Below are 57,671 nucleotides of genomic sequence, written 5' to 3' on the forward strand. Positions count from 1 at the left end.
GGGCGGATGACGGGCGACGAGGTGCCGCGAGCGAGGTGACCGGGTTCCCGGGTGAGCAGGCCGCGCCCGCCGCATCCCGGACGTGCTGCGCCCGGACCCGGAGTTCCGGGCCTTCCCCGGAGGCCGGACCGCCGTCCCGGCACCGGCCGGAGAACACGCCACCGCCCCTCGGGGGCGTATCGCCCGCATATCGAAAACCGCATACGGGCCGGCAACACCACGCTGGTTTGACTGGGCCGCATGAGCTACGGCGAACCAGCACGAACAGCGGTCCGATCGCCGGCGGCCCCACCCCCTTCGGCCGTCCCGGCAACGGGAATCACGATCTACGGATGCGGACCGGACGAGGCCGTCCTGTTCCGGGAGATGGCGCCCCGCTTCGGCGTGGAGCCGACCATCACCGCGGCCGCGGTGTCCGAGGCCACCAGCGAACTGGCGGCCGGCAACCGCTGCGTCAGCGTCGGCCACAAGACCCGGATCACCGACTCCACCCTCCTCGCGCTCAGCCGGGCCGGCGTGGAGTACATCTCCACGAGGAGCATCGGGTTCAACCACCTCGACGTCGACTACGCGAAGAGCGTCGGCATCACCGTGGAAAACGTCACCTATTCGCCCGACAGCGTGGCCGACTACACGCTGATGCTGATGCTGATGGTGGCGCGGAACGCCAAGTCCGTCCTCCGCCGCGCGGAGGTCCACGACTACCGGCTGAGTGACGTACGCGGGAAAGAGCTGCGCGACCTGACCGTCGGGGTGGTCGGGACCGGGCGCATCGGCGCCGCGGTCATCGACCGGCTGCGGGGGTTCGGCTGCCAGACCTTGGCCTACGACAGCCGCCCGCAGACCTCCGCCGACTACGTTCCCCTCGACGACCTGCTCGTGCAGAGCGACGTGGTGACGCTGCACACCCCGCTCACCGCGGACACCCACCACCTCCTGGACCGCCGGCGCATCGAGCAGATGCGGCACGGCGCGGTCGTCGTCAACACCGGCCGCGGTTCCCTCCTCGACACCGAAGCCCTCGTTCCGGCACTGGAAAGCGGCAGGCTGGGCGGCGCGGCGCTGGACGTCCTCGAAGGAGAGGAAGGAATCTTCTACGCCGACTGCCGGGACCGGCCCATCGGGAGCGAAGCGCTGCTGCGGCTGCAAAGAATGCCGAACGTGCTGATCAGCCCGCACACCGCCTACTACACGGACCACGCACTGAGCGACACCGTCGAAAACAGTCTCGTCAACTGCCTGAGCTTCGAAAGCGGGAAACAGCATGGATAGGGTGAAGGTCGGAATCATCTTCGGGGGCGCCACGGAAGAACATCCGGTCTCCGTCAAGTCCGCGCAGGAGGTGGCCAGGCACCTCGACACCGAGAAGTACGAGCCGTTCTGGATCGGGATCACGAAGAGCGGCGAATGGAAGCTGTGCGACGGCCCCGGCGCGGACTGGGAGAACGGCAGCTGCCGGCCGGCTGTGCTGTCGCCGGACCGCAGCGTCCACGGACTGCTCGTCCTGGAACAGGGACGGTACGAAACCATCAGGCTGGACGTCGTGCTGCCCCTCCTGCACGGCAGGCTCGGCGAGGACGGCGCGATGCAGGGTTTAGCGGAACTCGCCGGCGTGCCCTACGCCGGCTGTGACGTCCCCAGTTCCGCTCTGTGCATGGACAAGTCGCTCACCTACCTCGTCACCGGGAACGCGGGAATCGCGACGCCGGAGTTCCGGACCGTCACCGCGGACGAGCACCTCGATCCCGGCGGGCTCACCTTTCCCGTCTTCGTCAAGCCGGCCCGTTCGGGGTCGTCGTTCGGCGTCAGCAAGGTGTCCCGCGAGGAAGAACTGCCGGATGCGGTGGAGAGTGCACGACAGTACGACTCGAAGGTGCTGATCGAAGAGGCCGTCCTCGGCAGCGAGATCGGGTGCGCCATCCTGGGCAACGACCTGGACCTGCTCGTGGGCGAGCTCGACCGGGTCGCGCTCACCCACGGCTTCTTCAAGATCCACCAGGAGAGCAACCCCGAAAGCGGTTCCGAAAACTCGACCTTCATCGTTCCCGCCGACATTCCGGCGGAGTCCCGCACGCTCGTCCAGGAGACCGCGAAGGCCGTCTACCGCGCCCTCGGCTGCCGGGGGCTGGCGCGCGTGGACATGTTCCTGAAGGAAGACGGGACCGTGGTCCTCAACGAGGTCAACACCCTGCCCGGCCTGACCTCGTACAGCCGTTATCCGAGGATGATGGCGGCCGCGGGGCTGTCGCTCGGCGACGTGCTCGACCGGATGGTTTCGCTGGCACTGACCGGGAAGTTCCAGTGAACGACGACTTCGTCTTCGTGGACGAGTTCGCGCCCCAAATACGCTGGGACGCCAAGTACGCCACGTGGGACAACTTCACCGGCAAACCGGTGGACGGGTACCTGGCGAACCGGGTGGTCGGCACGCGGGCCCTGTGCGTGGCCCTGGAAAGAGCGCAGGAAAGGGCCGAATCCCTCGGCTTCGGCCTGCTGCTGTGGGACGGCTACCGCCCGCAGCGCGCCGTGGACTGCTTCCTGCGCTGGGCACAACGGCCCGAAGACGGCCGCACGAAGCAGCGGCACTACCCGAACATCGACCGGGCCGAGATGGTCGAAAAGGGTTATGTGGCAGCGAAGTCCGGGCACAGCCGGGGCAGTACCGTCGACCTGACGCTCTACCACCTGGCCACCGGTGAACTCGCTGCGATGGGCGGTGACCACGATCTGATGGACGCGATCTCCCACCACGGCGCCCGGGGGATCACCGAAGCCGAAGCGAGGAACCGGCACCACCTCTGTTCCCTCATGGAGTCCTGCGGGTTCGCCCGGTACGACGCCGAGTGGTGGCACTACTCGCTGCGCGACGAGCCCTACCCGGACACCTACTTCGACTTTCCCATCACCAGCACCGAAAGCCTGCTCGTCCATGACTGAGATCCGGCCGGTCCGGGCCGCCGACGCCCCCCGCCTCACCGGGCTGCTGGCCCAGCTCGGGTACCCGGGCGAGCCCGGCGCGGTGGCCGGCAGGCTGCTGGCCGTGCTGAGCTCGGCCACCCAGCAGGTCCTGATCGCGACCCCCGCCGGCGACTCCCGCATCGACGGTTACGTCGGTGTCGAGCGGCGGCCGCCCGGGCTGGAGCAGGACGAACGCGTCGAGATCACCGGCCTGGTCGTCGACTCGGCGGCCCGCCGATCCGGGGTCGGCCGCGCCCTGGTGCGGGCCGCCGAGCAGTGGGCGGTACAGCAGGGCCTGCACACGATCGTGGTCCGCTCGAACGTCGTGCGGCCCGAGTCCCACTCGTTCTACGAGGGAATCGGGTACCGGCGGAAGTCGACCTCGCACACCTACCGCAAGAAGGTCTGAGGCGTGACGCCACCGCGCGTCGTGTCGCGGGCGGCCGTCGATCACCGGGCTCGACCGGCCCGCGCTGCGCCATGCGGCCCAGCAGCGCTTCGGCCGACGATCCGGCGGGCCGGTCCCGCTGGTCACCGGCGGTTCGCAGGGCGCGTGGGCGATCGACGCCGCGGTGTCCGGCGTAGCGGGCGCGCGGGGTTACCGGTCGGCTGGACGCCGAGCCGGTCGTCGCGGCCGGCGGGGGCCTGCTCGTCGACAACGCCGGCCTGGACCGAAACCACCTGATCCCGGTGCTCACCGATCCCGGGCAGATCGCGGCGAGGTCGGCCCGGGCACAGGCCGCCGGCGCGCCCGACGCGGACGTCGTCCTCGCCCGGCACGTGCTCGCCGCCGTCGCCGAGCTTCGGGGGTACGCCTCAGCGGAGCCACCACCGTGGTAGCTGCACCGTGGTGCGGAGGCCGCCGCCGGGACGGGGCGTGAGGGTGAGGGTCCCGTCGTGGGCCTGGGTGATGCTGCGGACGATCGCCAGGCCGAGGCCGGCACCCGCGTGGTCGGTGCGGACGCGGTCGGTGCCGCGCCGGAACGGTTCGACGAGCGTGGAAACCAGCTGCGGGGTGAGCGGCTCGCCGGTGTTCTCGACGGTGAGCACCACCGACTTGGCGTCGACGGCGGTCGTCACCCACACGGTGCCGGGGGCGGGCCGGTTGTGGACGATCGCGTTGTGCACGAGGTTCGTCGTCAGCTGCAGCAGGAGCGCGCGCGAGCCGTGGGTGGGGGCGACGTCGCCGGAGGTCTCGAGGGTGAGGCCGCGTTTTTCCGCGAGGGGAAGGAGCGTTTCCGTGGCCTCTTCCGCGAGGAGGGACAGGTCGACGCGTTCCCGGCTGAAGGCGCGCTGGTCGGCCTGGCTGAGCAGGAGCAGCGCTTCGGTGAGGTCGATCGCCCGGGCGTTGACGGCGTGGAGGCGGTCGACGAGCTCGCCGGACATCTGCGCCGGATCGGTGCGGGCGACCTCGAGCAGGGCTTGCGAGATCGCCAGCGGGGTGCGCAGTTCGTGGGAGGCGTTGGCGGCGAACCGCTGCTGTTCGGCGACGTGGGCTTCGAGCCGGGCGAGCATCACGTCGAACGCGTCGGCGAGCTCGCGGAACTCGTCCTTGCGGCCGTCCAACAGGATCCGGTGGGACAGCGATCCGTCGGTCGCCATGCGGGCGGCGTCGGTGATGCGGGTCAGCGGGGCGAGCATGCGGCCGGAGAGGATCCACCCGCCCAGGAGACCGAACACCAGCAGGAAGACCACGACGACGCCCGCGGCCGAGGTGAAGGTGCTCATCAGGGTGGCGCGGTTCAGCACTCCCCCGGGCATGACCGCGATGTCGGGCAGGTGACTGCGCAGGAACACCCACACGGTCAGCAGCAGCAGGGCGCCGGCGAGCATGAGGAACCCGGCGTAGCTGAGGGTGAGCTTGAGGCGAACGCTCAAGCCCGGCTTCCGGTCCACGGTCTCCTCGTCCACGTCAGGTGTCCGGCGGGGTGTCGATGCGGTAGCCGACGCCGGCCACGGTGGCGATGACCCAGGGTTCGCCGAGTCGCTTGCGCAGCGCCGAAACCGTGATGCGCACGGCGTTGGTGAACGGGTCGGCGTTCTCGTCCCACGCCCGCTCCAGGAGCTCTTCGGCGCTGACGACCCCGCCTTCGGCCGCGACGAGGACTTCGAGCACGGCGAACTGCTTCCGGGTGAGCGCGACGTACCGGCCGTCGCGGTAGACCTCGCGGCGGAACGGATCCAGGCGCAGGCCCGCGATCTCCCGCACGGGTGGCCGGTTGTGGGCGCGCCGGCGGTCGAGTGCCCGGAGCCGGAGCACGAGCTCCCGGAGCGCGAACGGCTTGGTGAGGTAGTCGTCGGCGCCGAGCTCGAACCCGGAGGCCTTGTCGTCGATCCGGTCCGCGGCGGTGAGCATGAGGATCGGCATGCCGCTGCCGGAGGCGACGATGCGTTCGGCGATCTCGTCACCGGACGGGCCGGGGATGTCCCGGTCGAGGACGGCGATGTCGTAGGCGTTGACGCTCAGCAGCTCGAGGGCGGTGTCCCCGTCACCGGCGATGTCGGCGGCGATCGCTTCCAGGCGCAGGCCGTCGCGGACGGCTTCCGCCAGGTAGGGCTCGTCCTCGACGATCAGCACGCGCACGGTGCCGATGCTACGAGCCGGGCCCTATCGCCGGCATATCGAAACCGGGATACGGGCCGGCAACACCGCGGCGCCTTGACTGCGGCCATGTCCTACCGCAGATCGGCCGGCGCCGTCCCCTACCCGGTGCGGGTCTTCGACGACGACACCCCGGCCGTGGCCAACCTCGATCCCGCTCTGCTCGGTGCCCTGCGCCGGGCCGCCGCGGACGCCGCGGCCGACGGCGTCGAGTTCGTCGTCAACGGCGGCTGGCGCTCGCCCGAGTACCAGGCGCACCTGTTCGCGGCGGCGGTGCTGAAGTACGGCTCGGAGGAGGCGGCCGCCCGGTGGGTGGCCACCCCCGGTACGTCCGCGCACGTGTCGGGGAACGCGGTCGACATCGGACCTGCCGAGGCCAGGGCGTGGCTGTCCGAGCACGGCTCCGCGTACGGGCTCTGCCAGATCTACCGCAACGAACCCTGGCACTACGAACTGCGGCCCGAGGCCGTCGAACACGGCTGTCCACCCCTGTACGCCGACCCCACGCACGATCCTCGGATGCGGCGCGGACGGACGGCGTGACCGGTGGTGGCGGACCGGGGTCCGCGGCCGGCTCGGCCTCGGACCCCGTCCGTCAGGGCCGGCGGATGCCCAGTGACTCGCGGTACCAGGCCGCCGCCCCCGCCAGGCTCGGGCCGAAGCCCGGGCCCGGGGACACGCCGGTCAGTTCCCAGATGCGGTCGCTCTCGTACCAGTGATCCCGCGTGAGCAGCGAGTACTGGTGGTCGGTCAGCGACGGGAGTGCCGCTCGCGTGCGGGCCCGGTGCTCGGCCAGCGACAGCTCCGCCACCGGCACCGGCAGGTCGAGCAGCTCGCACACCGCCGTGACCAGGCGCCGCATCCGGACCGGGCGGGGGTCGGCCACGTGGAGGACCTCGCCCGCCCCGCCCAGTCCGGGGTTCATGGCCAGCACCGCGATCGCCGCCGCCAGATCGGCCACCGCCACGAGCGACGTGCGGGCCGCGCCGTCCGCCGCCCACGCCGGGACCGCCCGGATCCAGCGGACCAGCGCCGGCACCAAGTGCCGGTCGCCGGTGCCGTGGACCAGGTGCGGCCGCAGCACGGTGCCACCGGCCGCCAGCACCAGGCGCTCGCCCGCCAACCTGCTCCGGCTGGTGGGCGACGCCGGGTCCGTGACCAGCCCGGACCCGCTTTCCCCTCTCAAACGGCCCCGGCCGGTCGGCGGCTCCTGCACCGCCACCGCCCCGGACCCACTCGGGTGCCCGGCCGCCGGCCGGGCCCGGCCGGTCGACGGCCCCGGATCCGCCACCGACCCGGCCCCGCCGCGCGGACCTTCGACCCCCGGCCAGTTCCCGCCGGCCGGTAACCCCCGATCTCCCTTCGGCCCCGGCACCATCGCGCCCCGGTGCACCCCGTCGCGGTACACCGCGCACGTGCTGAGGTACAGCACGCCCGCGGTGCCGGCCCGGCGGGCCTCGGCGAGCAGCTTCGCCGTGCCGGCCTCGTTGACGGCCGTGCACACCGCGGGATCCCCGCCCACCTGGGACGCCAGGTGCACCAGCGTGGTGATCCCCGTGCACAGCCCGGCGAGGCCCGGCGCGTCGGTGAGGTCACCGGACCACGTCGTCACGCCCGCATCAGTCATCCACCCCGGCACCGGCCGCCGGACGAGGACGCGGACCCGGGGGCCCATGCCTCGCCCGACCAGTTCGCGCAGCACCGCCGTGCCGACGAAGCCGGTGGCGCCGGTGACCAGGACGTCCGGCCCGGCGGCCGTCACGACAAGCGCATCCCCAGCGTGCCGCTCGCGGCCGTGGCGCCCTTCTGGCGGACCTCGACCCGGACGGTGCGCGTGCGGTCCGGCCCCGCCTTGTCCGCTTCGACCACCAGCAGGCACTCGGAGTCGAACTCGACGTAGCTGTCGAACCGGAAGGCCCCGCGCGCCGGGAGGGCGTACGGGTCGCCGATCGCCAGCAGGGCCGCCTGCCGCGCGCCTTCGACGAGCAGCATGCCCGGCACGTGGTCGACCGCGTGGTCGAAGAGCACCGCGTGGTCCGGGTCGAACCGCAGCGCCCACGTCCCCTCCGTCGGGGTCGCCGCCAGCAGCACGTCCTCCGCGCGGTCCCGGCCGACCGAGGCCGGCGCGACGCCGCCCAGGACCGCCGCCTGGAACGGTGTCGCCGCGAAGTGGTCGCCCCGCACCCGGCGGTAGACCGCCGAGGACACGCTGCGCCAGCGCTCCGACGCGGTCCCGATCCGGCGGCCGTCGCGGAAGCACTCGAAGTCCAGCCGCATGCCGCCGACGTTCTTGCCGCGGTACTCGACCTCGTGGGCGCTGACCCGCAGCACCACGTCGACCGGACGGCCCAGCGTGGCCAGCCCGGTCTCGTCGACCGAGTACTCCTTGTGGTCGGAAAGGAAGCTGTGGCTGAGCGGTACGCCGTACGCCCGGTGCGCGATCAGCAGCGCCGCCTGGCGGACCGTCTCCGCGTACAGCATCGGGTCGTGGAACACCGGCGTCCGCGGCCCGAAGAAGCTGTGCCGGCGCGGCCACTGCGCGCCGACCTCGAACCGGCCTTCGCCGAGGATGTTCAGATCGGTGACGAAGACCTCCGAGACGGCGGCGCGGTGCACGAGGCTCCGCGGGATCGTCTGCTGGAAGTCGACCGCCCGCACCGCGGACCCGCCGATGATCTTGGTTTCCGGTATTTCGCGCGCAGATTCCTGAAGGATGGTGCCGACCATGACGGTCCTCCTAGAATGTCCTACCCCAGTACCCCAGTACTCCCCCGCGTTCAGTTGTAGCGGAATCGGACACCTAAAACCATACCAACCGAGCGGTTTCTTTTAGTGGCTTTCCCTGCTTCCGGGACGTAGACTGGCCACTGACGCATGAGGTACCGCCGAATGGTCTACTGTGGACCGGCCGGTCACGAGCGAGAGGGGTCGGGCGTGGCTCGCCAGGAACGTGCGGAGCAGACACGGAACGCGATTCTCGAGGCGGCGGCCGCCCGGTTCGACGCGGTCGGCTTCCTCGGTGCGAGCCTCTCGGACATCCTGACCGAAGCGGGTGTCACGAAGGGTGCGCTCTACTTCCACTTCAAGTCGAAGGAAGACCTGGCCGACGCGCTGATCGACGAGCAGTTCACGGTGTCGGACCCCCTCGCGGACATCGAGAACCCGGGGCTGCAGACCGTCATCGACCTCACCCAGGGGATGGCGGCCAGCCTGCAGTCCGACGTCCGGGTGCGGGCCAGCATCCGCCTCGTCATCGAGCAGGGCTCGTTCATCACGCCCGCGAACAACGCCTACAAGCGGTGGGTCGACACGATCCACGGCTGCCTGCTGGCCGCGAAGGCGGCGGGTGACCTGCGCAAGGAGGTCAACGCGCACGACCTCGCGCAGTTCGTCCAGGCGTCGTTCACCGGGATCCAGCTGAGCTCGCAGGTGCTGACCGGGCGCGCTGACCTGCTCGAACGGATCACCTTCATGTGGAACACGATCCTGACCGCCGTGGTGCCGCCGCGCCGGCTGCACCGGTTCGTCCCGGAGGGCACGCTCCGCGAGCCCGCCACGGTCTGAGCACCACGAAAACCGGCGGCCCGGCACCTCCCGGACCGCCTCTTTCCCCTTCCCCGTCAGGTTCTCGTCAGGCTCCCGCGCCCGCCGTCGGCCTCGGTGACCGCTCCGCCAGCTCGATGAGGCGCCACAGCTTGCCCAGCGTCACGGCGAGGTCGCCGTCCGGCTCGACGATCCGGCTGGACACCACGGATTCGAGACCGACGCAGGTGACCACCACCAGCAACTCCGCTGTCTCGAGCGGCACGCCGGTGCCGAGCTCGCCACCGTCGATGGCGTCGGCGACGTACTCGTGGACCTGAGCCAGCCAGGTACGGGAGAACACGACGAACCGCTCGTCCACGGACCCCATCTCGCGAGCCATGCGGAAGCTCGCGCCGACCTTCGGGTCCGTGTCGAGCCAGTGCATGAGGGCGCGACTGAGCTCGGCGAGGCGCCGCAGGGCCGGCCGGGGCACCGTGAGCTGACGGCCCACGTGCGCGCGCAGCACGCCCGTCGCGGCGATCTGCACCTCGTCGCAGATCTCGTCCTTGGAGGAGAAGTGGAAGTACAGGCCCCCCTTGGTGACGCCCGCCGCCTGCGCGATGCCCACCATGCTGGTGGCCGCGTAGCCGTCCCGGTGCAGCAGCTCGGCCGCGGCCTCCAGCAACAGGCGCCGCGTCTGTTCCGAGCGTGCCTGCTTGGTCACCTTCGGTCCCCTCGGGTCGAGCCGTCCGGCGCAGGGGGCCCTGCGCTTCCCGGCCATAATTACATACCAACCGCCCGGTTTACAACTAGGGGAACCCCAGAAACCGGCCCCTGCCAAGGCACTTCGCAACCGCTCGCAGAACAAACCGACCGACCTCCCGGTTTTGTCTTGAAAACCGACCTCCCGGTTTAGTACGCTCCCGATGTGGGACCGGGCACGTGGGCGCTGGAGGACAACACTGGGGGCGCCAGGCCGGGTAGATCCGATCGACGGGGACACCGGAGGCACTGGAAATGGACTACGAGATACTGGGGCAGATGAAAGTCGGCGGGCGGCCCGGCGTCAGCGCCCCGCGGGCACGCAAGATCGAGACGCTGCTCGCCGTGCTGCTGGTCAAGCGCAACCAGGTGGCGACCACCGAGCACCTGATCGGCGAGCTCTGGGGCGAGCACCCGCCGGCACGGGCGAGCGCCGCCCTGTACGTCTACGTCTCACAGCTGCGGAAGCTGCTGCGCGGCACGGGGGACGACGGGGACGACAGCCCGGTCGTGACGAGCCCGCGAGGCTATTCGCTGCACGTCACCGACGGCGAGCTCGACGCCGACCGCTTCACCCGCCTCTACGAGCGCGGCCGGGCCCTGTACTGGGACCGCAACTACAAGGAGGCCGCGGCCGTCCTGCGCGAAGCCGCGAACCTGTGGCGCGGTGAGGCGTTCGGCGGCTTCACCGACTCCCCCGACGTCCAGGCCTATGCCGCTCTACTGGAGGAGACCCGGCTGGAGTGCCTGGAACTGCTGATGGAGACGGAGCTGCTGATCGGCCGGCACCGTGAGGTCGTCGGCCAGCTTTCCGCGCTGGCGAAGGAACACACGCTGCGCGAGACGTTCTACGAGTACCTGATGACCGCCCTGCTGCGGTCGAACCGCCGGGCCGAAGCACTGGAGACCTTCGCCTCCGCCCGACACCACCTCGTCCAGCAGCTGGGCATCGAGCCCGGCAGCTCACTGCGGAAGCTGCACCACAGCATCCTCGTCGGCGAGATGTCCGACGCGGTCTGATCCCCCTCCGCGTCCGGCTCAGCGGCCCGGTCCCCCGCCACCAGCGGGGGCCGGGCCGTCGCTCTTTTTCCCGGCCCGGCGTCAGCTCCGGTAGAGCGACACGACGGGTTCGCCGCACGCGGCGGGCTCGCCGTACCAGCCGCCCCAACGACTGTCGAGCGCGAGGTCGGCGAGCTCGGCCATCAGGTCCAGCTCCGCGGGCCACACGTAGCGCAGCGGGGCGCCGTCGGCCAGGAACAGCGTCTGGCGGGCGCAGTCGTGCCCGGTGACGAGCGGGTGCGCCGGCCAGCGGGCCGGGTCGGGGTGGAACCCCTGGACGACCAGGCCGCCGCCGGGACGCAGCAGCGTCGCGAGCCGGCGGACCATCCGCACCTGCTCCCGCTGCACGGGCAGCCGCGAGAGGACGTCCGAACCGGCGTAGACGACGTCGAAGCGCTGCCCGGGCAGGCTGTCGACACCGGCCTCGATGACGGCGTACCCGTCGGCCGCGAGCGCGGCCGCCACCGGGCCACCGCCCGGGACGAGCACCCGGGGCCGCCGGGCGACCCGGTCGGCCACCTCGGCGAGGAACGCCGCCGCGCCGGCCGGATCCGCGGCCAGCGGGGCGGACCAGACGTCGAGGGGCGCGGCCGGTTTCTCGGCGATGCGGGTCGGCATCGGGGCCCCCTCGTTTCACGGACTGGTCGGATGTTCTCTACGCAGAGTGCCGGACCGACCTAAAGTCGACCTTGCGCACGCGACAGCGGCCCGCGCGCGGAGCACGGGCCGCTTCGGGCGTCGCGGGAGGGTCAGCCGCGCGAGCGCTGGTGGAACTTCCGGATCGCGAGGTACGCGGCCCCGGTGGTGATGACGAGCCACCAGGCCACCGCCGGCCAGCCGGTCGAGCCGAGGTCCGTGCCGTTCATCAGCCCGCGGACGGCGTCGATCAGCACGGTCACCGGCTGGTTGTCGACGACCACCCGCAGCGCCGACGGCATCGACGCCGTGGGCACCAGCGCACTGGTGGCGTAGGGCACGAAGACGAGGATCATGCCGAGCCCGCCGGCGCCCTCGACGGTCTTGGCGATCGACCCCAGGAGCGTCGCGAGCCAGAACACGCCGGTCGCGAACAGCACCAGCAGGCCGATGGCCCCGAGCCAGCCGAGCACCCCCGCCGCGGGGCGGAACCCGACGGCCAGGCCGACCACCACCATCACCGCGAACGAGAGCAGGCTGCGCAGCACGCCGGAGACGACGTGGCCGACGAGCACGGCCGGGCCCGCCATGGGCATCGACCGGAACCGCTCGACCAGGCCCTGCGTGAGGTCCGCGGCCACGCCGACCACCGTGGTCGTCGAGTTGAAGGCGATGCTGATGGCCAGCAGGCCCGGCACCAGGTAGTCGATGTAGGCCATTCCGGGCACGGAGATCGCGCCACCGAACATGAAGCGGAACAGCAGCAGGAGCACGATCGGCAGCGAGACCGCCTGGATCAGCATCTCCGAGTTGCGCGTGATGTGCTTGACGTTGCGGCCGATCAGCACCCGGCAGTCGGACAGCGCCAACGCGAGCGAGGACCGGCTCGGGGTGTCGGGGAGCTGCGTCCCCTCGGCTTCCCTGGACAAGGTCTGGGTCATCACTTCTCTCCCGCGGTTCCGGTCAGGGCGTGGAAAACGTCGTCCAGGGTGGGCTCGGACAGCTCGAGCCCGGTGGTCTCGAGGCCGGCGTCGGCGACCTGGTTGAGCACCCGCCGGACCTGGCCGGGCTGGTCGATGGCGACGCTGACCGTGTCGTCGATGAGCACGCCGCCGGCGACGCCGTGCGCGCGCTCCGCCTCGGCGGCGGTGGCGAAGGTGAGCTTCAGCCGCTCGGTGCCGACCTTGCGCTTCAGCTCGGCCGCCGTGCCCTCGGCGACGACGCGGCCCTTGTCGATCACCGCGATCCGGTCGGCCAGCTGGTCGGCCTCCTCCAGGTACTGCGTGGTGAGCAGGATCGTGGTGCCGCCGTCGAGCAGTTCGCGGATCGCGTCCCACATCGCCGAACGGCTGCGCGGGTCGAGGCCGGTGGTGGGCTCGTCGAGGAACAGCACCGGCGGCGAGGTGATCAGGCTGATCGCCAGGTCGAGCCGGCGGCGCATACCGCCGGAGTAGGTCTTGACCTGGCGGTCGGCCGCTTCGGTCAGGTCGAACTGCGTGAGCAGCTCGGTGGCGCGGGTCTTCGCCTCGGCCGGGCCCAGGTGGAACAGCCGGGCCATCATCCGCAGGTTCTCGCGGCCGGTGAGCAGCTCGTCGACCGCGGTGTCCTGGCCGGTGAGGCCGATCTGCTCCCGCACCTTCCGCTTGGGCCCGCCGAGGTCGTGGCCGTTGACGGTCACGGTGCCGCCGTCGGCGTCCAGCAGGGTGCTCAGGATCCGCACCGTCGTGGTCTTCCCGGCGCCGTTCGGGCCCAGCAGCGCGAACATCGTGCCGCGCCGCACGCTCAGGTCGACGCCTTCCAGGACGTTGACGTCGCCATAGGACTTGCGCAGCCCCCGTGCTTCGATCGCGTAGCCGGTGACCATCGGTTACCTCTCCTCGTTCGGATCAAGATCGTGGTGGAGCACGGGAACTCTCCGTACCAGTGGGCCACAGCCGGCTTGGGCCGGGCAATAATGGCCGGGTCGAGCCACGTTAGGGGTCTGCCGCGGCTTGTCGTGAGTGAGAAACAGGGTCAGAACACTGTTTCTCACTCACGACCCCCTAGTCGTCGTCCCCACCGCCGATCGCCATGCTGATCAGCGCGTCGGTGTCGAGGTCGTCGATCGTGGCCTCTTCGACGGCTTCGGGCTCGGCGGCCTCCTCCGGCAGGCGCACGCCCGCCAGCTCCAGCAGCCCGTCCAGGAGCCCGGCGGCGCGCAGCTTCTCGAGCGGGATGCCCGCCAGCGCGTCGCGCACCCCTTGCTCGGTCACGGCTTGCTCGGGCACCTCGGCCTCGGCCGGCGCCAGTTCGCCGACCAGGTGCTCGGCGAGGATCCGCGGGGTCGGGTAGTCGAAGATCAAGCTCACCGGCAGCTTCAGGCCGGTGACGAGGCTGAGCTTGTTGCGGAACCCGGTGGCGGACAACGAGTCGAAGCCGACCTCGTTGAACGAGCGGTCCGGTTCCACCGCCTCCGGCCCGGCGTGACCCAGCAGCGTCGCCGCGTGGGTGCGCACCAGGGTCAGCACGGTCGGGACGCGCTTGGCCACCGGCAGCCCGGCCAGCTTCTTCGCCAGGGACTCGGTGTCCTCGGCCGCTTCCTGCGCCGCCCGGCGGCCGGGCGTGCCCGCCAGCCCGCGCAGCACGGCGGGCAGGTCGTCGTCGCCCGACGAGGCCAGCACCCGGGTGTCCAGCGCGATCGGCACCAGGAGCGCGTCGGTGCCACCGGCCGCCGAGTCCAGCAGCCGCAGTCCGTCCTCAGTGGACAGTGCGGTGATGCCGGTCTCGCCGATGCGGTGCGCGTCCGCGTCTTCCAAAGCCTCACCCATGCCACCGGCCCACAGGCCCCACGCGAGCGAGGTGCCGGCGAGGCCTTCGGCCCGGCGCCGGACGGCGAGGGCGTCCAGGAACGCGTTGGCCGCGGCGTAGCTGCCCTGGCCGGGGGCGCCGAGGACACCGGCGGCCGAGGAGAACAGCACGAACGCGGTGAGGTCCAAGTCCCGCGTGAGTTCGTCGAGGACCACTGACGCGTCGGCCTTGGGCCGCAGCACGGTGTCGAGCCGCTCCGGGGTCAGCGACGTCAGGATGCCGTCGTCGAGGACACCGGCGGCGTGCACCACCGCGCGCAGCGGCGCGTCGGCCGGGATCCCGGCCAGCAGCGCGGCCACGGCGTCGCGGTCGGCCACGTCGCACGCGGCCAGGGTGACGTCGGCGTCCAGCGCGGTCAGTTCGGCCGCGCCGGGGGCGTCGGCGCCGCGCCGGCTGACCAGCAGCAGGTTCCGCACGCCGTGCTCGGCCACCAGGTGCCGGGCCACGGCCGTGCCGAGCGCGCCGGTGGCGCCGGTGACGAGCACCGTGCCTTCGGGGTCCCAGACCGGTGCGGCCGCCGCGTCGGCCGCCTTGGCCAGCCGCGGCACCAGCACCGCGCCCGCCCGCAGCGCCACCTGCGGCTCGTCGGAGGCCGCCACCGCGGCGAGCGTCCGGCCTGCCGGGGTGCCCGCGCCGAGGTCGACGAGGGTGATCCGGCCCGGGTGCTCGGCCTGCGCCGAGCGCACCAGACCCGCCACCGCGGCGCCGACGGGGTCGGGGATGTCCCCTTCCTCGGCGGCCACCGCACCGCGGGTCACCACGATCAGCGACTCCCCGGCGCCGGCGAGCCAGGTCTGCAGCTCGCCGAGCACGCGGTGCAGCTCGGCGTGGACGTCTTCGCCGCCCACCGGGAGCACGGCCAGGCCGGTCGCCTCCGAAGCCGGGACCGCCTTGGCTCCCAGGGCTTCGGTGAGACCGAACGGGTCGGGCCCCAGCACGGACCAGTCGAGGACTTCGGCGACGGCGTCGAGGTCGGTCCGCTCCCACGTGACCCGGAACAGCGAGTCGCCCCCACCGGCCGGCGTGGCCTGCGGCACGGCGGACATCGGGCGCAGCAGCAGGGACTCCACCGACGCGACCGGGGCCCCGGCCCCGTCGGCGACGTCCAGCGCGACCGCACCGGAGCCGACCGGGCGGACGTGGACCCGCAGCGTCGTCGCGCCGACGGCGTGCAGCCGCACGCCTTCCCACGCGAACGGCAGCGCCGGCTCGTCGCCCGCCGCGCCGGAGACGCCGATCGTGTGCAGCGCGGCGTCGAGCACGGCCGGGTGGACGCCGTAACGGTCCACATCGGACACCGAGGCCGGCAGCCGGATCTCGGCGAACGCCTCGCCGTCGCGCTTCCAGGCCGCGGCGAGCCCGCGGAACGCGGGGCCGTACGCCAGGCCGTCGGCGGCCAGCTCCTCGTAGGTGCCCTCCAGGCGCACCTGCTCGGCGCCGGCGGGCGGCCAGGCCGTCAGGTCGAAGTCCGCCTTCCGACCGGCCTTGGCGAGCTTGCCGGTCGCGTGGCGCGTCCAGGCGGCCGTCGATCCCTCGGGCCGCGAGTGGACGCTGAACGCCCGGGTGCCGTCGGCGCCCGGCGCGTCGAGGGCGAACTGGACGCGGACGCCCGTCCGCTCCGGCACGACCAGCGGGTACTCCAGGGTCAGCTCGTCGAGCCGCGGGCAACCGGCCTCGTCGCCCGACCGGATCGCCATCTCGACGAACCCGGTGCCGGGGAACAGGATCGCGCCGCCGACGACGTGGTCGGCCAGCCACGGGTGGGTGCCCACGGACAGCCGTCCGGTGAACAGCAGCCCGTCGGCGCCGGCCAGTTCCAGGGCCGACCCGAGCAGCGGGTGGTCCTCCTGGCTCACCGCACCGGTGGTGCTCTCCAGCCAGTAGCGCTGCCGCTGGAACGGGTAGGTCGGCAGCGCGACCGGCCGGGCGCCGGTGGGTTCGTAGATCGCGGCCCAGTCGACGTCGACGCCGCTGACGTGCAGCTGCGCGACGCCGGTCAGCGCAGCCACGGCTTCGTCGTTCTCCTTGTGCAGCATCGAAGCCAGCACCTCCGGCCGTTCGTCGAGGCAGCCCGCGGTGGCCGCGGTCAGCGTGGCGTCCGGGCCCAGCTCCAGGAACCGGGTGACGCCGTCGGCCGCGGCGCGGGTGACCGCGTCGAGGAAGCGAACCCCGGCGCGAACCTGGTTCACCCAGTAGTCCGGCGTGGTCAGGTCGGCCGTGTCGGTGACCGTCGAGATCACCGGGATCCGCGGCGACGCGTACGTCAGTTCCGAAGCCACCGCGCGGAATTCTTCGAGCATCGGGTCCATCAGGCGGGAGTGGAACGCGTGCGACACGCGCAGCTGCTTGGTGCGCTCGAACTTCGCCGCGACCCCGGCGACGGCGTCGGCCGCACCCGAGATGACGACGGCGTTCGGGCCGTTGACGGCGGCGAGGTCGACGGTGTCCCCGGCGGCTTCGAGCACCGCTTCGGGCGTCGCTTCGATCGCCACCATCGCCCCGCCCGCGGGCAGCGCTTGCATCAGCGCACCGCGGGCGACGACCAGCTTCGCCGCGTCGGCCAGCGAGAACACGCCGGCGCAGTGGGCCGCGGCGATCTCGCCGATCGAGTGCCCGAGCAGGACGTCCGGCTTGACGCCCCACGCCCGCACCAGGCGGAACAGCGCGACCTCCAGCGCGAACAGCGCGGGCTGGGTGTAGCGGGTCTCGTCGAGCCCCTCGCCGCTGTCGATCACTTCCCGGATCGGGCGGTCCAGGTGCCGGTCGAGCTCCGCGCAGACTTCGTCGTACGCGGCGGCGAACGCCGGGTACTGCTCGGCGAGCCGTGCGCCCATCCCGGCCCGCTGGGAACCCTGGCCGGCGAACAGGAACGCCGTGCGCCCGCCCGCCGTCGCGATGCCGCTGACGACCCCGCGTGCCTCCTCTTCGTCGACCAGCGCCGCGAGACCGCGGACGAACTGCGGCGACCGCTGCCCGATCACCACCGCGCGGCGGTCGAACGCGCTGCGCGTGGTGGCCAGCGAGAACCCGATGTCGGCGAGGCTGCCTTCCGGGTCTTCGTCCACATAGGACAGCAGCTGTTCGGCCCGGGCCCGCAGCGCGGCGGCGCCGCGGCCGGAGACCGGCCAGGCGACCGGCCCTTCGTGGTCGTGCCCGCCCGCCACTTCCCGGCGGTCGCCCTCTTCGAGGATCACGTGGGCGTTGGTGCCGCTGACGCCGAACGACGAGACGCCGGCCCGGCGGATGTGCCCGTTGGGCAGCCACTTCACCGGCTCGACCAGGGCCCGGACCGCGCCGGACGACCAGTCGATCTCGCTGGACGGGCGGCCGACGTGCAGCGTCGCGGGCAGCTCGCCCTGGCGCATGGCCATGACCATCTTGATCACCCCGGCCGCGCCGGCCGCGGCCTGCGTGTGGCCGAGGTTCGACTTGACCGAGCCGATCCACAGCGGGCGGTCGGCCGAGGTCTCCTTGCCGTAGGTGGCCAGCAGCGCCTGGACCTCGATCGGGTCGCCCAGCTTCGTGCCGGTGCCGTGCGCCTCGACGGCGTCGACGTCGGCCGCGGTGATCCCGGCGTCGGCCAGCGCCGCGCGGATGACGCGCTGCTGGGCGGGGCCGTTGGGGGCGGTGAGCCCGTTGGACGTGCCGTCCTGGTTGACCGCGCTGCCCTTGAGCACCGCGAGCACCGGGTGGCCGAGGCGGCGGGCCTCGGACAGCCGCTCCAGCACGAGCACGCCGACGCCCTCGGACCAGGTGGTGCCGTCGGCGTCGTCGGAGAAGACCTTGCAGCGGCCGTCGGCGGCCAGCCCCTTCTGGCGGCTGAACTCGACGAACGTCTCCGGCGTGGCCATCACGGTCACGCCGCCGGCCAGCGCGAGCGAGCAGTCGCCGCCGCGCAGGGCCTGGGCGGCCATGTGCATCGCGACCAGCGAGGACGAGCACGCCGTGTCGACGCTGACCGCCGGGCCCTCCAGGCCGAGGGTGTAGGACACCCGGCCGGTGACGATCGAGCCGGCGCTGTTCGCGCCCACGTAGTCGTGGTACTGGACGCCCGCGTAGACGCCGGTCGGGCTGCCCTTGAGCGACGACGGGTCGATACCCGCGCGCTCGAGGGCCTCCCAGCACGCCTCCAGCAGCAGCCGCTGCTGCGGGTCGATGGCCGGGGCTTCCTTCGGCGAGACGCCGAAGAACGTCGCGTCGAAGTCGCCGGCGTCGTGGACGAACCCGCCGCGGGCGACATAAGTGGTCCCGGGACGGCGGCCGGTCGGGTCGAGCAGGCCGTCGACGTCCCAGCCGCGGTCGGCGGGGAAGTCGCCGATGGCGTCCCGGCCGTTGGCGACCAGCTCCCACAGCTGCTCGGGCGAAGTGACCCCGCCCGGCAGGCGGCAGGCCATGCCGACGATCGCGATGGGCTCGTCGTGCGCCGCCGAAGCCGCGGTGACGACCTGGTCCGGTGCACCCGTCAGCTCGGTGAGCAGGTGCGTGGCCAGCGCCGACGGCGTCGGGTGGTCGAAGATCAGGGTCGCGGGCAGCCGCTGCCCGGTCGCCGCGGTGAGGCCGTTGCGCAGCTCGATCGCGGTGAGCGAGTCGAAGCCGAGCGACTGGAACTGCGCGGCCGGCTCGATCTCGTGCGCGCCGCCGTAGCCCAGCACGGTCGCGGCGTGGCCGCGGACCAGCTCGAGCACGGCGTCGGCCCGGTCGGCCTCCGGCAGGGCGCGGACGCGGGCGGCGAAGGAGTCCTCTGCGGCCGCCGCCGTGTTCGCCGCGACGCGCCGGGTGGGCCGGCCGGTCAGCTCCTCCAGGGTCTTCGGGATCCGGTCCAGCTTCCGCAGCGCGGGCAGGTCCAGCTTGACCGGCACGACGGCGGCCTGCCGGGACGCCAGCGCGCGGTCGAAGAGGTCCAGCGCGTCCGAAGTGGACAGCGGCACGATGCCGCTCGCGCTCAGGCGGGCGACCTCGGCCTCGGTCAGGGTGCCGCCCATACCGCCGACCTCGCCCCACAGGCCCCAGTCCAGGGACAGCGCGGGCAGGCCGTGCGCGACGCGGTGCGCGGCGAGGCCGTCGAGGAACGCGTTCGCGGCGGCGTACCCGCCCTGGCCCGGGGCGCCGAGCACGCCGGAGACGGACGAGAACAGCACGAACGCCGAGAGCGCGGTGTCGCGGGTCAGCTCGTGGAGGTTCAGCGCGCCGTCGACCTTCGGCCGCAGCACGGTGTCGAGGCGCTCGGGCGTCAGCGCCGTGATGACGCCGTCGTCGAGGACGCCCGCGGCGTGCACCACGGACGTGAGCGGGTGCTCGGCCGGGATCGCGGCCAGCACCGTCTTGAGGGCCGCGCGGTCGGCGACGTCGCAAAGCGCGATGTCGACGTGCACGTCCAGCTCGGCGGCCAGGCTCTCCAGTTCGGGCGTGCCGCGCCGGCTGACCAGGAGCAGGCGGCGGACGCCGTGCTCGCGCACCAGGTGCCGGGCGAGCGTGCCGCCGAGCGCGCCGGACGCGCCGGTGACCAGGACGGTGCCGTTCGGGTGGAAGTACGCCGGTTCGGCCGCGGCCGTCGTGCGGACGAGCCGCGGCACGAGCACCGTGCCGAAGCGGACGGCGGCCTGCGGTTCGCCGGTGGCGAGGACCTGCGGCAGAACCGCGCCTACCTCGGTCTCGGCGTCCAGGTCCAGCAGCACGAACGTGTCGGGGTTCTCTTCCTGCGCCGAGCGCACGAGACCCCAGGCGGCGGACGCGGCGAGGTCGGTGACGCCGCCGGCGGCCGCGACGGCACCGCGGGTGACGACGACCAGGCGCGCGTCCTCCGGGTGCTCTTCGGCGAGCCAGTTCTGCAGCGCGCCGAGCACGCGGTGGGTCAGCTCGTGGGTCTCGGTGCTCACGCAGTCGAAGATTTCGGCGTCCGAGGTGTCCACAGTGGACTCGGCGGGGATCCGCTGCCACTCGATCCGGTAGAGCGGCGCCTCCGCCGCGACCGGGCCGGTGAACGCGCGGAACACCGTTTCGGCGACGGTCGCGACGGGTGCGCCGGTCGGGTCGGCCAGGGCGACCGCGAAGCCGTCCTCGGTGGTCGGGGTGAACCGCACCCGCAGCGCCGACGCGCCGGTGGCGTGCAGTTCGACGCCGGTCCAGCAGAACGGGACGCGGCCGACTCCGCCGTCTCCCCCGCCCGCGACGCGCAGGGCGTGCGTGCAGGCGTCGAGCGCGGCCGGGTGGAGGCCGAAGCGGTCGGCGTCGCTGTCCTCGGGCAGGGCGACCTCGGCGAACACCTCGCGGCCGCGCTTGAAGACCGCGCGCAGCGAACGGAACAGCGGGCCGTAGGTGAGCCCGGTGTCGGCGAAGTCGTCGTAGATCCCGTCGATGACCACCGGCTCGGCGCCGGACGGCGGCCACTCGGTCAGCTCGGTGCCGCGGTGGGACTGCGGCGCGACGGTGCCGCCGGCGTGCAGGACCCACGGCTCGCCGGAGTCTTCGGGCCGCGAGTGGATCTGCACGGCGCGGACGCCGTGCTCGTCGGCGGCCCCGACCGTCACCTGCACCTGGACGCCCGTGCGCTCCGGGACGACCAGCGGGCTGCCGAGCGTGAGCTCCTCGATCCGGCCGCAGCCGACCTGGTCGCCGGCGCGGATCGCCAGCTCCAGGAAGGCCGTGCCGGGCACGGTGGCGACGTCGCCGAGGCGGTGCCCGTCAAGCCACGCGTGGGTCTCGAGGGACAGCCTGCCGGTGAGGACGACGCCGTCGGTGTCGGCGAGCGCGATAGCCGCGCCGAGCAGCGGGTGCCCGGCGGAGGTGAGGCCGGCGGCGGTCACCTCGTCGCGGTTGGCGCGCGCGTCGAGCCAGTAGCGCTTGCGCTGGAAGGCGTACGGCGGCAGGTCGGCGCGCCGGGCGCCGCGGCCCTCGAACACCGCGGCCCAGTCCGGGACCAGGCCGCTGACGTACAGCTCGGCCAGCGCCGTGAGCGCGGCCCGCGGTTCGGGGCGGTCCTTGCGCAGGACCGGCACGACGACGGCGTCGAAGCTCTGCCGCGCGAGGGCGGACAGCACGCCGTCCGGCCCGACCTCGACGAACCGCGACACGCCCTGGGCGCTCAGCGCGGTGAGCCCGTCGTGGAACCGGACGGCCGCGCGGACGTGCGCGACCCAGTACTCCGGCGTGGCGATCTCTTCCCCGGCCGGCGCGCCGGAGACGTTGGAGACCAGCGGGATCGTGGGCGGGGAGTAGGTGAGCGTGCGGGCGACCTCGCCGAACTCGGCCAGCATCGGCTCCATCAGCGGCGAGTGGAACGCGTGCGACACCTTGAGCTTCGCCGACTTGCGGCCCTCGAACTGCGCGACGACGGCGGCCACAGCGTCTTCGGTGCCGGAAAGCACGATGGAGTCCGGGCCGTTGATCGCGGCGATGCTCACGCCGTCGGTCAGGTGCGGGGTGACCTCGTCCTCGGTCGCCTGCAGCGCGACCATCGCGCCACCGGTCGGCAGCGCCTGCATGAGCTTGGCCCGGGCGGCGACCAGCTTCGCCGCGTCGGCCAGGGACAGCACGCCCGCGACGTGCGCGGCGGCCAGCTCACCGACCGAGTGGCCGAGCAGGAAATCGGGCTTGCAGCCCCACGAGGACAGCAGCCGGAACAGCGCGACCTCGATCGCGAACAGCGCGGGCTGGGTGTAACCGGTCTGGTTGATCAGGCGGGGCTTGTCGAAGACGACCGTCTTCAGCGGACGGTCGAGGTGCTGGTCCAGCTCGGCGCAGACCTCGTCCAGCGCGGCGGCGAACACCGGGAACGCGGCGGCCAGCTCGGCCCCCATGCCGGCGCGCTGGGCGCCCTGGCCGGAGAACAGGAACGCGGTCAGCCCTTCGACCGGCGTGCCGGTGACGACGTCCGGGGACGACTCACCGGCGGCGAGGGCGGCGACCCCGGCCTTCCCGTCGAGCACGACGGCGCGGTGGGACAGCGGCGAGCGGGACGTCGCGAGCGAGAAGCCGAGGTCGAGCGGCGACACACCGTCCACAACGGACAGCAGCCGCGCCGCCTGCGCCTTCAGAGCCGTGGCGCCGTGCCCGGCCAGCGGCCACGGGACCGGGACTTCGGCGGGCCAGCTCGGCGTCGTCTCCTCGACCTCGACGGGCGGTGCCTCTTCGACGATCACGTGCGCGTTGGTGCCGCTCACGCCGAACGAGGAAACCCCGGCCCGGCGCGGCTTTTCGCCCGCGGGCCACGGCTGCTCCGCGGTCAGCAGCGAAACGGTGCCGGACGTCCAGTCGACCTCGGTGGTCGGCTCGGTGACGTGCAGGGTCTTCGGCAGCACGCCGTGCTGCATCGCCTGCACCATCTTGATCACCCCGCCGACCCCGGCCGCGCCCTGGGCGTGCCCGATGTTCGACTTGATCGAGCCGAGCCACAGCGGGCGGTCGCGGTCCTGGCCGTAGGTGGCGAGCAGGGCCTGGGCCTCGATCGGGTCGCCGAGCGTGGTGCCGGTGCCGTGGCCTTCGACGGCGTCCACGTCGGACGCCGAGAGCTGGGCGTTGGCCAGCGCCTGGCGGATGACGCGCTGCTGGGACGGGCCGTTCGGGGCGGTGAGGCCGTTGGACGCGCCGTCGGAGTTGACCGCGGAGCCGCGCACGACGGCGAGGACCGGGTGCCCGTTGCGGCGCGCGTCGGACAGCCGCTCCAGCAGCAGCGTGCCCGCGCCCTCGGCCCAGCCGGTGCCGTCGGCGCTGTCGGAGAACGGCTTGCAGCGGCCGTCCGCGGCGAGGCCGCGCTGGCGGCTGAACGCGACGAACGGACCCGGCCGCGACATCACCATCACGCCGCCGGCCAGCGCCAGCGCGCAGTCGCGCTGCCGCAGCGCCTGCACCGCCAGGTGCAGCGCGACCAGCGAAGACGAGCAGGCCGTGTCGATCGTGATGGCCGGGCCCTCCAGGCCCAGCGCGTAGGCGATCCGGCCGGAGATGACCGAGCCGGCGTTGCCGGTGCTCAGGTAGTCCTGGACCTCACCGGCGAGCACCGACGGCGGCAGCTCGTCGTAGTAGTCCTGGTCGCCGCTGCCGAGGAAGACGCCGACCTGCTGCTTGGCCAGGGAGTGCGGGGCGATGCCGCCGCGCTCGAAGGTCTCCCACGCCAGCTCCAGCACGAGCCGCTGCTGCGGGTCCATGGCGAGCGCCTCGCGCGGCGAGACGCCGAAGAACGGCGCGTCGAACTGGGCGACGTCGTGGATGAAGCCGCCCTCGCTCACGTAGCTCGTGCCCGGGCTGTCGGGGTCGGCGTCGAACATCGAGTCCAGGCCCCAGCCGCGGTCGGTGGGGAACGGCCCGATGGCGTCACGGCCTTCGGCGACCAGGTCCCAGAGGTCCTGCGGTGAGCGGACGTCGCCCGGGTACCGGCAGCCCATCGCGACGATCGCGATCGGCTCGGCGTCCGCGGCTTCGACCTCGCGCAGCCGCTCCCGCGTCTCCTGCAGGGTGGCGGTCACCCGCTTCAGGTAGTCGACCAGCTTGCTTTCGTCAGTCATCGTGGGGATACCTCTCAGGCGCCGAGCTCGTTGTCGATGAGGGCGAACAGCTCATCCGTGGTCGCGGTCTCCAGCACGTCGGTGGACTTGGTGCCGGACAGGGTCTTGTGCAGGGTGGTCACCATCGCCTGCAGCCGGGCGACGATCCGGGACCGGTCGATCCCGGCGGCGTCCAAAGTGGACGCGACGGCCTCCAGCCGGTCCAGCTCCACTTCCAGCGGGACCGCGGCCTCGCCGCCGCCCAGCCGGGTCCACAGGTGCTCGGCGAGCGCCTGCGGGTTGACGTGGTCGAAGGCGACGGTCGCCGGGAGCTTCAGCCCGGTGGCGGCGCCGAGCCGGTTGCGCAGGTCGACCGCGGTCACCGAGTCGAAGCCGAGCTCCTTGAACGCGCGGGCCGGCTCGACCGCCGATCCCCCGTCGTAGCCGGCGACCACGGCAACCTCGCCGCGCACCAGCTCCAGCAACGTCCGCTGCTGTTCGGCGGGGGTGAGCGCGGCCAGCTTCGCCTTGAGGTCGCCGGTGTTCTCGACGGCTTCGGTCTTGTCCTCGGCGACCTCGGGCAGCGCGCGCAGCAGCGGCCGCGGGCGGGCGAGCTGGTACACCGGCGCGAACGCGGCCCAGTCGATGTCCGCGACGACCAGGTGGGTCTCGTCGTGGTCCAGCGCCTGGCCCAGTGCTTCGACGGCGAGCTCCGGCGCCATCTCGGCCAGGCCCATGCGGCGCAGCAGGTCGCTCGCCTCGGCGTCGACCATGCCCCCGCCGCCCCAGGAACCCCAGGCGACCGCGGTCGCGGTGCGGCCCGCGGCGCGGCGGCGCCGGGCGAGAGCGTCGAGATAAGCGTTGCCCGCGGCGTAGGCGGGCTGGCCGGAGGTGCCCCACACCGCAGCGCCGGAGGACATCAGCACGAACGCGTCCAGCTCGGTGTCGCCGAGCAGCTCGTCGAGCAGCGCGGCGCCGGTGACCTTGGCACGGGTGGCCGCGGCGAACTCCGCGGGCGTGACGTCGACCAGCGGCGACTCGGCGGTGAGGACACCGGCGGCGTGCACCACGGCGGTCGGCGGGTGCTCGGCCAGCAGCACCTGCAGCTGCTCCTTGTCGGAGACGTCGCAGGCCACCACCGTTGCGCCCAGCTCTTCGGCCAGCTCACGGGCGCCTTCGGCGTCGAGCCCGCGGCGGCTGGTGAGCACGAGGTGCTCGGCGCCGCGGCCGGCCAGCCACCGGGCGACGTGCGCGCCGACCGCGCCGGTGCCGCCGGTGACCAGGACCGTCCCCCGCGGCTTCCACTCCTGCGCGGTGCCCTTGAGCGGAGCGCGGACCATGCGGCGGGCGAACACGCCGGACGACCGGATCGCGACCTGGTCCTCACTGTCCACACCGGACACCACAGCGGCCAGGCGGGCGGCGTCGGCGGGGCCTTCGACGTCGACCAGGCCACCCCAGGTGGCAGGCAGGTCGAGCGCGGCGACCGTGCCGAGGCCCCACACCGCCGCGGCGGCCGGGTCGGCGTCGGAGAAGGCGTCCACCGCGACCGCACCGCGGGTGACGACCCAGGTGGGAGCGTCGACGCCGGTGTCGCGCAGTGCCTGCAGCAGCGCGAGGGTGGCGGCGACGGCGGTGCTGAGCGCGGGGTGTTCCGGGTGTTCGCGGGTGTCGAGCGCGAGCAGCGACAGGACGCCGTCGAACGGCCGCACGGCGGTGGCCTCGGCGACCAGCCCGGCGAGGGCTTCACGGTCGGCCGTGGCGATCACCCGCACGACATCGCCCTGCCCGGCGAGCGCGTCGGCCAGCTCGGCCGCCGCGGGGACGTCCGCGGGCACGACGACCAGCCAGGTGCCGGCCAGCCCGCCCGTGACGCTCACCGGCGCCCAGGAGACGCGGTAGCGCCAGGACTCCACCGTGGACAGGTCGGTGCGGCGGCCGTGCCACGCGGCCAGGGCCGGGACGACCTCGGCCAGCGGCGCGGCCTCCACGCCGAGCCGGGAAGCGAGCGCGTCGACGTCGCCGCTCGTCACGTCCTGCCAGAAGTCCTGGTCGGCGACCTGTGCTCCGGTCACGGGAGTCGTGGCGGCGTCCTCTTCGAGCCAGAAGCGCTTGTGCTGGAAGGGGTAGGTCGGCACGTCGGTGATCCGCCCGCCGGGCACCAACGACGCCCAGTCCGCCGCGCCGCCGCGGACCGAGTGCTCGGCCAGCGACGTCGCGAACCGGGTCAGGCCGCCTTCGTCGCGGCGCAGGGTCCCGGTGACGGAACCGCTGTGCCCGCCCTCGTCGAGGGTCTCCTGGATGCTCATGGCCAGCACCGGGTGCGGGCTGACCTCGATGAACCGCGTGTAGCCCGCCTCCGCGAGCTTCGCGACGACCGGGGCGAACCGGACCGTGGTGCGCAGGTTGGTGAACCAGTACTTCGCGTCCAGAGCCGACACCGGCTCTTCGGTCACCGTCGAGGTCATCGCGACCGTGCCGGCGCCGGGGGTGATCGGGCCGAGGTCTTCCAGGAGGCGGTCGGCGAGGTGCTCGACGTGCGCCGAATGCGACGCGTAGTCCACCGGCACGCGCTTGGCGCGGAAACCTTCGGCGACGAGCTGGTCGCGCAGCTCGTCGAGGGCCTCACCGTCGCCGGACAGCACCGCCGAGGTGGCGCCGTTGTCGGCGGCCAGCGAAATCCGGCCGTCCCAGGCGTCCAGGCGGGTCAGCAGCTCGGCGGCGGGCAGCCCCGCGGCGAGCATGCCACCACCGCGGCCGCCCAGGACGTCCCTGATCGCCTTGCTGCGCAGCGCGACCACGCGGGCGCCGTCCTGAAGCGACAGTGCGCCCGAGACGCTCGCGGCGGCGATCTCGCCCTGCGAGTGCCCGATCACCATGTCCGGCTCCACGCCGTGCGCGCGCCAGACGGCGGCCAGCGAGACCATCACGGCCCACAGCATCGGCTGGACGACGTCGACGCGGTCGGCAGGCGGGGTGCCGGGCTCACCGCGCAGCACGGCGAGCACCGACCAGTCCGTGAACTCCCGCAAAGCGGCGTCGCATTCGGCGATCCGCGCGGCGAACACCGGCGACTGCTCGATCAGCTCGAGCGCCATGCCGGTCCACTGGGAGCCCTGGCCGGGAAAGACGAACACGGTCTTGCCGCGGACGTCGGCGGTCCCGGTGACGACGTCGGGGCGCGAACCGCCGGCGGCCAGCGTCTCCAGGGCCTGCTTGGCGTCCGCCGACAGCACCACCGCGCGGTGGTCGAGCTTCGCGCGGCCGGTGGCGAGGGTGTAGGCGACGTCGGCGAGGTCGCCGTCGACCTGGGACGCGAGCTGCCCGGCGGCCTCGGCCAGCGCGGCCGGGGTCTTCGCCGACAGCACGAGCGGGCACACCGCGGGCTCCGGCGTCTCGACGACGTCGGTCTCCGGGGCCTGCTCCAGGATGACGTGCGCGTTGGTGCCGCTGACGCCGAACGACGAGACCGCCGCCCGCCGCGGACGGCCCACCTCCGGCCAGGCACGCGGCTCGGTGAGCAGCTCGACCGCGCCGGCGGTCCAGTCGACGTGCGTCGAGGGTGTGCCGACGTGCAGGGTGCGTGGCGCCTTGCCGTGCCGCAGCGCCTGCACCATCTTGATCACGCCCGCGACGCCCGCCGCGGCCTGCGGGTGTCCCATGTTGGACTTGATCGAGCCGAGCAGCAGCGGCTCGCCGGTGGTGCGCTGCCCGTAGGTCTCCATCAGCGACTGCGCCTCGATCGGGTCGCCGAGAGCGGTGCCGGTGCCGTGCGCCTCGACGACGTCCACATCGGACCGCGACAGCCCGGCGTCGGCCAGCGCGGCCTCGATCACCCGGACCTGCGACGGGCCGTTGGGCGCGGAGAAGCCGTTGCTGGCGCCGTCCTGGTTGATCGCGGAACCGCGCAGCAGCGCGAGGACGCGGTGGCCGTTGCGGCGCGCGTCGGAAAGCCGCTCCAGCACGAGGACGCCGACGCCCTCGGCCCACGACGTCCCGTTCGCGTCGTCCGAAAAGGACCGGCTGCGGCCGTCGGCGGACAGGCCGCGGCGGCCGCTGAAGTCGACGAACATCTCCGGGGTGCCCATGACGGCGACCCCGCCGGCCAGCGCGAGCGTGCAGTCGCCGTCCCGCAGGCCTTGCGCGGCCATGTGCAGCGCGACCAGCGACGACGAGCACGCCGTGTCCACCGACACCGACGGGCCTTCGAGGCCGAGGGTGTAGGAGACCTGCCCGGAGACCAGGCTGCCGTCGGGGCTGCCGCCGCTGTAGTCGTGGTACATCACGCCGGCGTAGACACCGGTCGGGCTGCCCTTGAGCGCGTGCGGGTCGAGCCCGGCGTGTTCGAACGCCTCCCACGAGGCTTCGAGCAGGATCCGCTGCTGCGGATCGGCGCGGCGCGCGTCACGGGGGCTGATGCCGAAGAACTCGGCGTCGAAGCCCGGGGCGTCGTAGAGGAACCCGCCGTGGCGCGTGTAGGTCTTGCCGGGCCGGTCGGGGGTGGGGTCGTAGATGCCCTCGAGGTCCCACCCGCGGTCGGCGGGGAACTCCCCGATGACGTCCCGGCCCTGGTCGACCAGGTCCCACAGGTCGTCCGGCGTCCGGACGTCCCCGGGGTAGCGGCAGCTCATGCCGATGATGGCGATGGGTTCGGCGTTGCGGGCTTCCAGTTCCTGCACGCGGCGCCGGGCCGCCTGCAGATCCGCCGTCGCGCGCTTCAGGTAGTCGCGGAGCTTGTCCTCGTTGCTCATGAGATGCCCAATTCCTCGTCCAGCACGGCAAAGAGCTCGTCGTCGGTGGCCTCGTCCAGGTCGGCGGTCTCGGCGACGCCGGTGTTCGCCTCGGTCCACTTGCGCATCAGGGCGTCCAGGCGGGCCGTGACCTTCGCCGTCGAGCCGTTGAGCGAGCCCGCGGCGGCCAGGGACGCCTCCAGGCGGTCGATCTCGGCCAGCAGCGAGTCCGCCGGGCCGCGACCCGGGCCCAGCAACGCGTGCAGCCGGGACGCCAGCGCCGCCGGGGTCGGGTGGTCGAACACGATCGTCGCCGTCAGCTTCAGGCCCGTCAGGGCGCCGAGCTGGTTGCGCAGCTCCACCGACGTCAGGGAGTCGAACCCCATCTCCTGGAAGGCCCGCTCCGGCTCGACGAACCCGAGCCCCAGCACGGCCTTGACCTGGTCGGAGACCACTTCCAGGAGGTACGCCTCGCGTTCGGGCTCGGGCAGCGTCGCCAGCCGGGCCGCGACGGCGCCGTCGTTCTTCGCCGCCGTCCGGCGGGGCGCCGCGGGCCGGACCATGCCGCGCAGGACCGGCGGCAGCGAGTCCGCGCGGGACCGCAGGGCCGCGACGTCCAGCTTCACCGGCGCGAGGACGGCGTCCTCGGCGACCAGGCAGGCGTCGAGCAGGGCGAGCGCGTCGGCGGTCGCCATCGGCGGGGTGCCGAGGCGGCGCAGGCGGCGGAAGTCGGCTTCGCCGAGTTCGCCGGCCATGCCGCCGTCTTCGGCCCAGGCGCCCCAGTCCAGCGCCGTGGCCGGGAGGCCCTCGGCGTGGCGGTGGCGGGCCAGCTCGTCGAGGAAGGCGTTCGCGGCGGCGTACCCGGCCTGCCCGGCGGCCAGCACCGTGCTCGCGGCCGAGGAGAACAGGACGAACGCGTCGAGGTCCTTCGTGAGTTCGTGCAGGTGCCAGGCGCCGTCGACCTTGGGGGCGAAGACGCGGTCGAGTTCGTCGGCGGTGAGGTTCTCGACGCGGCCGGCGGACGGGACGCCCGCCGCGTGCACCACCGCGGTCAGCTCGACACCTTCGACCAGCGCCGCCACGGACGCGCGGTCGGTGACGTCGCAGCTCGCGATCGTGACTTCGGCGCCCAGACTCGTGAGTTCGTCGCGCAGCTCGGCAGCGCCGGGCGCGTCGGCCCCGCGACGGCTGCTGAGCAGCAGGTGCCGGACGCCGTGGTTCGTCACCAGGTGCTTCGCGACGACCGCGCCGAGCCCGCCCGTGCCGCCGGTGATCAGGACCGTGCCCTCGGGGTTCCAGCCCAGGTCGCCGGACGGCGTCGCCGCGACCAGGCGCGGCACCAGGACCTTGCCGTCGCGCACGGCCACTTCGGGTTCGCCGGTGGCCAGCGCGGCTTCGACGTCCTCGCCGTCGACGAGCACGAACCGGCCCGGGTTCTCGGCCTCGGCCGCCCGCACCAGGCCCCACACCGGGGCGAGGGCCGGGTCGACGTCCTCGCCGTGCACCGACACCGCGCCGCGCGTGACGACGGCCAGGCGGGCCTCGCCCGCCAGGGTTTCCCTGATCGCGGTGAGCACCTGCCGGGTGACCGCCCGGGCGGCGGCGGGGACCGCACCGTCCGGAGTGGACACTTCGAGCACCCGTGCGGTGGCCGGGGTGCCCCCGGCGGCCGGTTCCCAGGCCACCCGGAAGAGCGAGCTCGGGGCCAGCTTGTCGAGCGAGATCGCCCGCGCCGCCAGGGAGTCCACGGACAGCACGGGGTTTCCGGCGGCGTCGGCGATCTTCAGCGTGAGGGTTTCGGGGCCGGTCGGCGTCACGTGGACGCGGAGCGCGGCCGCCCCCGCGGCGTGCAACGTCGTGCCGCTGAAGGAGAACGGCAGCATCGGCTTCGCTTCGCCGTCCTCGGGCGCGGGGCCGAGCAGCTGGGCGTGCATCGCCGCGTCGAGCAGCGCCGGGTGCAGGCCGTATTCGCGGGCCTCGGCACCGTCGGGGAGGACGACCTCGGCGTACACCTCTTCGCCGCGGCGCCACATCGCGCGCAGGCCCTGGAACGCCGGGCCGTAGTCGTAACCCAGGTCCGCGAGCTGCGCATAGGGGTCGTCGAGGGGGACCTCGGTGGCGCCCGCGGGCGGCCACTCGGTGAGGTCGAACGCAGGAGCGCCGGCCTCGGCGGTCACGAACCCTTCGGCGTGGCGGACCCAGGCGTCCTCGCCGTCCGGTCGCGAGTGGACGGTCACTCGCCGTCGCCCGGCGTCTTCGGCTTCGAGGGAGACCTGGATCGCCGCGCCCGCGCCCTCGGCCAGGGTGAGCGGGGCGTGCAGCGTCAGCTCCTCGATGCCGGTGCAGCCGGCCTCGTCGGCGGCGGCGCGCGCCAGCTCGACGAACGCCGTGCCGGGCAGGAGGACCGTGCCGAGCACGACGTGGTCGGCGATCCACGGCACCGTGTCCGCCGACAGCCGGCCAGTCAGCACGACGGTGTCCGACTCGGGGACGCGGACGACGGCGCTGAGCATCGGGTGCGCGGCGGGCTGCTGGCCGTGGTCCGCGGCGTCGCCGGTCGCGGTGGTGGCCGGCAGCCAGTAGCGGGTGCGGCGGAAGGCGTAGGTCGGCACCTCGACACGGCGGGCTCCGGCGTAGAACGCCGGCCAGTCCACCGGAATCCCGCGGGCGTGCAGAGCGGCGACCGCGGTGACGACGGCGTGGGCTTCGTCGCGGTCCTTGCGCAGGGCCGGGACGAAGGCGAGCGTCTCGTCGTCGAGGGCGGTGCTCGCGGCGGCGGTCAGGACCGGTGCCGGGCCGATCTCGACGAACGTCCCGACGCCTTCGGCGGCGAGCGCCCGCACGCCGTCGTCGAACCGGACGGTCGCGCGGACCTGCTCCACCCAGTACTCCGGCGAAGCCAGGTCGGCCCCGGCGGAAACCGTGGAAACGATCGGGATTCCGGGCTTCGCGTAGGTGAGCTTCTCCGCCACCACCGCGAACTCGTCCAGCATCGGTTCCATCAGCGGTGAGTGGAACGCGTGCGAGACGCGCAGCTCCTTGGGTCGCTCGAAGTGCGCGACGACGGCGGCGACCTCGTCCGCGGCGCCCGAGACCACCAGCGAGCCGGGGCCGTTGATCGCGGCGATGCTCACCCCGGCCGTCAGCAGCGGGGTCACCTCGGCCTCGGTGGCCGGGATCGCGACCATCGCGCCGCCCGCGGGCAGGGCCTGCATGAGCCGGGCCCGGGCCGCGACGAGCGTGCAGGCGTCGTCGAGCGAGAGGATCCCCGCGACGTGGGCCGCGGCCAGCTCGCCGATCGAGTGCCCCAGCAGGTGGTCGGGGCGCACGCCCCAGGACTCGACCAGCCGGTACAGCGCGACCTCGAACGCGAACAGCGCGGGCTGGGTGCACCCGGTCCGCGCCAGCGCTTCGGCGTCGTCGAAGACCGCGCGGTCGAGGTCCAGCCGGGTGCAGGCGGCGTCGAGGGCTTCGGCGAACACCGGGTACTTCGCGGCGAGGACCCGGCCCATGCCGGCGCGCTGGGCGCCCTGGCCGGTGAAGAGGAAGGCCGTCCGGCCGGTGCCCCGGCGGTCGCGCACGACGTTCGGCGCGTCCTCGCCCGCGGCCAGTGCGACCAGCCCGGCGCGCAGCTCGGCGGCGTCGGAGCCGACGACGACGGCCCGGTGGTCCAGCGCCGAACGCGTCGTGGCCAGCGAGAACCCGACGTCCGCCAAGTCGCCGGCGTGGTCCACGAGCTGCCGAGCCTGCGCGGCGACGGCGTCCGCGGAGTCCGCCGAAACCGGCCAGGCGACGACCGGGACCTCGGCTCCCGAGCGCTCCTCGGCGACGGGCTCGGCCTGCTCGATGATCACGTGCGCGTTGGTGCCGCTGATGCCGAACGAGGACACCGCGCCCCGGCGGGGCCGGCCGGCCTCGGGCCACGCGCGGGACTCGGTGAGTAGTTCCACCGCCCCGGCCGACCAGTCGACGTGCGGCGACGGGGTGTCCACGTGCAGGGTCTTCGGGAGCACCCCGTGCCGGATGGCCTGCACGACCTTGATCACGCCGCCCACCCCGGCGGCCGCCTGGGTGTGCCCGATGTTGGACTTGAGCGAGCCGAGCCACAGCGGCTGGTCCGCGGCGCGGTCCTGGCCGTAGGTGGCCAGCAGGGCCTGCGCCTCGATCGGGTCGCCGAGCTTGGTGCCGGTGCCGTGGCCTTCGACGAGGTCGACGTCCGTTGTGGACAGTCCGGCGGTGGCGAGGGCCTGGCGGATCACGCGCTGCTGGGCCGGTCCGTTGGGGACGGTCAGGCCGCTGGAGGCGCCGTCGGAGTTGACCGCGCTGCCGCGCACGACCGCGAGGACGTCGTGGCCCAGGCGCTCGGCGTCGGAGAGGCGCTCGACGACGAGCACGCCGGCGCCTTCGCCCCAGCCCGTGCCGTCGGCCCCGGCGGCGAAGGCCTTGCAGCGGCCGTCGCCGGACAGGCCGCGCTGCTCGGTGAAGTAGACGAACGTCTCGGGGGTGGCCATCACCGTCACGCCGCCGACGAGGGCCAGCGAGCAGTCGCCGCGGCGCAGCGCCTGCGTGGCCCAGTGCAAGGCGACCAGGGACGACGAGCAGGCCGTGTCCACCGAGACCGCGGGGCCTTCCAGCCCGAGAGCGTAGGCGACCCGCCCGGAGACGACGCTGCCGGCGGCCGCGTGGCCGAGGTAGTCGTGGTACATCACGCCGGCGAACACGCCGGTGCTGCTGCCGCGCAGGGTTTCCGGCACGATGCCCGCACGCTCCAGCGCGGTCCACGACGTCTCCAGCAGCAGCCGCTGCTGCGCGTCCATGGTGAGCGCCTCGCGCGGCGAGATCCCGAAGAACTCCGGGTCGAATTCGGCGGCGTCGCGGAGGAACCCGCCTTCGCGCGTGTTCGTGGTGCCGGGCCGCTCCCCCGCCGGGTCGTACAGCCGGTCGAGCGGCCAGCCGCGGTCGGCCGGGAAGGCACCGATCGCGTCGGTACCGGTGGCGACCAGCTCCCACAGGTCGTCGGGGCTCGCGACGCCGCCGGGATAGCGGCAGTCCATGCCGACGATCGCGATCGGCTCGGTGTCGCGCCGCCGGACCTCCTGCAGGGCGCCCTTGGCCTCGCGCAGGTCGGCGGTCGCGCGCTTCAGGTAGTCGAGCAGCTTCCGCTCGTTCTCGGCGCTCACGCCATTACCCCCGTTCCGGCGCGCGGCCGGGAAATGGCAGGAAAAACGGTACTCACGTAATCGACCACCTAACCGCGAAAGGGGTGGAAGGTGCCACGCCGAAAACGCTACCGAGGTCCTTTGTGCCGTCCCACCCCTAACGGCCCCACAATCAGCGGGTCAGGGCGGCGGCCAGCTCGCGCGGCGCAACACGACCGGGCGGAGCAGGGCGGGACAACGGCTGGGGCGGGGTCGTGAGTGAGAAACAGTGTTCTACCCCTGTTTCCCACTCACGACCAGCCGCGGCAGACCGGCTACCCGAGCCCCACGATCAGCGGGTCAGGGCGGCGGCCAGCTCGCGCGGCGCGGGCAGCGCGGCGATTTCGTCCCGCAGCGCGGTCGCCGCGCCACTCAGCGAAGCCAGTTCCCCGATCCGGTCGGCGGAGCCGACGAACCCCGCCCCGGCCGCCGCGATGCGCGCACCGATCGCCGTCTCCGTCAGGGAAAGCTGGGGCACGCCGTGGGCCGCCGCCGCGAGGGCGAGGGACGCGTCACCGTCGTGGACGACCGCGCCGCACGTCGGCAGGAGCGCCGCCGGGGGTGCCGTGTCCACCAGCCGGACGTTGGGCGGCATCGTGACGCCGGCCGGGATCTCCGCCGCATCGGTCGCCCAGACCACCTCGGCCTCGAGGCCGGTGACGGCGTCGAACACCGGTCCGGCCAGTGTCGCGTCCGTGAGCGACAGCAGCACCCGGCTGCGCCTTGCCTTGCGGCGCAACCATTCCGGCACCACGACCGGACCGAAGTACGGCACGTGCCGGACCGGACGGGCGTCCGGGGAGTCCCGCAGAGACGGCGGAACGGTGTCGAAGTCGGCCGGGCCGGACTCGTCGTGCGGGCCCAGCAGCCGGATAGTGGCGACGCCGGCAGCCGGTGCTTGCGCGTCGGCGACCACGACGTCGGGCCGCCACAGCTCGGCGAACTCGGCCAGCGCCGCGGACTCCGTGTCCTCGGTACCGAGGTCGACGGCGACGCAGCCGGTACTGAGGATCTCGTCGACGAACGACGCCTGCCCGGCGATCTTCACGTCGTGGCCGGCGGTCCGCAGTGCCCACGCGAGAGGCACCAGGTTGTGCAGCCGCGCGGGCGACGGCGGAGCGGCCAGGAGTACGCGCATGGGATCCACTCCAGAAAAGGAAACCGGGCCGGCCCGGTGCGGATAGTCGTTTTCGACACTATCCGCACCGGGCCGGCCCGCTAACCCCTACAAATCCCTATTGCCCCGGCAACGTCACCGCTTCGATCGGACTGCGCCGCATCGCGAGCCGCGCGGAAAGCGCGGTGACCGGCCAGACGATCAGGAACACGGCGGCGATGACCGCGAGGAACACCCACAGCGGGCCGACCGGCACGATGGTGCCGGACGAGATCGCCATCGGGATGATGGTGAACAGCGAGATCGCCGTCCCGAGCACCAGGCCGAGCACGGCCAGGATGCCGCCCTCGATCATCAGCATCGAGCGGACCTGCCCCCGCCGCGCCCCGGCGAGCCGCTGCACGCCGAACTCGCGACGCCGCGACAGCACCGCCACGGCGAGCGTGTTCACCGCCGCGATCGCCGCGTAGGCGATGGCGAGCACGGCCAGCAGGTAGTGGATCATCGCTTCGATGTCGGCGATGGCCGCGAAGCTCTCCTTCACCGCGTCGGAGTCACCCACGACGGCCCCGGGCCAGTTCGCCGTCGCCGCGGTGACCGCCGAGACGGTCGCCGCCGAATCATGTCCGTCCGCCGCGCGGACCAGCAGCCGGTTCGCCATGCCCGGTGTCGTGTGCGGGGCGAGCAGCGCGGCCGGCAGCACGATGCTGGGGTAGCCCGACGGGCTGTCCAGCAGCGCGACGATCTTCACCTTCGCCTGCGCCCCGTCGCCGAGGCGCAGGGTGATCCGGTCACCGAGCTTCAGGTCCAGGTCGTCCGCGATGCCTTCGGGCAGCGCCACCGTTTCGCCGGTGAGGTCGCCCAGCGAACCGGACGTCACCGGCGTCGCCAGCACCCCGTTCGCGTCCCGGACGTCGAGGCCGAGCAGCCGGCCCGGGTCGCTGCCGTTGCCGTCGTAGGGCTCTTCGATCCAGCCCTGGCTGGTCACCAGCGGCGACACCGACCCGACGCCCGGCGCCCGCCGGACGGCGTCGGCCAGCGCGGGCGAGACCGCGCCGGTGCCGCTGGTCACCACGGCGTCCGCCTGCAGCTGGCCGGCGTAGGCGCTGATGATGGCGTCTTGCTGCGTGGTTTCGGCGTACACGTTCCCGAGCGCGACCGCGGTGGCGAGCGTGATCGGCGTCAGCACCGCGGCGAACGCCACCGCGCGGGTCCGCGAGTTGATCACCGCGAGCACCGCGTCGCGGCCGCCGACCCGCCGGATCAGCGGCCCGAACCGCGTGGCGACGAACGCCAGCAGCTCCGGGCCGATCAGCGCGACGGCGATCGAGCCGGTCAGCACGGCGGCACCGCACACGGCCGACGTGATGTCCACCGGCGTGAACAGGCTCGCGATCGCGAGCACCACGGTCGCCGCGGCGAGCACCTTGGCGCCGAAGCGGCGGACGTCGTTGACCTTCGCGGGCGGGATGGCCGCCTCGGCGAGCGCCTGCAGCGGCCGGGCCCGCGCCGCCGGCAGCGCGGCGAACCACGCGGCGGCGAACGAGATGCCGAGCGAGACCACCACGCCGCCTCCGAAGGCGATGATCCCCTGCTGGAACTCGAGCTGGGGCGGGAGCATGCCGTGGCCCGTGGTGAAGCTGAAGATCTCCGTGCCGACCAGGCGGCCGAGGACCAGCCCGGCCAGGGCGCCCAGCACGGCGACCACCATGGTCTCGGCGAGCACCATGCGGTGCACCTGCCGCGGCGTCGCGCCGGTGGCCCGCAGGAGCGCGAGCTCCTGCTGCCGCTGCCGGACGGTGAGGCTGATCGTCGCCGACACCACCAGCGCCATGACCACCAGGACCATGCCGCCGAACACGCCGGCGAGCAGGATCAGCGGCAACTGGGCGCCGTCGATGCCGGGGAACTCGGCGGAGCCGCGGTCGGCACCGGTCAGCACGGTGAGCGCCGGCAGCTGTTCGGCGATCCGGGCGGCGACCTCACCGGCGTCGACGCCGTCGGCCGGGAAGACGCCGACCAGGTCGACCGTGCCGGGGTGCACCGAGAACTGCTGGGCGTCGGCGGGCGAGAAGAACAGTGCGGGCCCGGTCCGGTCGCCGTGCACGATCCCGGTGACCACGAAGTCCCGCGGCGGCGCACCGTCGACGGCGATGGGCACCTGGCCCCCGGCACGCACTCCGGCGGCCGCGGCCGAAGCCTCGTCGAGGACGACCTGGCCGGTCGAGCGCGGCTGCGAACCGTCCACAAGGGAGTAAGGCGCGAGCACGGCGGAGTCCCACCCGTGTCCGGCCAGCGGCGCTTCGGCGCCCAGCGGCCCGGCCGCGGTGGCCACCACGGCGGCGAACGTCGTGTCCGGCACGACCTGCCGCACGCCCGGCACGGCCGCGATCTTGGCGACCTGGTCGGCCGGGACGCCCGCGCGCTCGCTGTAGGGGACGACCTGCGACTCCTCGTCGGGCAGCTTGAACCCGCCCGAGCCGCCGACGACGACCGGCGCGGCCGCGAGCCGCTGCGGCTGGGCGTCGATGGCCAGCGCGGTCTCGAAGAGGCCGCCGCACGCGATCAGCAGCGAGCAGCCGACGAGGACCGCGACGAACGTCGCCAGCGAGGCGGCCGCGCGGTAGCGCAGGCTGGCCAGCGCCATCCGCAGGACCACCCGCCGCGGGTTCACTGCCGCCCCCTCGCCTGCTTGGCCCGGGCACCGAGGCGCGCCAGCTCCGCGGCGACCATCTCGACGGCCGGACTGGCCATCTTCGTCACGATCTGCCCGTCCACCAGGAAGAGCACCTCGTCGGCGAACGACGCGGCGACCGGGTCGTGGGTGACCATCACGATCGTCTGGCCGGCGTCGGCGAGCTCGCGCAGCAGCCCGAGCACCTCGAGCGCGGTGGACGTGTCCAGCGCGCCGGTCGGCTCGTCGGCGAAGGTCACCGCCGAGCGGCCGGCGAGCGCGCGGGCGATCGCGACGCGCTGCTGCTGGCCGCCGGACAGCTCGCCGGGACGGTGCCGGACCCGCTGCGACAGGCCGACCCGCTCGACGACCTGGGCGATCCACGCCCGGTCCGGTTCCTTGCCCGCCAGCAGCATCGGGAGCGTGATGTTCTCCTCGACGTTGAGGGCAGGCATCAGGTTGAACGACTGGAACACGAACGCCACGTGCTCGCGGCGCAGCTCGGTCAGCTGGGTCTCGGTGCGGCCCTTGAGGTCGGTGCCGACGAGCGTGACGCTGCCCGTGTCGGGCCGGTCGAGCCCGGCGGCGCAGTGCAGCAGGGTGCTCTTGCCGGACCCCGACGGGCCCATCACCGCGGTGAAGCTGCCGGCGGGGAACTCCACGCTGACCCCGGCGAGCGCGACCACACCGCTCTCGCCGCGCCCGTACGTCTTCTTCACCGAGTCCAGCCGGACGGGCGACCCGGTGGTCGTCATGGTCGTCATCCCCGCGCGATCCGTTCGTTCGAGCGGTTGCGGACCGCGTAGTACCAGGGCACCACGATGAGCGCACCGCCGAGCAGCGGCCAGATCCAGAACGGCGAATGCAGGCTGAGCGTCGCGAAGCACATGATCAGCCAGACCAGCAGGTTGATGCCGGTCGCGGCGAGCCACACGATCGCGATCACTTTGAGGGCGGTCGTGCGCCCCGCGGTTTCTGTCGTCCCGGCCATGTCGGCCCCCGATCTCAGAAATCTGTGTATGGATTACACAGATTAGCCTAGTGCGGCGTTCGGGGAACCGGGGACCCCTGCCGGATCAGGGGTGGATCACTCGCCGAGGCGCAGCCGGCGGTCCCGTTCGCGCGTGGACCACAGGCCGAGCACGAGCAGGCCGCCGCCGAGCGCCGGCCACAGCACCCACGGCCCGTCCCAGTGGCCGCTGACCAGTCCCAAGGTGAGGTAGACGGCGAGGTCGACGAGGTTGATGACGCTCCACACCGCCAGCCCGACCCGCGGGGCGGCCGCCAGGATCGGCGGCACGACGGGCTCGGCGCTGCCGTCGACGGCGCTGCTCAGCTCCGCGAGCGTGGTGGCGGTCCGCACTCTGGCCAGGCGGACCTCGGCGTCGTCGCACCGGCCTTCGGAGCGGGCGTGGTCGATCCGCGTGACCGCGAGCTTGCGGTCGAGCTCGGTGGCCCGCGTACGCTCCGGCCACAGGAGCCGGCCGACGGCCTCCGCCACCGGCCTGTTCTCGATCACGTCCGCTCGCCCTCCGCCCAAATCAGTGTAAGACTTTCACAGTTTACTGCCGGAGCACTCGCCAGGGAAGACGCACCATGCTGGACAGGGACACGACGCCGGAGCTGCCACCCGGGCTGGCGCTGGCGTGGGGAGCGACCCCGCCGCCGCGCCGCGGCCCCAAACCGGCGCACACGGTGGCGCAGATCGTCGCGGCGGCGGTGGAGCTCGCCGACGCCGACGGCGTCGCCAACGCCTCGCTCCCCAACATCGCCCACGAGGTGGGGGTCACGACGAACGCGCTTTATCGCTATGTCAGCTCCAAGGAAGAGCTGACGGTGCTGCTGGCCGACGCCGGCTGGGGGCCGCCGCCCGCGGGCTTGGCCTCGTCGGGCGACTGGCGCTCCGACGTCCGTGCCTGGACCCGGGCGGTCGTCGAGCGGCTGCTGGGACGCACGTGGCTGCTGGACCTTTCGATGCGCGGCGACCCGGTGACCCCGCACCGGCTGGCCTGGACGGAAGTGCTGCTGCGCGCGTGCTCGCTCGCCGGCGTCGGTGAGGAGCACCTGCTGGGGTGCGTGACGCTGGTGTCCGGGTTCGCCCACGCCACGGCCGTCCGGCTGGCCACCCCGACCACGCCCGCCGAGGCGTCGGCGGTGCGCGACCACCTCGCGCCCCGCCTGAGCCGCGCGGACTCGGCCGGGCTGGCGGCCCTGGTCTCCGCCGGCCGGTACCCGGCGACGGCGGAGGACCGCGAAACCTTCTTCACCACCGGCCTCGACCCGGTGCTCGCGGCGGTGGCGGGCCTGACCGGTCGTGAGTGGGAAACGGTGTTCTAACACTGTTTCCCACTCACGACCGGCCGCGGCACGTCAGTCCAGGCCGGTGAGCCAGTCGGCGACGGCGGCGGCCGTGGTGGGCGCCTCGGTGTCGATCAGCGTGAAGTGGTGGCCCGGCGCCGTGTGCGCTTGGTCCGCGTGGGACCACGTCGTCTGCCAGGAACCCACCGCCCCGTCGAACGGATCGGCCGCACGGACCAGCAGGGACGGCGTCGCGATGTCGGCGATTTCGATGCGGGGCAACAGGTCCATGTACCGGGCCATCGCCGTGAGCTTCGCCCGGTCGAAGGCGCCGTACTGGGATTCGTGCGCCAGCATGCCCTTCGCCAGGTCCGCCGCGGTGTCGCCGATCGCGTCGTCGCCGTTGATCGCGTAGGTGTCCAGGAGCACGATGCCCGCCGCCGGGGTGCCGGCACGTTCCAGGCAGTCCGCCACGGCGTGCACCAGGATGCCCGCCGAGGAGTACCCGAGCAGCGCGAACGGCCGGTCGCCCGCCGCCTTGCGCAGGCTCTCCGCCAGCACGTCGACGATCGCCTCCGGGGTCACCGGCAGCGACTCCTCCGGCAGGAAGCCGGGCATCGGCACGGCGTAGAGCTCCCGGTCGCCGGGGAACCCGGCCGCCAGCTTCGCGTACTGGTAGACACCGCCGGTCGCCACCGGCGTGCTGAAGCAGAACAGCTGCGTCGCCGCGGTGCCCTCCTTCAGCCGCACCGGCGAGGGCAGCCCGTCGATGTCGGCCGACGAAGTGAACGACGGCCGGAGGTTCGCCACCGAGGCCAGCATGCCCAGACCGTCCTGCACCCGCCCGGCCCGCACGGAGTCGGCGAACACGCTCGCCAGCGCGTCGGCCTCCTCGGCCGGCGCGGGCGCCGGCCCGTCGCCGTCCAGTTCGGCGAGCAGGTGGGCGGCCAGGCCCGCCGGGGTCTGGTGGTCGAAGACTACGGTCGGCGGCAGCCTCAGCCCGGTGTGTTCGTTGAGCCCGTTGCGCAGTTCGACCGCGGTGAGCGAGTCCAGGCCGGACTCGAGGAAGTGCCGCTGCGCGTCGATCGCGCCGCCCCCGGCGTAGCCGAGCACGGCCGCGGTCCGGTCCAGGACCAGGTCCAGCACGGCCCGCTCCCGCTGCAGCGGGTCGAGCCCGGCCAGCCGCTGCTGCAGCGTCGGGCCCTCGGCCGCCTGCGAGGCCACCCGCCGGGTGCGCGGGGCCAAGGCCCGGAAGACCGGCGGGACGTCGCCCGGCTCCCCTTCGGTGCTCACCTTCATCGGCACCAGCAAGGCTTCCGGCCGCAGCGAAGCCGCGTCGAACAGCTCCATCCCTTCGTCCCCGGACAGCGGAGAGACGCCGTTGCGCGCCAGCCGCGCCCGGTCGGCGTCGGTCAGCGCCGCCGTGGCGTCGCTCGGGGCGTCCCACAGGCCCCAGGCGAGCGACTGCGCAGGCAGCCCGTGCGCGCGCCGGTGGACGGCGAGTGCGTCGAGGAAGCTGTTGCCGGCGGCGTACCCGGCCTGGCCGGCGTTGCCCAGCAGGCCCGCGACGGACGAGAAGAGCACGAACGCCGACAGGTTCTCGTGCTCGGTCAGCCGGTGCAGGTTCAGCGCGGCGTCGACCTTCGGCCGCAGCATCGCGGCCACCCGCTCGCGCGTCAGGGAGGTGACGGGCGCGTCGTCCACCACCGCGGCCAGGTGCACGACCGCGGTCAGCGGGTGCTCGGCCGGGATCGCGGCGAGCACCCCGGCGAGCGCGGCCTCGTCGGCGGCGTCGCAGACGCCGACCGTGACGGCCGCGCCCAGCCCGGTCAGCTCTTCGACCTGGCCGGGAGCCGCGCCGCGGCGGCTGACGAGCAGCAGGTTCCGCACGCCGTGCTCGGTGACGAGGTGCCGCACGAGCCGGGAGCCGATCCCGCCGCCGGCCCCGGTGACGAGCGTGGTGCCGTCGGGATCGAACGTCGTCGACGGCGCCTCGGCCGACGGCGCGAGCCGGGTCAGCCGGCCGCCGTGCGCGGCCCCGCCGCGGACGACGAGCTGCGGTTCACCGGCGGCCGCGAGCCGGGACACCGGGACCGCGGCGATCTCGTCGACGTCCGCGAGCACGAACCGGCCGGGGTGCTCGGACTGGACCGCCCGGACCAGGCCCCACACGGCCGCGCCGGCCAGGTCGGTGACGTCCTCGCCGGCCAGGGTGGCCGCACCGCGGGTCAGCACGACCACGGTGGAGTTCGCGAACTCCGCGCGGCCCAGCCAGTCCTGCACCAGGTCCAGGGTGCCCGTCACGGTCTCCTGCACCGTGGCGTCCGAAGTGGACAGATCGAGCGCCACGACCTCGGGAACCGGGCCGGCGCCCAGGAGCGCGTCGAGACCGTCCTCGAGCACCGCCCAGCTTCCGGTGGCGGACGCGGGCACGGGGACCGGCTGCCACGCCCATCCGTGGAGCGACTTGGGCGGCCGGGCCACCGAGACGTCCGGAGCCCCGGCCCGCAGCACCAGCGAACCGACCGAAGCGACCGGACGGCCTGTCTGGTCCGCCAGCTCGAGCGACACGGAGTCGGCGCCGAGCGGGACGACCCGCACCCGCAGCCGGGACGCGCCCGCCGCGTGCAGCTCGACGTCCGTCCACGCGAACGGCAGCCCGCCCGCGACCGTGACCGCTTCGCAGAGGCCGATCGCGTGCAGCGCGGCGTCGAAGACGGCCGGGTGCAGCCCGAACCGGTCGGCCCCGGACTCCGCCGAAGCGACCTCCGCGAACACCTCGCCGTCGCGGACCCAGGCGGCGGTCAGCCCCTGGAACGCCGGTCCGTAGCCGATGCCGACGTCGGCGAACGCTTCGTAGACGCCGTCCAGGTCCACCGGCTCGGCGCCCGCGGGTGGCCACGCCTCCAGCCCGGCGGGCTCGCCTTCCACCGAGGGCGCCAGGACGCCCGCGGCGTGCCGGACCCACGGATCCGCCGCGTCGGCCTGCGAATACACCGAGACCGCGCGGCGGCCGGCGGCAGCCGGCTCGTCGACGACGACCTGCAGCCGGACCTTGCCCAGCTCGGGCACCAGCAGGGGCGCCTCCAGCGTCAGCTCGTCGAGCCGCGGGCAGCCCGCCTCGTCACCGGCCCGCACGGCGAGCTCGACGAAGCCGGCACCCGGGAAGATGATCGCGCCGCCGACGGTGTGGTCGGCCAGCCACGGGTGCGTGTGCACCGAAATCTGCCCGGTCAGCACCACCTGCGTGGAACCCGCCACCGCCAGGGTGGCGGAGACCAGCGGGTGTTCGGTGGCGTCGAGCCCGGTCACGGCGAGATCGTCGGTGGCGCGCAAGGCTTCCACGTCGACCTCCGGCCAGAACCGGGTGCGGTGGAAGGCGTACGGCGGCAGCGGGACGCGCTCCGCGCCGCGGAACAGCCGCGCCCCGGACACGTCCAGGCCGTGGGCGAAGAAGCGGCCCGCCGCCAGCTGGGCGCCCCGCACCTCCGGCTCCTTCTTGGCCCGCATCGGGACCACGACCACGTCACGCGGGTCGCCGCTCAGGCAGCCCTGGGCCATGGCCGCGATGGTGCCGTCGGTGCCGAGCTCGACGTACCGGCTCACGCCGGCCGCTTCCAGGGCGCGGACGCCGTCGAGGAACCGCACGCCCTGCCGGCAGTTGGCCACCCAGTACTCCGGGTCGGCCCAGCGCTCCGGCGCGACCTCGGCGCCGTCCACTGTGGACACGACGGGGATCCGGGCCGGCTCGTAGGTGAGCTCCTCGGCGATCTCGCGCAACTCGGGCAGGATCTCGTCGAGCAGCGGCGAGTGGGCGGCCACCGTGATGGCCAGCCGCTTGGTCCGGCGGCCGAGCGCCCGGAAGTGCTCGACGATCGAAAGCACGTCGGCCTCCGCGCCGGACACCACGATCGACGTCGGGCTGTTGATCGCCGCGATCGCCGAGGCGGGGGTGAGCAGGGGCGTCACCTCGCTCTCGGCGGCCTCGACCGCGATCGCGGCGCCGGGCGGGGCCTCCTGCATGAGCTGGCCGCGGTAGGCGACCAGCTTCGCCGCGTCCGCCAGCGAGAACACCCCGGCCACGTGCGCCGCGGCGATCTCGCCGAAGGAGTGGCCCATCAGCGCGTCCGGGCGCAGGCCCCACGACTCGACCAGGCGGTAGAGCGACACCTGCATGGTGAAGAGCGCGGCCTGGGTGAACGCCGTCCGGTCGAGCAGCTGGGCGTCCGCCGTGCCTTCCTCGGCGAACATCACCTGGCGCAGCGAACGGCCGAGGTGGCCGTCGAACAGAGCGCTCGTCCGCGTGAAACTGTGCTCGAACACGGGGAAAGCGGCACACAGCTCACGGCCCATGCCGGGGCGCTGGGTGCCCTGCCCGGAGAACAGGAACGCCGTCCGGCCCCCGCGCGCGGTTCCCCGCGCCACCGCGGGCGAGTCCTCGCCCGCGGCCAGTGCGGTGAGCCCGGCGACGAGCTCGTCCCGGTCATCACCGGCGACCGCGGCGCGGTAGGGCAGCACCGGGGCGCGGGTCGCCAGGGAGAACCCGACGTCGAGCGGGTCCAGCCCCGGGTTCTCCTGCAGGTGGGTCAGCAGCGCGGCGGCCTGCAACGGCAGCGCCTCCGGGGTGCGTGCGGTCAGCAGCCACGGCGGGAGCACCGCGACGCGGTCTTCCGGTGCGCGCACCGGCTCGGGTCCGGCGGCCGGCGGCGCCTGCTCCAGGATCACGTGCGCGTTGGTGCCGCTGTACCCGAAGGACGACACGCCGGCCCGGCGCGGCCGTCCGCGGTCGGGCCACGGGATCGTCTCGGCGAGCAGCCGCACGGTGCCCGGCGACCAGTCGACGTGCGGCGTCGGGTCGTCGCTGTAGCGGCTCATCGGCAGCTCGCCGTGCCGCATCGCGAGGACCATCTTGATCACTCCGGCGACGCCCGCGGCGGCCTGGGTGTGCCCGATGTTCGACTTGACCGACCCCAGCCACAGCGGCTCGTCCTGCGCCCGGTCCCGGCCGTAGGTGGCGAGCAGGGCGTTGGCCTCGATCGGGTCGCCCAGCTTGGTGCCGGTGCCGTGCCCTTCCACCGCGTCCACGTCGTGCGGGCCGAGGCCGGCGAGCTTGAGCGCGCGCCGGATCACCCGTTCCTGCGACGGGCCGTTCGGCGCGGTGAGGCCGTTGGACGCGCCGTCGGAGTTCACCGCGCTGGCCCGGACCACGGCGAGGACCTCGTGCCCGTTGCGCCGGGCGTCGGACAGCCGCTCGAGGACCAGCAGGCCGGCGCCCTCGGCCCAGCCCAGCCCGTCGGCCGCCGCCGAGTAGGGCTTCGACCGTCCGTCGGCAGCGGTGCCGCCGTTGTCGAAGTTCACGAACGGCTCCGGCGACACCAGCGCCGACACCCCGCCGGCCAGTGCCAGCGAGCAGTCGCCCTGGCGCAGCGCCTGGATGGCCAGGTGCAGCGCCACCAGCGACGACGAGCACGCGGTGTCGATCGAGACCGCGGGTCCCTCCAGGCCGTAGACGTAGGCGACCCGCCCGGACACGACGCTGCCGAGCGCGCCGGAGCCGCGGAACAGGCCGTGCTCGGTCCCGCCCATCGGGCCGGGGTCGTAGTCGGACTGCATCACCCCGGCGAAGACGCCGGTGTCGGTTCCCTTGAGCGCCAGCGGGTCGATGCCGGCGGACTCGCACGCTTCCCAGCACGCTTCGAGGAGCATCCGCTGCTGCGGGTCCATCATCACGGCTTCGCTCGGGCTGATGCCGAAGAAGCCGGCGTCGAAGTCGGTGGCGCCGGTGACGAACCCGCCGTTGGGCTCCTTGCCCGCGGCCGCCGCCAGGCCGAGCCAGTATTCGAGGTCCCAGGACCGGTCCTCCGGGAACCGCGAGGTGCCGTCACGGCCGGCCGTGATCAGCTCCCACAGCTCCTCCGGGTTCGTGACGCCGCCGGGGTACCGGCAGGCCATGCCGACGATCGCTACCGGCTCGTCGGTGCCCACGCCGGCGGTGGTCTCCTCGGGCTCCCCCGCGTCGCCGAGCTCGCCCAGAAGCGACTCGTGCAGGTGGGCCGCGAGGTCGCCCGCGGTCGGGTGGTCGAAGACGAGCGTCGCGGTCAGGCTCAGGCCGGTGGCCTCGTTGAGCGCGTTGCGCAGTTCGACCGCGGTCAGCGAGTCGAACCCGAGGTCCTTGAACGCGCGGTCGGCGTCGATGAGGCCGGCCGAGCCGTGGCCGAGGACCGCGGCCGCGTGCTGGACGACCAGCTCGAGCAGGTGGCCGGGACGCTTCTCCGCGGGCAGCCGGATCAGCTTGCCCAGCAACGAGTCCGCGCCCGCCTCGCGGTCGGACACCGTCCGCCGGGACGCCGGGACGAGACCGCGCAGCAGGTCGGGGACGCCACCCGCGTCGCGCCACGCGGGCAGGTCGAGCTTGATCGGGACGTAGAGGTCGCCCGCCGCGCCGACCGCGGCGTCGAACAGCGCCAGGCCCTCGTCGACGCCGAAGGCGCCGAGGCCGCGCTTGCCGTGGGTTTCGCCGGCCATGCCGGCCGCCGACTCCCACATGCCCCACGCCAGCGAGTGCGCGGGCTTGCCCTCGGCGCGGCGCACCGCGGTGAGCGCGTCCAGGAAGGCGTTGGCGGCAGCGTAGTTCGCCTGGCCGGGCGCGCCGAGCACGCCGGCGGCCGAGGAGAACGTGACGAACGCGGTGAGGTCGCCGGCCAGCTCGTGCAGGTGCCAGGCGGCCAGGGCCTTCGGGTCGAAGACGCCGTCGACGCGCTCGGGCGTCATCGAGGCGAAGACGCCGTCGTCGAGCACCCCGGCCGCGTGGACGACCGACTTCACCGGGTACTTCTTCAGCAGGGCACGAACTTTCGCGCGGTTCGCGAGGTCGGCGGCCACGACGGCCGCCTCGGCCCCCAGCTCCGCCAGCTCGGCCACCAGCTCCGCCGCTCCCTCGGCCTCGGGACCACGACGGCTGACGAGCACGAGGTCCTTGACGCCGTGCTGCCGCGCGAGGTGCTTCGCGACGAGCTTGCCCAGGGCACCGGTACCGCCCGTGATCAGCACCGTGCCCCACTCGGGCGGCTCGGCGGCTTCGGGCACCGCGCGGGCCAGCCGCGGCACCGAGACTTCACCGTTCTCGACCCGCACCGACGTCTCGTCGGCAACGGAGACGGCGGCCAGCTGCTCGGGCGTCGCGCTGCCCTCGACGAGCACGATCCGACCGGGGTTCTCGACCTGCGCGGAGCGGACGAGCCCGGCGACGGCAGCCCCGGCCAGGTCGTCGGGGGTCACCACGAGCAAGCGTCGTTCGTCGGCGGACAGCCGGTTCTGGATCTCCGGCAGAGCGCTGTGGACGGCCTTCTTCGCCGCCGCGGCGGTCGTGCCGGGCTTGACTTCGTACACCGTGAAGTCCGCTTCGGAACCGTCCGGCAGGGTCGTCGGGACCCAGTCGACGCGGTAGAGGGAGTCGGTGCCGCCGGGCTTCGCGCGGGCCGCGGCGAGCTGTTCCTCGCTGATCCGGCGCAGCCCCAGCTGCCCGACCCGGGCGACCGGAGCGCCGGCCGAGTCGGCCAGCCGCAGCTCGACCGTCTGCTCGCCGGTCGGGTGGACGTGCACTCGCAGCGAAGCCGCGCCCGCGGCCAGCAGCTCGACGTCGGACCAGGAGTACGGCAGCGTGGTGCCCTCGCCCGCGGCTGAACTGAGCCCGACGGCGTGCAGGGACGCGTCGAAGACCGCGGGGTGCAGGCCGAACGCTTCGGCGCCGAGCCGGTCCTGCTCGGGCAGGGCGACTTCGGCGAAGATGTCCTCGCCGGCCCGCCAGGCCGCGCGCAGGCCCTGGAAGACCGGGCCGTAGGCCATGCCGGCTTCGGCCAGCAGGTCGTACATGCCGTCGATGTCGACGACCTCGGCCCCGGCGGGCGGCCACGCGCCGAGGTCGAACGCGGCGGCGGCCGTCGCGGGTGCGAGCGTGCCGTCGGCGTGCCGGGTCCAGCCGCCGGTGGCGGCGAGGTCGTCGGGTCGCGAGTGGACGCTGATCGGGCGGGAGCCGTCGGCGGCGGGCTTGCCGATCCGGACCTGGATCCGCGCGGCACCCTTCGCGGGCAGCACCAGCGGGGCGTGCAGGGTCAGGTCGCGGACGCGGCCGCAGCCGACCTCGTCGCCGGCGCGGACGGCCAGCTCGACGAACGCCGTGCCCGGCAACAGGATCGCCCCGCCGACGACGTGGTCGTTGAGCCACGGGTGGGTGGTGGCGGAGATCCGGCCGGACAGCAGCACGCCGTCGGTGTCGGCCAGCAGGGTGGCCGCGCCGAGCAGGGGGTGGTCGACCGGGTCGAGGCCGATCGAGGAGACGTCGCCGGATTCGTTCGACACCTCGAGCCAGTACCGCTGGTGCTGGAAGGCGTAGGTCGGGAGGTCCGCCCGGCCCGCACCGCGGGCGGTGAAGTGCGCGGCCCAGTCCGGCACGACGCCGCGGACGTGCAGGGTGGCGAGCGCGGTCGCGACGGCGACGTCTTCGGGGACGTCCCGGCGCTGGGCCGCGACGGCGAGCGCGGAGTCGGCGGACTGCGGGACGGCGGCGGTCAGCGGGGCGTCCGGGCCCAGTTCCAGGAACCGGTTGACGCCCTCGGCGGTCAGCGCGCGCACGGCGTCGGCGAACCGGACCGGCTGCCGGACGTTGCTCACCCAGTACTCGGGATCGGTCAGCTCGGCCGAGACCTCCCCGCCGGTGACGCTCGAGACGACGGTCAGCTCGGGCTGCGCGTAGGTGAGACTCCTTGCCACGGCGCGGAACTCCGCCAGCATCGGATCCATCAGCCGCGAGTGGAACGCGTGCGAGACCTTCAGCCGCGTGGTCCGGCGGCCCGCGTCGACGAACTTGTCGCCGATCGCGACGACCGCGTCCTCCGCGCCGGAGATGACGACGGCTCGCGGGCCGTTGACGGCGGCGACGTCGACTGTCCCTTGTGGATCGTGGGCGACGACCTCCTCGGCCGTGCCCTCGACGGCGACCATCGCACCCCCGGTGGGCAGGGCCTGCATCAGGCGGCCCCGGGCGGCGACCAGTTTCGCGGCGTCGGCGAGGGAGAACACGCCCGCGCAGTGGGCCGCGGCGAGCTCGCCGATGGAGTGGCCGCACACCGCGTCCGGGACCAGGCCCCACGACTCGACGAACCGGAACAGCGCGACCTCGAAGGCGAACAGGGCGGCCTGGGTGTGCCCGGTCTGCGACAGGGCGTCCGCGTCGGTGTCGATCACCTCGCGGATCGGGCGGTCGAGGTGCTTGTCCAGCTCGGCGCAGGTCTCGGCGTACGCCTGGGCGAACGCCGGGTACTGGGCGCTGAGGACCGCGCCCATCCCGGCGCGCTGGGAACCCTGGCCGGAGAACAGGAACGCGGTGCTCGTCTCGCCGCGGGCGACGCCGGTCAGCGCGCCCGGCTCGCCGTCGGCGAACCCGCGCAGCGCGGCGATCAGCTCGTCGCGGTCGCTCGCCACGACGGCGGCGCGGTGGTCGAGGTGCGTGCGCCCGGCGGCCAGCGTGCGGGCGATGTCGAGCGGCTGCGCGGGGTTCCCGTCGAGGTCCGCGAGCAGCCGCGTGGCCTGCGCCCGCAACGCCTGCGGTGTCCGGCCCGACAGCACGAACGGGATCGCGGCGTCGTCGCGCGGCGTCTCCTCGGCGGCGTCGTCGGGGTCCGGGGCTTCCTCGAGGATGACGTGGGCGTTGGTGCCGCTCAGGCCGAAGCACGAGACGGCGCCGCGGCGCGGGTGCCCGTTGCGCTCCCATGGGCGCCGCTCGGTGAGCAGCTCGACCTGCCCGGCGCTCCAGTCGACCTGCCGGGTCGGCTGGTCGACGTGCAGCGTCTGCGGCAGCACTCCGTTGTTCAGGGACAGCACGATCTTCAGCACGCCGGCGACACCGGACGCCGCCTGGGTGTGCCCGAGGTTGGACTTGACCGAACCCAGCCACAGCGGGGAGTTCTCGGGCCGGCCCTGGCCGTAGGTGGCGAGCAGCGCGCCGGCCTCGATCGGGTCGCCGAGCTTGGTCGCGGTGCCGTGCGCCTCGACGACGTCGACCTCGTCCGGGCTGACCCGGGCGTTGGCGAGCGCCTGGCGGATCACGCGCTGCTGGGCGGGACCGTTGGGTGCGGTCATGCCGTTGGACGCGCCGTCCTGGTTGATCGCGGTGCCGCGGACGATCGCGAGCACCGGGTGGCCGTTGCGGCGCGCGTCGGAAAGCTTTTCCACCAGCAGCATCCCGCAGCCCTCGGACCAGCCGGTGCCGTCGGCCGAGTCGGCGAAGGCGCGGCAGCGGGCGCTGCGGGCGAGCGTGCCGTCGAGGCTGAACTCGACGAACGTGCGCGGCGTCGACATCACCGAAACGCCGCCCGCCAGTGCGAGCGAGCACTCACCGGCGCGCAGCGCCTGCACGGCCATGTGCAGCGCGACCAGCGACGACGAGCACGCGGTGTCGATGGTGACGGCCGGGCCTTCCAGGCCGAAGGTGTAGGCGAGGCGGCCGGAGATGACGCCGGAGGAGCCGTAGCTGCCCTGGTAGTTGTGGTACATCGTGCCGGCGAAGACGCCGGTGGGGCTCCCTTTGACCGAGTTCGGGGCGATCCCGGCGCGTTCGAAGGCCTCCCAGGACGTTTCCAGCAGCAGCCGTTGCTGGGGGTCCATGAGCAGGGCTTCGCGGGGGCTGATGCCGAAGAGATCGGCGTCGAACTCCAGGGCGTCGTGGAGGAAACCGCCCTCGCGCACGTAGCTCGAACCCGGTCGTTCCCCGGCCGGGTCGTAGAGCCGCTCGAGGTCCCAGCCGCGGTCGGCGGGGAACTCCCCGATCGCGTCGACGCCTCCGTCGAGCAGCCGCCACAGCTCTTCCGGGCTCGTGGCGCCACCGGGGAAGCGGCAGGCCATGCCGATGATCGCGATCGGCTCCCGGATGGCTTCGGTCAGCCGCCGGTTCTTCTCCCGCAGCCGTTCGCTCTCCTTGAGGGAGGCGCGGAGCGCACCGACCAGCTTGTCTTCGGAGTTGCCCACGAGTCCTCTTTCCTTCCACGTCGGCTGCGCTGGAAACGGGATCGAGCCCCCACAGCAATGGATCCGACGATACGAGCGCGCCGCGGGCGCACCCACCCCTAACGGCCCCATGACGTGGGAATTCCGCCCCTAATGCGGTGTCCGGGAAATTCGCCCGCCGGGCCGGGTGCGCTGCCACAGCGGGACCGAATCCGGGATCCCGGTAGCGCCACCGGTCACCGCGCCCCCAACCCGGGCGTTCACACCCCCGCCAAGGTCCGCTTTAGACGGTCTTTAGGGGTTGTCGGCCCTGGTCGGCGAATGTCAGATTCCCGGAAGACACTTCCGATCGTGATGCCGTGCGACGGCACTTCCATCAGCACCAAGACTGGGGATCCGGTATGCACAGGAAAATTAGCAAGCTGCTGGTCGTGGGGGCGCACGGCGACGACGAGACGCTGGGCGCGGGCGGCACCATCGCCCGGCTCGCCGACGAGGGCGTGACGATCGCGCTCTGCATCCTGACCAACGACGACGGCTCGCGCTCGGCGAACGGCACCGGCGTCGTCAACCGCACCGGTGCGATCGAGCTGGCCGCGAAGACGCTGGGCATCGAACGCGTGCGCATCCACGAGTTCGGCGACAACCGGCTCGACACGGTCAGCCACCTCGAGCTCAACCGCGTGGTGGAGCACGAGGTCCGGGACTTCGAGCCCGACACGATCCTCACCACGAGCATGTGCGACCTGAGCACCGACCACGCGCTGGTCAGCCGCGCCGCCCGGGTGGCGGGCCGGCCGGGCAAGGGCAGCGTGCAGGAGGTCCGGACCTTCGAGATCCGCTCGGCGACCGACGTCGGCGAGGCGTCCGGGCTGCCGGTCACCTTCCGCCCCAACTGCTGGCAGCGCCTCGAGGAGAGCCACCTCGAGCGCAAGATCGAGGCGCTGCGCGCGTACGGCAAGGAACTCGAGCCCTGGCCCCACCCGCGCAGCGAGCGAGGCGTCCGTGCCCTCGCCGAATACCGCGGCTCGCAGGTCTCCACCGAGCTCGCCGAAGCTTTCGAAATCGTCCGGGTCGTGCACTGACCCTTCCACCGTGCAAGAGACGGGTGAACCGCAATGACGAGTACTGTCGCTGAACACGAAGTCTTGGCCGAGCTGAACGAACTGACCTCCGTGGCGGTCATCGGGATGGGGTACGTCGGCCTGCCCACCGCGCTCGGCCTGCACGAGAGCGGGGTCGGCATCATCGGCATCGACCTCTCGCAGAACCGCCTCGACGCGATCCGCGCCGGCGAGGTCGACCTGATCGAGGCCGACCACCGCCGGCTGGAGAAAGCCGTGCACCAGGAGGACTTCCAGCTCACCGCCGACCTGGCGCGGATGGCCGAGGCCGACGCGGTGCTGGTGTGCGTGCCCACCGGCCTGGACGAGTACCTGATGCCCGACCTCGGCCCGCTGGAAAGCGCCTGCGCGGCCGTGCTCGCGCACGCCCGGGCCGGCCAGACGGTGATCCTGACCTCCACCAGCTACGTCGGCACCGCCGCGCGGATGCTGGTGAAGCCGTTGACCGCCAAGGGGTTCAAGATCGGCCGCGACATCTTCGTCGCGTCCAGCCCCGAGCGCATCGACCCCGGCAACGTCACGCACACGCAGCAGGAGACCCCGCGCGTCCTGGGCGGCGTGACGCCGGCGTGCACCGCGATGGCGCAGCGCGTGATCACCCTGCTGACCCCGCAGGTGCACTGCGTCAGCTCCGCGGAGGCGGCCGAGCTGACGAAGCTCTACGAGAACACCTTCCGCGCGGTGAACATCGCGCTGGCCAACGAGTTCGCGGAGATCAGCGACGGCTTCTCGATCGACCCGATCGAGGTGATCGACGCGGCCGCGAGCAAGCCCTACGGCTTCATGGCCTTCCACCCCGGCCCGGGCGTCGGCGGTCACTGCATCCCGTGCGACCCCCACTACCTGCTCTGGCAGCTGCGCGCCACCCAGCACAACGCGCCGCTCGTCACGCAGGCCATGCACGCCATCGCCGAACGCCCCAAGCAGGTCGTCGACCGCGTCGCCGGCACGTTGTCCCGCAACGGGAAGGGCCTGGCGGGCACCCGGGTGCTGGTGGTCGGCGTGACGTACAAGCCCGGCGTCCAGGACGTCCGGTCGTCGTCGGCCCTGGACATCATCGACCTGCTGACGGCGAAGGGCGCGAAGGTCGGCTACCACGACCCGCTGGTGCCGACCATCCGCGTCACGGGCGGTCAGCTGGACAACGTCGTCGAGCCGGACGGCGACTGGGACGTCGCGCTGATCCACACCGTCCAGCCCGGCCACGGGTACGACTGGCTCGGGCGGTGCCCGCTCGTCATCGACGCCACCTACCGATTCGACCCCGCGCTCTTCGCGAACTGATTCTTCCGGGGGTTCCGGGTGGCGGAGCCCCCGCCCTGGGGCGAAGCCCCGGACAACACTGAGAGGACACCCGACGTGCGTTACCTCATCACCGGCGGCGCCGGCTTCATCGGCTCCCACCTGACCGAGCACCTCCTGGAGCGCGGCCACGAGGTCGTCGCGCTCGACAACCTCAGCACCGGCACGCTGGACAACCTCGCCGGGGTCCGGGAGCACCCGGGCTTCCGCTTCGTGCGCGGCTCGGTGACCGACTCGGCGGCGGTCGAGGCGTGCATGGCCGGCGTCGACGCGGTCTTCCACCTCGCCGCCGCGGTCGGCGTCTTCACCATCCTCGACAAGACCCTGGAAAGCCTCCGCACCAACCTGCACGGCGCGGAGACGATGCTGGACGCGGCGCTGCGGCACGACGTGCCGATCCTGGTCGCGTCCACGAGCGAGATCTACGGCAAGAACACCGCCGACGGGCTCACCGAGGACGCCGACCGGATCATCGGCTCGCCCCTGAAGAACCGCTGGTCCTACGCCGAGGCGAAGGCACTGGACGAGACGTTCGCCTACCTGTACGCGGTCGAGCACGGCCTGCGCACGGTGATCGTCCGCCCGTTCAACACGGTCGGCCCCCGCCAGACGGGCCGCTACGGCATGGTCGTCCCGCGGTTCGTGAAGCAGGCGCTGGCGGGCGAGCCGATCACGGTCTTCGGCGACGGCCAGCAGACGCGCTGCTTCTGCCACGTCCACGACGTCGTGCCGGCGCTGGTGGCGTTGCTGTCCGACGAAACGGCGTACAGCAAGGTGTTCAACCTGGGCAGCACCGAGCAGACGACGATCGCCCAGCTCGCCGAGCGCGTGATTTCGGCGACGGGTTCGTCGAGCACGATCGCGAAGGTGCCGTACGAGGAGGCCTACGGCGACGGGTACGAGGACATGCAGCGCCGGATCCCGGACTGCACGAGGGCGCTCGAGCAGATCGGGTTCGCCCCGAGCAGGACGCTGGACGACATCATCGCGGCGGTCGTCGCGGACCAGCAAGGTTCCTGAGCTGACGCCCACGAGGGGCACCCTGGTGGCTCTCGAGCCACGGGGTGCCCCTCAGTGCGTTGCGCTGCCGGCGGGACCGAGCTTGCGGTACACCGTCTCCAAGACCACCGTCGCGTCTTCGGGACGCACCCCCAGCGCTTCCGCGACCGCCTCGATCCCCGGCGCCGCCAAGGCGAGCTCCGCCACCCGCACCTCCACCTCGGTCAGCAGCGCGCGCCCGCTCACTGCCCGCCCTCGGCCCCGGCGAACTCGCCCGCCAGCGCGGCCCGGCCGGCGACGCCCAGCTTGCGGTACACGCGGGTCAGGTGCTGCTCCACCGTGCTCACCGTGATGTACAGCGTCTCCGCGATCTGCCGGTTCGTCCGGCCCTCCACCGCCAGTTCGGCGACTCTCAGCTCCGCCTCGCTCAGCGCGGATGCCGACGGCGACGCCGGTTCCGGGCGCGCAACCTGCCGCGTCGCGGCGGGAGGCCTCGGCGCCTGCCTTCCCTGGCGCGGCAGGTGCACCGGCCGCACCAGGCTGCCGCCGGCGCGTTCCGCGCGCTGGCTCAGGTGGTTGATCGTGCGCATCGTCTTCGCCAGCTCCAGCCGGTCGCCGGACGCCCGGAACGCCTCCGCCGCCCGGTTCAGCAGCCCCGGGCGCGCCGCCGCGTCACCGGCGAGCGCCAGCACGCGCAGGGCGGACCCGCGCGAGTACGCGTCGCCCGGCCCCGCCAGGGACTGCTTGGCCAGTTCGACGGCGACGGCCGTGTTGCCCAGCCCGAGGTTCGCCTCCGCGAGGTCGGCCTGCCACGGCAGGACCGCCGGGAGCTCCAGCTCCTGCTCGTGCAGGATCCGCCGGCACTGCTGCAGATCGCTCACGGCCGCGAGGCCGCGGTTGGTCGCCAGGTGGAAGTGCCCGCGCGCCCGCAGGTACCGGACGCCGCCCAGGGTCCCCCACGCCGCGTCCGGCAGCGGGTGCCGCAGCACCGCCGCCGCGTCCTTGAACGCCCCGGACGCGGTGTGCGCGATCAGCAGCGTCGCCAGCGGGTAGCTGATCGCGACGCCCCAGTTCGGCGCGTCCAGCGCGGCCAGCGCCCGGTTCCCGAGGTCGACGGCACCCGTGACGTCGCCCCGGCGCAGCAGCAGGCTCGCGCGGATCGCGTCGAGCATCGCCTTCCACGTGATCGCGCCCCGGTACTCGGCTTCCTCGCTGAGCGATGTGCACCAGCCTTCCGCGCGGTCGGCCCGGTCGTCCTGGGCCAGCGCGAGGATCGCCGTGGCCAGCGCTTCCAGCGAGGTGTCCGAAAGCCGGCAGTTCTGCAGGATCCGCTCCGCGCACGCCGAAGTCGTCTCGGTGCCGCCGGTGCGCCACACCGCGGCCAGGGAGTTCGCCGTGTGCAGCCAGGGATCGGCCGGGTCGGCCGTCGTCGTCGAGACGCCGTAGTGCCAGTAGCCGGCGAGGATGAGCTCCGCCGAGGTGCGCGGGTCCAGCGGTTCGACGTCGTGCTCGAGCGCGGCGAACGAGCGCTCGAAGGTGTCCCGGTCACCCAGCCACAGCGACTGCCGCGCGAGCCCGATCCGGTCGGAGGCGTCCAGCGAACCCGCCTCGCGCAACGATCTCAGGTGCGGTGCGGCGGCGGCCGGGTTGACGCGCCAGGTGATCTTGGCGAGCAGCTGCGAGATCGTCTGCTGCTCCCACCGCGCCTTCGCGACCGACGCGGCGAGCTTCAGGCAGCGGGTGGCGAAGTCGATGTCGTCGCCGAGCATCACCTGCTCCGCCGCCGCGACCAGCACCGGCAGCGCCCAGTCGGCCTCCGCCTCCCCCGCGGCGACCAGGTGCCGGGCGACTTCGGCGGGGCTGAGCCCGCGGGCGTGCTTCACCTCGGCGGCCCGCACGTGCAGCCGGACCTTCTCCGACCCGCGCAGCCCGCCCACCACCGCGGCGACGGCCGGCGGCCGGAACCGGAGGCCCGCGACCAGGCCCGCGTCGGCGAGCCGGCCGGTGGACGCCTCCGCCTCCAGCGGGTCGACCCCGGCGACGATGGCCACGGCCTCGGTGGTGACGTCGCTGTCCAGCACCGCGATCGCGGTCGCCACCTCCCGCAGCGGCGAGCCGTAGCGGTGCAGCAGCCGCTGCACGGCCTCGGCGTACGCCGTGCCGGTGTCCGCGCTGCCGCGGTGGGCGTCGACCAGCGCCCTGACCAGCAGCGGGTTCCCCGCGCTCAGCTCGTGGATCTGCTCCGGCAGCCCGGCACCGGCGGCCGGCACCAGCTCCGCGATGGCCTGGACCGACCACGGCGTCAGCTCCACGTGCCGGTGCGGCAGCGAGGTGAACGGCGAATCCGCGTACGCCCCGTCGGCGTGGCTGAGGACCAGCAGCAGCGCCGCGGACGGCGCCCGCCGCTGCAGGCGCAGCAGGAGCCGCGCCGAGGTCTCGTCCACGTGGTGGACGTCGTCGACGGCCACCAGCACCGCGCGTTCGCGGGCCAGCCGGTGCACCGCGCTGCACAGCTCGGCGATCCGTTCGTCGACGTCGCCGCCGGCCGGGCACCCGGTCAGCGACGGCGGCAGCAGCGGGCTCGCCAGCAGCTGGTCGATCACCCCGCCGTCCACGTCCCGCTCGTCGGCGGCACCGGCCGCGGTCAGCGTGACGATGCCCAGTTCCTTGGCCCGCACCACCACCTGGTGCTGCAGGTGTGTCTTCCCGCTGGCCGGCCCCCCGCCGACCAGCACCGTCTCTCCCACGCCGGCGTCGCATTCGATCAGCAGGTCCTCGAGAAAAGCCAAGGCCCCCTGCGGATTCTCACGGCGGTTCTGCCCCCAGATCGCGCCCATCGCAAGCTCCTCGAAGCAGGCGGTTGTCTTCCTGCCCCCACGACGTTCGCAGCAGGCGCCTAAGCAGGGCCAACCGCGATCTAAAGTCACCCAACGGAGTGAATCGGACACAGTTTCGCTAGGGGTTGCCAGTGCGGGGAAGGCCCCGAACACTTCGGAAACTGTGACTGCCCTGAACGAAAGAACGAGCCGGTGGATCCGGCGCTTCCACGCGGCCGACGACGCCGCCGTGCGGCTGGTCTGCCTGCCGCACGCGGGCGGGTCGGCGACGGCCTACTTCCCGTTCTCGCGCGCGGCCACCGCCGCCGGGCTGGACGCCGACGTCGTCGCCGTCCAGTACCCCGGCCGCCAGGACCGGCTGGGCGAACGCTGCTACGACGACGTCGACGCCATGGCCGACGCGATCGCCGACGACCTCGGCCCGTGGTTCGACCGGCCGGTGGCACTCTTCGGCCACAGCATGGGCGCGACGCTCGGCTACGAGGTCGCCCGCCGGCTCGAAGCGCGGGGCGCGCGGCCGCTG

General features: G+C 73.4%; 32 protein-coding genes and 2 pseudogenes (2 of these 34 running past the window's edge). 14 read left to right on the plus strand and 20 right to left on the minus strand.

The window, feature by feature from the left end; all coding sequences use genetic code 11:
- The 6 genes from QRX60_RS03775 to QRX60_RS03800 all read left to right on the plus strand — a co-directional run.
- Positions 1-10 carry the 3' portion of a hypothetical protein gene (locus tag QRX60_RS03775; protein ID WP_285999403.1) on the plus strand. 341 nt of this gene lie to the left of the window's left edge, so 10 of the gene's 351 nt are visible here — the last part of the coding sequence; the start codon falls outside the window, past its left edge; the stop codon is at positions 8-10.
- A gap of 230 nt (positions 11-240) precedes the next feature.
- Positions 241-1,272: a D-lactate dehydrogenase VanH gene (gene vanH / locus QRX60_RS03780; protein WP_408630202.1), complete on the plus strand. Its 1,032-nt coding sequence runs from the start codon at positions 241-243 to the stop codon at positions 1,270-1,272.
- Positions 1,265-2,305, plus strand: a complete 1,041-nt coding sequence (vanA, locus tag QRX60_RS03785; protein WP_285999404.1) for a D-alanine--(R)-lactate ligase — start codon at positions 1,265-1,267, stop codon at positions 2,303-2,305. Before vanH ends, vanA begins: the two co-directional genes overlap by 8 nt.
- The gene (vanX, locus tag QRX60_RS03790) at positions 2,302-2,937 is read left to right on the plus strand and encodes a D-Ala-D-Ala dipeptidase VanX (protein ID WP_285999405.1); all 636 of its coding nucleotides are present in this window, start codon (positions 2,302-2,304) and stop codon (positions 2,935-2,937) included. The genes vanA and vanX overlap by 4 nt, the downstream gene beginning before the upstream one ends.
- On the plus strand, positions 2,930-3,367 hold the full coding sequence (locus QRX60_RS03795) for a GNAT family N-acetyltransferase (protein WP_285999406.1): 438 nt from the start codon (positions 2,930-2,932) through the stop codon (positions 3,365-3,367). The genes vanX and QRX60_RS03795 overlap by 8 nt, the downstream gene beginning before the upstream one ends.
- A 281-nt stretch (positions 3,368-3,648) precedes the next feature.
- The gene (locus QRX60_RS03800) at positions 3,649-3,798 is read left to right on the plus strand and encodes a hypothetical protein (protein WP_285999407.1); all 150 of its coding nucleotides are present in this window, start codon (positions 3,649-3,651) and stop codon (positions 3,796-3,798) included.
- On the opposite strand, the gene QRX60_RS03805 is transcribed toward QRX60_RS03800, so the two are convergent.
- Together QRX60_RS03805 and vanR-Sc are read right to left on the minus strand one after the other, a co-directional pair.
- Positions 3,775-4,854 carry a sensor histidine kinase gene (locus QRX60_RS03805; protein ID WP_286003492.1) on the minus strand — a complete coding sequence of 360 codons (1,080 nt, stop codon included), beginning with the start codon at positions 4,852-4,854 and terminating at the stop codon, positions 3,775-3,777. The two genes, QRX60_RS03800 and QRX60_RS03805, sit on opposite strands and share 24 nt — an antisense overlap.
- Positions 4,855-4,870: 16 nt before the next feature.
- Complete coding sequence (gene vanR-Sc / locus QRX60_RS03810) at positions 4,871-5,542, minus strand: VanSc-type vancomycin resistance response regulator transcription factor VanR (protein WP_285999408.1); 672 nt, start codon at positions 5,540-5,542, stop codon at positions 4,871-4,873.
- An 87-nt stretch (positions 5,543-5,629) separates the two neighbouring features.
- Between vanR-Sc and QRX60_RS03815 the strand changes: the two genes are divergently transcribed.
- Positions 5,630-6,103: a M15 family metallopeptidase gene (locus QRX60_RS03815; RefSeq protein WP_285999409.1), complete on the plus strand. Its 474-nt coding sequence runs from the start codon at positions 5,630-5,632 to the stop codon at positions 6,101-6,103.
- A gap of 52 nt (positions 6,104-6,155) precedes the next feature.
- Here the strand turns inward: QRX60_RS03815 and QRX60_RS03820 are convergent, their stop codons facing one another.
- Both QRX60_RS03820 and QRX60_RS03825 read right to left on the minus strand, forming a co-directional pair.
- Positions 6,156-7,322, minus strand: coding sequence for an NAD-dependent epimerase/dehydratase family protein (locus QRX60_RS03820; protein ID WP_285999410.1), 1,167 nt, complete (start codon positions 7,320-7,322; stop codon positions 6,156-6,158).
- Positions 7,319-8,287 (minus strand): ScbA/BarX family gamma-butyrolactone biosynthesis protein, encoded by a 969-nt coding sequence (locus QRX60_RS03825; protein ID WP_285999411.1) that lies wholly within the window; start codon positions 8,285-8,287, stop codon positions 7,319-7,321. Before QRX60_RS03825 ends, QRX60_RS03820 begins: the two co-directional genes overlap by 4 nt.
- Before the next feature lie 207 nt (positions 8,288-8,494).
- Between QRX60_RS03825 and QRX60_RS03830 the strand changes: the two genes are divergently transcribed.
- Positions 8,495-9,124 carry a ScbR family autoregulator-binding transcription factor gene (locus tag QRX60_RS03830; RefSeq protein WP_285999412.1) on the plus strand — a complete coding sequence of 210 codons (630 nt, stop codon included), beginning with the start codon at positions 8,495-8,497 and terminating at the stop codon, positions 9,122-9,124.
- 67 nt (positions 9,125-9,191) lie between these two features.
- Here QRX60_RS03830 and QRX60_RS03835 read toward each other — a convergent pair whose 3' ends face one another.
- Positions 9,192-9,809, minus strand: a complete 618-nt coding sequence (locus tag QRX60_RS03835; RefSeq protein ID WP_285999413.1) for a ScbR family autoregulator-binding transcription factor — start codon at positions 9,807-9,809, stop codon at positions 9,192-9,194.
- Positions 9,810-10,102: 293 nt separating this feature from the next.
- On the opposite strand from QRX60_RS03835, the gene QRX60_RS03840 reads away from it, so the two are divergent.
- A complete protein-coding gene (locus QRX60_RS03840; RefSeq protein ID WP_285999414.1) occupies positions 10,103-10,867 on the plus strand; it encodes an AfsR/SARP family transcriptional regulator in 765 nt (254 codons plus the stop codon).
- 81 nt (positions 10,868-10,948) lie between these two features.
- Here the strand turns inward: QRX60_RS03840 and QRX60_RS03845 are convergent, their stop codons facing one another.
- From QRX60_RS03845 to QRX60_RS03895, 12 genes and pseudogenes are all read right to left on the minus strand, one after another.
- Positions 10,949-11,524, minus strand: coding sequence for a methyltransferase domain-containing protein (locus tag QRX60_RS03845; protein WP_285999415.1), 576 nt, complete (start codon positions 11,522-11,524; stop codon positions 10,949-10,951).
- A 131-nt stretch (positions 11,525-11,655) separates the two neighbouring features.
- The gene (locus QRX60_RS03850; protein WP_285999416.1) at positions 11,656-12,483 is read right to left on the minus strand and encodes an ABC transporter permease; all 828 of its coding nucleotides are present in this window, start codon (positions 12,481-12,483) and stop codon (positions 11,656-11,658) included.
- Positions 12,483-13,406: an ATP-binding cassette domain-containing protein gene (locus tag QRX60_RS03855; RefSeq protein WP_285999417.1), complete on the minus strand. Its 924-nt coding sequence runs from the start codon at positions 13,404-13,406 to the stop codon at positions 12,483-12,485. The genes QRX60_RS03850 and QRX60_RS03855 overlap by 1 nt, the downstream gene beginning before the upstream one ends.
- Before the next feature lie 178 nt (positions 13,407-13,584).
- Positions 13,585-16,425 carry a type I polyketide synthase gene (locus QRX60_RS51770; protein WP_456298892.1) on the minus strand — a complete coding sequence of 947 codons (2,841 nt, stop codon included), beginning with the start codon at positions 16,423-16,425 and terminating at the stop codon, positions 13,585-13,587.
- Positions 16,408-23,889: pseudogene (locus QRX60_RS03860) on the minus strand (SDR family NAD(P)-dependent oxidoreductase); the annotation flags it as partial. The gene QRX60_RS51770 and the pseudogene QRX60_RS03860, both read right to left, overlap by 18 nt.
- A gap of 14 nt (positions 23,890-23,903) precedes the next feature.
- A complete protein-coding gene (locus QRX60_RS03865) occupies positions 23,904-28,631 on the minus strand; it encodes a type I polyketide synthase (protein WP_408630255.1) in 4,728 nt (1,575 codons plus the stop codon).
- A pseudogene (locus QRX60_RS03870) lies at positions 28,616-33,754 on the minus strand (SDR family NAD(P)-dependent oxidoreductase); the annotation flags it as partial. The pseudogene QRX60_RS03870 and the gene QRX60_RS03865, both read right to left, overlap by 16 nt.
- A 334-nt stretch (positions 33,755-34,088) precedes the next feature.
- Positions 34,089-34,934, minus strand: a complete 846-nt coding sequence (locus QRX60_RS03875; protein WP_285999421.1) for a nucleotide disphospho-sugar-binding domain-containing protein — start codon at positions 34,932-34,934, stop codon at positions 34,089-34,091.
- A 97-nt stretch (positions 34,935-35,031) separates the two neighbouring features.
- Positions 35,032-37,587 carry an ABC transporter permease gene (locus QRX60_RS03880; RefSeq protein ID WP_285999422.1) on the minus strand — a complete coding sequence of 852 codons (2,556 nt, stop codon included), beginning with the start codon at positions 37,585-37,587 and terminating at the stop codon, positions 35,032-35,034.
- Positions 37,584-38,342: an ABC transporter ATP-binding protein gene (locus QRX60_RS03885; RefSeq protein WP_285999423.1), complete on the minus strand. Its 759-nt coding sequence runs from the start codon at positions 38,340-38,342 to the stop codon at positions 37,584-37,586. Before QRX60_RS03885 ends, QRX60_RS03880 begins: the two co-directional genes overlap by 4 nt.
- Before the next feature lie 5 nt (positions 38,343-38,347).
- On the minus strand, positions 38,348-38,578 hold the full coding sequence (locus QRX60_RS03890) for a hypothetical protein (protein WP_285999424.1): 231 nt from the start codon (positions 38,576-38,578) through the stop codon (positions 38,348-38,350).
- A gap of 96 nt (positions 38,579-38,674) precedes the next feature.
- Positions 38,675-39,106, minus strand: coding sequence for a DUF1707 domain-containing protein (locus tag QRX60_RS03895; RefSeq protein WP_285999425.1), 432 nt, complete (start codon positions 39,104-39,106; stop codon positions 38,675-38,677).
- A gap of 77 nt (positions 39,107-39,183) precedes the next feature.
- Here QRX60_RS03895 and QRX60_RS03900 point away from each other — a divergent pair, with 77 nt between their 5' ends.
- Positions 39,184-39,924, plus strand: a complete 741-nt coding sequence (locus tag QRX60_RS03900) for a TetR/AcrR family transcriptional regulator (RefSeq protein WP_285999426.1) — start codon at positions 39,184-39,186, stop codon at positions 39,922-39,924.
- Positions 39,925-39,957: 33 nt separating this feature from the next.
- Here the strand turns inward: QRX60_RS03900 and QRX60_RS03905 are convergent, their stop codons facing one another.
- On the minus strand, positions 39,958-50,907 hold the full coding sequence (locus QRX60_RS03905; protein ID WP_285999427.1) for a type I polyketide synthase: 10,950 nt from the start codon (positions 50,905-50,907) through the stop codon (positions 39,958-39,960).
- A 380-nt stretch (positions 50,908-51,287) separates the two neighbouring features.
- On the opposite strand from QRX60_RS03905, the gene QRX60_RS03910 reads away from it, so the two are divergent.
- The 3 genes from QRX60_RS03910 to QRX60_RS03920 all read left to right on the plus strand — a co-directional run bounded on the left by QRX60_RS03910 (position 51,288) and on the right by QRX60_RS03920 (position 54,332).
- A complete protein-coding gene (locus QRX60_RS03910; RefSeq protein WP_285999428.1) occupies positions 51,288-51,971 on the plus strand; it encodes a PIG-L deacetylase family protein in 684 nt (227 codons plus the stop codon).
- Between the two features lie 33 nt (positions 51,972-52,004).
- Positions 52,005-53,294 carry a nucleotide sugar dehydrogenase gene (locus QRX60_RS03915; protein ID WP_285999429.1) on the plus strand — a complete coding sequence of 430 codons (1,290 nt, stop codon included), beginning with the start codon at positions 52,005-52,007 and terminating at the stop codon, positions 53,292-53,294.
- 75 nt (positions 53,295-53,369) lie between these two features.
- On the plus strand, positions 53,370-54,332 hold the full coding sequence (locus QRX60_RS03920) for an NAD-dependent epimerase/dehydratase family protein (protein ID WP_285999430.1): 963 nt from the start codon (positions 53,370-53,372) through the stop codon (positions 54,330-54,332).
- Positions 54,333-54,383: 51 nt separating this feature from the next.
- Here the strand turns inward: QRX60_RS03920 and QRX60_RS03925 are convergent, their stop codons facing one another.
- On the minus strand, positions 54,384-54,557 hold the full coding sequence (locus QRX60_RS03925) for a hypothetical protein (protein WP_285999431.1): 174 nt from the start codon (positions 54,555-54,557) through the stop codon (positions 54,384-54,386).
- The gene (locus tag QRX60_RS03930; RefSeq protein ID WP_285999432.1) at positions 54,554-57,148 is read right to left on the minus strand and encodes a helix-turn-helix transcriptional regulator; all 2,595 of its coding nucleotides are present in this window, start codon (positions 57,146-57,148) and stop codon (positions 54,554-54,556) included. Before QRX60_RS03930 ends, QRX60_RS03925 begins: the two co-directional genes overlap by 4 nt.
- A 163-nt stretch (positions 57,149-57,311) precedes the next feature.
- On the opposite strand from QRX60_RS03930, the gene QRX60_RS03935 reads away from it, so the two are divergent.
- Positions 57,312-57,671 carry the 5' end (the start) of a thioesterase II family protein gene (locus QRX60_RS03935; RefSeq protein ID WP_332845823.1) on the plus strand. The gene runs 408 nt beyond the window's last position, so the window shows 360 of its 768 coding nt (coding positions 1-360); it begins with the start codon at positions 57,312-57,314; its stop codon lies off the right edge, out of view.

Source organism: Amycolatopsis mongoliensis (genome assembly GCF_030285665.1).
In the GTDB taxonomy this organism is placed as follows: Bacteria; Actinomycetota; Actinomycetes; order Mycobacteriales; family Pseudonocardiaceae; genus Amycolatopsis; species Amycolatopsis mongoliensis.

Coding starts and splice junctions, on each gene's coding strand:
- QRX60_RS03815 (WP_285999409.1), top strand. CDS start 5,630: ATGTCCTACCGCAGATCGGCCGGCGCCGTCCCCTACCCGGTGCGGGTC.
- QRX60_RS03850 (WP_285999416.1), bottom strand. CDS start 12,483: ATGACCCAGACCTTGTCCAGGGAAGCCGAGGGGACGCAGCTCCCCGAC.
- QRX60_RS03795 (WP_285999406.1), top strand. CDS start 2,930: ATGACTGAGATCCGGCCGGTCCGGGCCGCCGACGCCCCCCGCCTCACC.
- vanA (WP_285999404.1), top strand. CDS start 1,265: ATGGATAGGGTGAAGGTCGGAATCATCTTCGGGGGCGCCACGGAAGAA.
- QRX60_RS03825 (WP_285999411.1), bottom strand. CDS start 8,287: ATGGTCGGCACCATCCTTCAGGAATCTGCGCGCGAAATACCGGAAACC.
- QRX60_RS03900 (WP_285999426.1), top strand. CDS start 39,184: ATGCTGGACAGGGACACGACGCCGGAGCTGCCACCCGGGCTGGCGCTG.
- vanH (WP_408630202.1), top strand. CDS start 241: ATGAGCTACGGCGAACCAGCACGAACAGCGGTCCGATCGCCGGCGGCC.
- QRX60_RS03885 (WP_285999423.1), bottom strand. CDS start 38,342: ATGACGACCACCGGGTCGCCCGTCCGGCTGGACTCGGTGAAGAAGACG.
- QRX60_RS03930 (WP_285999432.1), bottom strand. CDS start 57,148: ATGGGCGCGATCTGGGGGCAGAACCGCCGTGAGAATCCGCAGGGGGCC.
- QRX60_RS03845 (WP_285999415.1), bottom strand. CDS start 11,524: ATGCCGACCCGCATCGCCGAGAAACCGGCCGCGCCCCTCGACGTCTGG.
- QRX60_RS03875 (WP_285999421.1), bottom strand. CDS start 34,934: ATGCGCGTACTCCTGGCCGCTCCGCCGTCGCCCGCGCGGCTGCACAAC.
- QRX60_RS03890 (WP_285999424.1), bottom strand. CDS start 38,578: ATGGCCGGGACGACAGAAACCGCGGGGCGCACGACCGCCCTCAAAGTG.
- QRX60_RS51770 (WP_456298892.1), bottom strand. CDS start 16,425: ATGCTGCACAAGGAGAACGACGAAGCCGTGGCTGCGCTGACCGGCGTC.
- QRX60_RS03840 (WP_285999414.1), top strand. CDS start 10,103: ATGGACTACGAGATACTGGGGCAGATGAAAGTCGGCGGGCGGCCCGGC.
- QRX60_RS03910 (WP_285999428.1), top strand. CDS start 51,288: ATGCACAGGAAAATTAGCAAGCTGCTGGTCGTGGGGGCGCACGGCGAC.
- QRX60_RS03915 (WP_285999429.1), top strand. CDS start 52,005: ATGACGAGTACTGTCGCTGAACACGAAGTCTTGGCCGAGCTGAACGAA.
- QRX60_RS03855 (WP_285999417.1), bottom strand. CDS start 13,406: ATGGTCACCGGCTACGCGATCGAAGCACGGGGGCTGCGCAAGTCCTAT.